Below are 55,411 nucleotides of genomic sequence, written 5' to 3' on the forward strand. Positions count from 1 at the left end.
CCTCGGTATCGCCCTCGGCGCCGGGCTCGTCCAGTACGCCGCCCAGGATCCGCGCCCCCTCTCCCTGATACCCGGCGCGGCCGGTGCCGCCCTGCTGGTGCCCGCCGTCCTCGGCCTGCTGCCGCGCGGCACCTACCGCGCCGCCCGCGGCCTGCCCTCCGTCGTACTGTTGCGCGGGGTGTGCGCCGGGTCCTTCGTCGCCGCCGAGTCCTTCGTGCCGCTGATGCTGGTCACCCAGCGGGGCCTGTCGCCGACGCTCGCCGGGCTCTCCCTGGCCGCGGGCGGCGGCACCTGGGCGCTGGGCTCCTGGCTCCAGTCCCGGCCGCGCCTCGCGCCGTACCGGGAGCGGCTGATGACCGCCGGGATGGTCCTGGTCGTCGGCGCGCTGCTGACCGCGCCGAGCGTGCTGCTGCCCGCCGTGCCGGCGTGGACCGTCGCCGTCGTCTGGGCCTTCGGCTGCCTCGGCATGGGCCTGGTGATCTCCTCCACCAGCGTGCTGCTGCTGCGCCTGTCCGCCCCGGAGGAGGCCGGCGCCAACTCCGCCGCCCTCCAGATCTCCGACGCCCTCTCCAACGCCCTGCTCCTGGCCGCCGCGGGCGCCGCCTTCGCGACCCTCGGCGGCGGCTCGGCCGCCCATCCCGCCGCCTTCGCCGTCGTCTTCCTCGCCATGGCGGCGGTCGCCCTCATGGGCGTGTGGGTCGCGACCCGCTGCACAGGCGGCGACGGGACGGCCGCGGCGGCCCGGTGACCGGCGTCCTGACCAGGCGGCATACAGTGGCCACCATGCGCCCGCTGACCGTGCACCTCGACCCCGCCACCCACCAGGCCCTTTCCGACCTCGCCGACGCGCAGGGGCGCACGCCGGAGCAGGCGGTGGCGGAGGCCGTACGCCGGTACCTGGCGGCCGAGGAGACGGCCGTGCGCGACACCGCCGAGCGGCTGGCGCACGCCCACGCCGACCTGCTGAGGAGGCTCGGCGAATGAACACCCGCCACCTCACCGTCGCCGACGTCACCGCCCTCGCCACGCTCGCCTTCGGCGGCCGGCCGCCCGAGGCGCGGGAGCCGGGGCTGCTCGCCTCCGCCGTACACCGCCCGCGCGCCCGGATGTTCGGCACGGCCGCCTACGACGACCTGTACGAACAGGCCGCCGCCCTGCTGCACGCCCTCGCCGCGAACCACCCCCTGGTCGACGGCAACAAGCGCACCGCCTGGCTCGCCACCGCCACGTTCCTCGCCCTCAACGGGGTCGATCCGGCCGGGGTCGACCAGGACGCGGCGTACGCGCTGGTCATCGATGTGGCGTCGGGGACGCAGAGCGACGTGGGTGCGATCGCCGGGCGGCTGCGGGCGTTGTGACGTGGGTCCCACCCGGCGGTGACGCCGGGGCGTTCGGGACGGATGGGGCCGGCGGCGCCGGTAGGGTGGCCCGGTTGTCATACGTAGCCGACTGAACCTGACCACGGAGACCGTGACTACCGCCCGCCCGTCACCCGCCGCCACCCGCAACGGAGAGCCCTCCGGGCCCGCCGCCATGTCTGTTTCCTCCCACCACCTTTCCCCCGCCTTCCCCGGCCGCGCGCCCTGGGGCACCGCCGGCAAGCTGCGTGCCTGGCAGCAGGGGGCGATGGAGAAGTACATCCAGGAGCAGCCGCGCGACTTCCTCGCCGTCGCCACCCCCGGCGCGGGCAAGACCACCTTCGCGCTGACGCTGGCCTCCTGGCTGCTCCACCACCACGTGGTGCAGCAGGTGACCGTGGTCGCGCCCACCGAGCACCTGAAGAAGCAGTGGGCCGAGGCGGCGGCACGGATCGGCATCAAGCTCGACCCCGAGTACAGCGCCGGACCGCTCGGCCGGGAGTACGACGGCGTCGCCGTCACCTACGCGGGCGTCGGCGTCCGCCCCATGCTGCACCGCAACCGCGTCGAGCAGCGCAAGACCCTGGTGATCCTGGACGAGATCCACCACGCCGGCGACTCCAAGTCCTGGGGCGAGGCGTGCCTGGAGGCGTTCGAGCCCGCGACCCGGCGGCTCGCGCTGACCGGTACGCCGTTCCGCTCCGACACCAACCCCATCCCGTTCGTGACGTACGAGGAGGACAACGCGGGCATCCGCCGCTCCTCCGCCGACTACACCTACGGGTACGGCTCCGCGCTCTCCGACGGCGTCGTGCGCCCGGTCATCTTCCTCTCCTACAGCGGGCAGATGCGCTGGCGCACCAAGGCCGGCGACGAGATCGCCGCCCGGCTCGGCGAACCGATGACCAAGGACGCGGTCAGCCAGGCCTGGCGCACCGCGCTGGACCCGCGCGGCGAGTGGATGCCCAGCGTGCTGCGCGCCGCCGACCAGCGGCTCACCGAGGTCAGGAAGGCCATCCCGGACGCCGGCGCCCTCGTCATCGCCTCCGACCAGGACTCCGCCCGCGCCTACGCCAAGCTGATCCGCGAGATCACCGGTACGAAGGCCACGCTCGTCCTGTCCGACGACGCCGGCGCGTCCAAGCGCATCGACGACTTCAGCGCGAGCGACGACCGCTGGATGGTCGCGGTGCGCATGGTGTCCGAGGGCGTCGACGTGCCCCGCCTCGCGGTCGGCGTCTACGCCACCACCATCTCCACCCCGCTGTTCTTCGCCCAGGCCGTCGGCCGCTTCGTGCGGTCCCGGCGGCGCGGCGAGACCGCCTCCGTCTTCCTGCCGACCGTGCCCGACCTGCTGACCTTCGCCAATGAGATGGAGAAGGAGCGGGACCACGCCCTCGACAAGCCGAAGAAGGAGGGCGAGGAGGACCCGTACGCCGAATCCGAGAAGGAGATGGAGGAGGCGAACAAGGAGCAGGACGAGGACACCGGCGAGCAGGAGCAGTTCTCCTTCGAGGCGCTGGAGTCCGAGGCCGTCTTCGACCGGGTGCTCTACGACGGCGCCGAGTTCGGCATGCAGGCGCATCCGGGCAGCGAGGAGGAGCAGGACTACCTCGGCATCCCCGGACTGCTGGAGCCCGACCAGGTGCAGATGCTGCTCCAGAAGCGGCAGGCCCGGCAGATCGCGCACAGCAAGAAGAAGCCGGACACCGAGGCCGACCTGCTCGAACTGCCCGCCGAGCGGCGCCCCGTCGTCTCCCACAAGGAGATGATGGAGCTGCGCAAGCGGCTCAACACCCTCGTCAGCGCCTACGTCCACCAGAGCGGCAAGCCGCACGGGGTGATCCACACCGAGCTGCGCCGGGTGTGCGGCGGGCCGCCGAGCGCGGAGGCGACGGCGGGACAGCTGAAGCAGCGGATCGCCAAGGTGCAGGAGTGGGCCACGCGGATGCGGTGACGCGGTCGGCGCCCGGTTCGCTGCCGTACGTATCCGGACGTATACCGTCAGTTCGTCCGCACGTCTGCCCGGATTCTGGACCGAGACTTCCGCTCAGCGAACCCGCTTCGCTACTGTCCCGCTACGCAACGCCCCGTGGCAGCGCCGCCGCGGAGCGCAGCCGTGAAAGCGACAGGGTCCGGAGCCGCCGGGCCGTCCTGCCGATCGGCGGCCTCTGGAGCGCGTCGCCGACGGGACTCGGTGACGCATTTCCCGCTCGGGGGCTCGCCGGCCTACCCGCCGAAGGAGTGGGGGTCGTGACCGCGGAGACCTCTCAGACGCTCGACCGGGGACTGCGTGTCCTCAAGCTGCTCGCCGACACCGACCACGGGCTCACCGTCAGCGAGCTGTCCAACAAACTGGGCGTGAACCGGACCGTGGTGTACCGGCTGCTCGCCACGCTGGAGCAGCACGCTCTGGTACGACGTGATCTGGGCGGCCGGGCCCGCGTCGGGCTCGGGGTGCTGGGGCTCGGACGCCAGGTGCATCCGCTGGTCAGGGAGGCCGCGCTGCCGGCGCTGCGGTCGCTGGCGGAGGAGATCGGGGCGACGGCGCACCTCACGCTGGTCGACGGCACCGAGGCGCTGGCGGTGGCGGTGGTGGAGCCGACCTGGACCGACTACCACGTGGCCTACCGCGCCGGCTTCCGGCACCCCCTGGACCGGGGCGCGGCGGGCCGGGCGATACTCGCGGCACGCCGGGCCCCCGCGGGCCAGCCGGCGTACACCCTGACACGGGGCGAACTGGAGACCGGGGCGTGCGGGGCGGCCGCGCCGCTGGTGGGGGTGACCGGGGTGGAGGGCAGCGTGGGTGTCGTGATGCTCGCGGACTCCGTACCGGAACGCGTCGGGCCCAGGGTGGTGGAGGCGGCTCGGGAAGTGGCGGAGGCGTTGCGCTGAGCCGCGGGGTCGCGGTGCGCGCCGGAGACGACGGCTCCCGCCGCGTCCTGTAGGGGGCGTCAGCGGCTCTGCCGCGGCCATCCACCGCGACGGCGGCCGGAAAGCGCCCGGCGCCCCGGTCGGTCACCGCCGAACCGCCGGACGGCACCCGTCACGTAAATTGAACCCGTGCTCACACGTCTCACGCGCCCCCAGGCCCTCACCCTGTGCGCGCTTCCCGTCGTCGCGCTGATCGCCACCGCGCTGTTCGCGCCGCTGCCGTTCTCCGTGGCGCAGCCCGGCATGACGGCGAACGTGCTGGGCGCGAACCGGGGTGCGCAGGTGATCACCGTCAAGGGAGCCGGCACCCGCCGGACGAGCGGGCAGCTGAGGATGGTCACCATCGAGGCGACCGGCCCGGACACCCGGCTCACCTTCCGGGATCTCGCCGGTGACTGGTTCCGCACCGACCGGGCCGTGATGCCGCACGACGCGGTGTACCCGAGCGGCAACACGCTCAAGGAGATCGAGCAGCACAACACGGCGCAGATGCGGCAGTCCCAGGACGCGGCGGCCAGCGCGGCGCTGACGTACCTGAACCTGAGCCCCGAGAAGGTCAAGGTCACGCTGAAGCTGGCGGACGTGGGCGGTCCGAGCGCGGGCCTGCTGTTCACGCTGGGGATCATCGACAAGCTGCGCGGCGACGGCCACGGCGGCGATCTCACCGGAGGCCGCACCATCGCCGGTACGGGCACGATCGACGCGGCGGGCCGGGTCGGCGCGGTCGGCGGCGTGGGCCTCAAGACGCAGGCGGCCCGCCGGGACGGTGCCACGGTCTTCCTGGTTCCGAAGGCCGAGTGCGCCGATGCCCGCGGCGGTCTGCCCAAGGGCCTGCGCCTGGTGCCGGTGACCACCCTGAAGGGCACGGTCGACGCGCTGCGCGCCCTGGAGACCGGCAAGGGCTCGGTGCCGAGCTGCTAGCCGGCGGCGCCACGGCCCGGCGGGGGCCGGCCGCGAGCCGCGGGCCCGGTCCGAGTGGGTCACCGCGAGTCGATCGGGAACAGGTGCGTGTGGACGCGCACTTGCTTGGCTCCGGGCGTCCTCGCGCCGGCCCTGTTGCGGATGTCGCTCATGTCGGTGGACCGGGACCACTCCGCGGACCACTGGTCGCGGGTGCCGATCCAGGTGGCCGGCTCGCGGGCGTGCCGCGCTCCGGGGCGTCAGCGGCTCTGCCGCGGCCATCCACCGTGACGGCGGCCGGAAACGGCGCCCGGCGCCCCGATGGTTACCGACTCGGCCAGCCCGACCGGCACCGGGACCGGTTACTCCTCCGCCGCCTGCTCCACCAGCGGAATCACTCGCAGCGGTACCGGGTTCTCCATCACGATCGCCGTGGAGGCCCGCACGATGCCCTCGAAGCCGACGACCCGGTCGATCACCCGCTGGAGATCGGCGTTCGAGCGGGCCACCAGGCGGCACAGCATGTCCCCGCTGCCGGTCGTGGTCAGCAGCTCCAGCACCTCCGGCACCGTCGCCAGATACGCCCGTACGTCCGCCCCCTGGCCCTGCCGGATCTGGAGCGTGGCGAACGCGGTGACCGGGTAACCGAGGGCCGCCGGGTCCACCTGGGGGCCGAAGCCGCGGATCACGCCGTTCGACTGGAGCCGGTCGAGCCGCGCCTGCACCGTGCCCCGCGCGACCCCGAGCCGCCGGGACATCTCCAGCACGCCGATGCGCGGCTCGCGTGCCAGCAGCACGATGATCCGCCCGTCCAGATGATCGATCGCCACAGCCCCTCCCGGGATGGTCATCCTGTACAGAAAGTCCGGCCACTGGGCCGTATCACTTAACAAATTGCCCAGTGAATACGCGAACTATTGCGCACCTTGCAGAGTCCGGTCACCCTTCGGCTATGACGCAGACCACACAGCACACTCCCGACGCGACCGCCCGGCAGGCCGACCCCTTCCCGGTCAAGGGGATGGACGCGGTCGTCTTCGCCGTGGGCAACGCCAAGCAGGCGGCGCACTACTACTCCTCCGCCTTCGGCATGAAGCTGGTCGCCTACTCCGGACCGGAGAACGGCAGCCGCGAGACCGCCAGTTACGTCCTGGAGAATGGCTCGGCCCGGTTCGTCTTCACCTCGGTGATCAAGCAGTCCAGCGACTGGGGCCGGTTCATCGAGCAGCACGTCGCCGAGCACGGGGACGGCGTCATCGACCTGGCCATCGAGGTCCCGGACGCCCGCGCCGCGTACGAGTACGCCGTCGCGCAGGGCGCCCGCTCGATCGACGAGCCGTACGAGGTCAAGGACGAGCACGGCACCGTCGTCCTCGCGGCCATCGCCACCTACGGCGAGACCCGCCACACCCTGGTGGAGCGCTCCGGCTACGAGGGGCCCTACCTTCCCGGCTTCGTGGCCGCCCAGCCGATGGTCGCGCAGCCCGAGCACCGCACCTTCCAGGCGATCGACCACTGCGTCGGCAACGTGGAACTCGGCAAGATGGACGAGTGGGTCGGGTTCTACAACAAGGTCATGGGCTTCACGAACATGAAGGAGTTCGTGGGCGACGACATCGCCACCGAGTACAGCGCGCTGATGTCGAAGGTCGTCGCGGACGGCACCCTGAAGGTGAAGTTCCCGCTCAACGAGCCCGCCATCGCCAAGAAGAAGTCCCAGATCGACGAGTACCTGGAGTTCTACGGCGGTCCCGGCGTCCAGCACATCGCGCTGAACACCAACGACATCGTGCAGACCGTCCGCACCATGCGCGCGGCCGGCGTCGAGTTCCTCAACACCCCGGACTCGTACTACGACACCCTCGGCGAGTGGGCGGGCGAGACGCGGGTGCCCGTGGAGACCCTGCGCGAGCTGAAGATCCTCGTCGACCGGGACGAGGACGGCTATCTGCTGCAGATCTTCACCAAGCCCGTCCAGGACCGGCCGACGGTGTTCTTCGAGCTCATCGAGCGGCACGGCTCCATGGGCTTCGGCAAGGGCAACTTCAAGGCCCTGTTCGAGGCGATCGAGCGCGAGCAGGCCAAGCGCGGCAACCTCTAGAGGTCGTTCCACGCGACGGGGACCGCCCGGTGCCGCACGCACCGGCCGGTCCCCGTCGCGCGTCCGCCCGGCCGCCTCAGCCCGGCACCGCCACGTCCGGCGGGTTCCCCAGCGCCGCCAGGGCCGACTTCGCCTCGCGGGACCACAGGGGGGAGAAGACCGGACTGATCTGGAGCGACTCCTGGAGGCTGCGGCGGGCGGGGCCGTCCAGTTCCAGCGCGGATTCGATCGCGCCCCGGTGGTAGGCGTACAGCGCGCTGCGCACCCCGCCGCCCTTCGTGCCGTCCGTGGCCGTCGTGGCGTACTCCAGGGCCTCGTCGTCCTCGCCGACCCGGTGCAGCGCCCAGCCGAGCGCGTCGGCCACCTCGATGCCGGGCTGGCGGTCGTACTCCTCGCGCAGCCGCTCCACGGCCCGCTGGGCGTCCCCGTGATCGGCCTCCAGCCGGCCGAGCACCAGCTCGTCGTCCACCCCGTCCGAGGTCTCCCGCCGCGCCAGCTCCCGCACCTGGTCGTAGCTCTCGCGGGCCTGCTTGGCCATGCCCAGCGACTCGTACAGCTCGCCCAGCTCGAGCGCGTCGCGCGGGTCCGGCCGGCGGGCCAGCGCGTTGCGGTACGCGGTGACCGCCTCCGTCGTACGGCCGAGCGCCGCCAGCGTCCGCGCCCGCCCCGCCGGTGCCGCCGGCTGGTCGACGTCCTGGCGCAGCGCCGCGTCGTAATGGCGCAGCGCGTCCGGCAAGTCCCCGCGCTCGAAGGCGAGTTGGCCGAGCTGGGTGAGGTAGGCGGCCTGTTCGGCGGGGGTGCGGGCGGCGGCGGCCGCGTCGGAGAGCTGGGCCACCGCGTCCTCGCGCCAGCCCCGGTTCCGGTACACCGCGGCCGCCTGCGCCATCACCGCGGGCCGCTCGGCCGCCCCCGGCTTGAGCGCCATCAGCTTCTCCAGGGACTTGCCGACCGCCTCGTAGTCGCCGAGCCCGGTGTCCGCGTCGATCAGCCGGGCGTACGAGGACCACCGCGCCGGCGCCAGCTCCTGCGCCTCCTCGGCGTAGCGTTTCGCCTCGGTGAAGTCCCGGCGGGCCAGGGACAGCGCGGCCATGCCGTCCAGCGCCGGGAGGTTCTGCTCCTCGTCCACCACCTGGAGCGAGGTCTCCAGCGCCCGCTCTGCCCGCGGGAAGTCCGCCGCCGCGGCCGCCGCGCGCCCCCGCTCGACATACGCCGTCCCCAGCACCGCCCACGCCTTCGCGTCCCGCGGCTGGGCCCGCACCCGCTGCTCCTGCTCCCCGATCAGCGCGGTCAGGGCGGGCAGCGTCGCCGGCATCCCGGCGGTCACCGCGGTCAGCGCCTGCGCCGCCTGCGCCGGGGCGCGCAGCTGCGCCCGGTGGGCCCGCGGCCCCGGCGCGGGCGCACTGGCGACCCCGGTTCTCAGCCCCGGCCAGATGGCAAGGACCGCGCCCGCGACCACACCGCCGCTCAGCGCGGTGACCAGTACCCGCCGCAGCAGCCGCCCGGAACGGCGCGGCGCGGGCGGCCCGCTGGGCAGGGACGTTCCCGGCTCGCTCACTCTGTAGTCCATGGCGCTCACTGTGCGTCAATACGACAAGAAGATCGCGCCGAGTGTGGCGAGCGGCTGACGGGGTTCACACCGGTGGCCGTGAGTGCGAACCTGTGATCATGAGCCGCATCGAAGCACGTCGCGATGAAGCCATCGCAGCAACCGGCAGTCTCACCGACCGGCTCCTGGCCGGCCTGCCCCCCGAGGCCGTGCTGACCGACCCCGACGTCACGGCCGCCTACGCCCACGACATGGCGAGCTTCTGCCCCGCCGGAGCCCCCGCGGTCGTGGTCCTGCCGCGCACCGTGGAACAGGTGCAGCACGTCATGCGCACCGCCACCGGACTGCGCGTCCCCGTCGTCCCCCAGGGCGCCCGCAGCGGCCTGTCCGGCGCGGCCAACGCGACGGACGGCTGCATCGTGCTGTCCCTCACCAAGATGAACCGCATCCTGGAGATCAGCCCCGTCGACCGGGTCGCCGTGGTCGAACCGGGCGTGATCAACGCGGACCTCTCCCGCGCCGTCGAGGAACACGGCCTGTACTACCCGCCGGACCCCTCCAGCTGGGAGATGTGCACCATCGGCGGCAACATCGGCACCGGCTCCGGCGGCCTGTGCTGCGTGAAGTACGGCGTGACCGCCGAGTACGTCCTCGGTCTGGACGTCGTCCTCGCCGACGGCCGCCTGATGTCCACCGGACGGCGCACCGCCAAGGGCGTCGCGGGCTACGACCTCACCCGCCTCTTCGTCGGCTCCGAGGGCTCCCTCGGCATCGTCGTACGCGCGGTGCTCGCCCTGAAGCCCAAGCCGCCCGCGCAGCTGGTGCTGGCCGCCGAGTTCCCCTCCGCCGCGAGCGCCTGCGACGCCGTCTGCCGGATCATGGCGGGCGGTCACCTCCCGTCGCTCCTCGAACTGATGGACCATACGACCGTCAAGGCGGTCAACGCCATGGCCCACATGGGTCTGCCGGAGACCACCGAGGCGCTGCTGCTCGCCGCCTTCGACACCCCGGACCCGGCCGCCGACCTCGCCGCCCTCGGCGCGCAGTGCGAGGCCGCCGGCGCCACCGAGGTCGTCCCGGCGGAGGACGCGGCCGAGTCCGAGCTGCTCCTCAAGGCCCGGCGGCTCTCGCTGACCGCGCTGGAGGCGGTCAAGGGCACGACGATGATCGACGACGTGTGCGTACCCCGCTCCAAGCTGGGCGCCATGCTGGAGGGCGTCGAGGCGATCGCCGCCAAGTACGGCCTGACGATCGGCGTCTGCGCCCACGCGGGCGACGGCAACACCCACCCCACCGTCTGCTTCGACGCGAGCGACGAGGACGAGTCCCGCCGGGCCCGCGAGTCCTTCGACGAGATCATGGCCCTCGGCCTGGAACTGGGCGGCACCATCACCGGCGAACACGGCGTCGGCGTACTGAAGAAGGAGTGGCTGGCACGGGAGATCGGGCCGGTGGGGGTGGAGATGCAGCGGTCGGTGAAGCAGGTCTTCGACCCCCTCGGCATCCTCAATCCGGGCAAGGTCCTCTGAGGTCGCCGGGCCCGTCGCAGCGGGCGGGTTCACCGGGCGAGGAGCTGGTCGAGGGCGTCGTCGATGCCGAGCCGGCCGCCCTCCGCCCCCGGCGGGACCGCGCGCAGGGTCCGCTCCAGCCAGGCGGAGACCTGCGGGGCCGGCGCCTCCAGGAGCGCGTCGCCGTCGGGTGAGCTGAGCGCCATCAGCACGACGCTGCGCCCCTGCGACTTCGTCGGCCACACCCGCACGTCCCCGTGCCCGCACGGCCGGAACACGCCCTCCACCAGCAGCTCGCGGGCGAACGTCCAGTGCACCGGGAACTCGGAGTTGATGTGGAAGACGACGTGGACGGCGTAGGGGTCGTCGCAGCGGTAGGCGAGCCGGGCCGGGACCGGGATGCTCCGCTCGGGCGACAGGATCAGCTTGAGTTCGATCTCCCGCTCCACCACGGTGTGCTGCATGGCCTGGACTTCCTCTCGGGTCGGGGACCGCTCGGTGCGGGCCCGTACCGGAGGAGAGCGGCCAGCGGTCCGGGCATTACGCGGGTCGGGGGAAATTTTTTTCGCACCGGGCCGGGGAGCGGACACGGCATTGACCGGATGGAGTGGGACCTGCCGGAGTGGCGGTGGCGCGTGCCCGCGTCTGATAGATGTGGGTGGCCCCATCCCACCCACGAGCAGATACGGGACGACGGACATGAGCGCCCCAACCCCGGCCCCCGGTGACGACCGGCCCCGTGAGGGCTACTACCCGGACCCGTCCATCCCCGGCTATGTCCGGTACTGGAACGGCGCCGCCTGGGTGCCCGGCACCAGCCGCCCGGCGCCGAAGGACGGCGAATCGCTCGCCCCACCCCCCGGTGTCACCCCGGCCGTGGAGGAGACGGGCCCGCACTTCTTCGACGAGGAACCCGACGGGCCGGCGGCCTCCGGACCGGCGGTCACCGGCAACTCCGCGCCCGCGGCGGGGGGTTCGGGGGCGGCCGGACAGTGGCCCGCGGCGGACGGGGCCGGCGCTCCGGGCCGGGCGGGCGTGCCCGGTCAAGGGGGGCAGGCGGGTGCTTTCGGCCAACCGGCGGGAGCGGGCCGGCCGGGGCAGTCCGGGCCGGCGGGCGCGAGCGTACCCGGCCAACAGGCGGGCCCGGCAGGCCAGTCGGGCCACCCGTCGGGCGCACCGGGCGTACCGGGGCCCGCGGGTCCGTCGGGCGAGCAGGGCCGTCCGGGACCGGGTGGCCCGTGGGACCAGCGGGTCCCCTCCGGGCAGCAGGGCACGCCCGGGGCCGGGCACCCCGACCCGCGCCAGGCCGCGGTGCCCGCGCAGGCCGGTGCCCCCTGGGCATCCGACCCCCGGCTGCCCGCCGAGGGTTTCGCGCAGCCCGAGGGGCGGGCGGAACGCGGCGACGGTGCCACCGCGGTCCCGCCGGCCGGGCACGACGCCCCCGACCCCGGCACCTTCGTCTTCCGGCGGCCGGTCACCGGTCGTACGGACGACGGCACGATGACCATCCGCCCGGTGCCGCCGAAGCAGACCGACGTGCCCGGCCTCGGCACCCAGGGCCCGGTCGCCGCGCCCGCCCCCGCCACGCCCCCGGCGCCCGCCACCCCCGCGGCCCCCAGCCCGCAGCCCGGCTTCGGCGCCGTACAGCCGCCGCCGCAGAACCGGCAGCCCGCGCCCGCCGCCCCCCAGGTGCCGCAGCAGGGCGGGCCCGCCGGGGGGTCCTGGGCGCAGCAGGTGCACCAGCTGGCCGGGGGAGCGGCGCAGGAGCAGCCCGTCGCGCCGTGGAAGCCGCCGGTGGAGGACCCCTTCCAGGCGGCGGCGCGCAGACAGGCCGCCGTCCGCCCCGCCGGACTGGGCAAGCGGCTCGCGGCCCGGCTGATCGACACCGTGGTGGTGGGCGCCGTGACCGCCGTCGCGGCCGTCCCGCTCGGCATCCGGGCCGTCGACCACATCCAGCAGAAGGTCGACGCGGCCCGGCAGTCGGGGCACGAGGTCACCGTCTGGCTGCTCGACGGCACCACCGGCACCAGCTTCGGCATCGTCCTCGCCGTGCTGCTCCTCCTCGGTGTCGGCTACGAGGTGCTGCCCACCGTCAAGTGGGGCCGCACCCTCGGCAAGAAGCTGTGCGGCCTCGACGTGCGCGACATCGAGGGCCACGAACCCCCGGCCTTCGCCCCCGCGCTGCGCCGCTGGCTGGTGTACAGCGTTCCGGGGGTGCTCGGCATCGGGATCGTGGGCGTGCTGTGGTGCCTGTTCGACCGGCCCTGGCACCAGTGCCTGCACGACAAGGCGGCGCACACCTTCGTGGCGGGCTGACCGGTCGGCGCGGACCCGCCGGTACCCCGGACGGCCGTCCGCCGGATGCGGAGCCGGGGGGTTCGCGATCCACTCGGGCCATGAGCAGCGCACCGCCCCCCGGCTCCGGAGAGCAGCCACCCGAGGACGACCCGTTCAGGAAGCCGCCCCCGCCGAACCAGGGGCAGGGCTCGCCGTACGACTCCCCGCCGCCGGGCGGCGAGCAGCCTCCTTACGGGGGTCAGCAGCCACCCCCTTACGGCGGCCGGCAGCCCCCACCCTCCGGCGGCCCGTACGGCGGCGGACCCTACGGCGGCGGTCAGCCCCCGCCCGGCGGGGGCCCCTACGGGGGCGGACCCTACGGCGGCGGTCCGCACGGCCCCGGCGGCTACCCCGCCGATCCCCTCGCCGGCATGCCCCCGCTCGCCGACAGCGCCAAGCGGACCCTCGCCCGCATCATCGACATGATCCTGGTCGGCATCGTCGTCTACCTGCTCACCTGGGCGTTCAACGTGCGCGAGTACGACGTGAACGGCGACCAGATCAACGCAGCCCGCTCCCTGGGGCAGTCCGTCATCGCCGCCGTGCTCTACATCGCCTACGACACCTTCTTCACCCACAGGACGGGCCAGACCCTCGGCAAGAAGTGGCTGCGCATGCGGGTGGCCAACCTCTCCGACGGCGCCACCCCCAGCGCGGGGACCTCGCTGGTGCGCGCCCTCGTGCTGTGGCTGCCGTTCGCCTTCTGCTGCGCCTGTGTGTGGACCGTGATCTGCGGCGGCTGGAGCTTCTTCGACAAGCCCTACAAGCAGGGTCTGCACGACAAGGCCGCCAAGACGGTCGTGGTCAGCACCGAGACCGAACCGCGCCGCTGACCGGACGACCTCACAGGGCCGTCGGGACGCGCTCCCCCTCCGGGGCCGTCCCGGCGGCCTCCTGCGGTGTGCCGCGGGACCCGGCCGGCACCGTCATCGCGACCAGCAGCCCGAGCGCGAGCGCCGCGAGGGCGATGACGGCGATCCCGGCCCCCGAACCCGTCTCGGAGAGCAGCAGCATGGCGAGGGTCGAGAAGATCACGGTGCTCGCGCCGTAGGCGAGCTGGGCGACGGTCGGACGAGGCATGGCAATCGTGTCCTCGGAGGTCTTCGGGTGTCGGGGTGGCCGTTCGACGCTCTCCCCGGCTGCATGCCCGAACGTGCGTCCAGGTAAGCGTGACCTCACCCACGCCGCCGATGCATGGGGGGCGCACAAGAAGCACGCCGCGCCTAAAGCGAGCGTCAAATCCGCATAGTGCACCAGACCTTACCGAGTCAAGGTCTGTCTTTTCTTCTAAACCTCTAGTCAAATTACGTCACTTGAACACGCGCTTGTCATGTGCGCACGGACTTCCGATCACGGGAACCCCCTGTCCGCGCGCGGGGCGCGGGGGAGGAACTCAAGTGACCAGCAGATCCTGGACGTTCAGAGCAGCCGCGATCGGTGTGACGCTCGCGGCGGCCTCCGCCACGTTCGCCACCTTCGCCGTCGCGGAGGCGAGCACCCAGCGGGGCCCGGCCGGCGCCGTACACCGGCACGACCCGGCCCCGGTGCGGCAGAACACGCACGACCTCGACGGCCCGCTGAGCAAGACCCAGAAGGCCCAGCGCGAAGAGGCACTCAACCAGCTCATCGCGGGCAAGGTGAGCCCGCAGCAGCGCGGCGGCTCCCAGGTCGTCAAGCTCAAGAGCGGCAAGGGCAAGAGCAAGTACGTCGAGCTCGGCCGCGAGAAGACCGACAAGATCTTCACCATCCTGGTGGAGTTCGGCGACAAGACCGACCCCAAGTACGGCGGGACCCCCGGCCCGCTGCACAACCAGATCGCCGCGCCGGACCGCGCGAAGGACAACTCCACGGCCTGGCAGAAGGACTACGACCAGAAGCACTTCCAGAACCTCTACTTCGGCACCGGCGACAAGACCGAGTCGCTGAAGAAGTACTACGAGAAGCAGTCCTCGGGCCGCTACTCCGTGGACGGCGAGGTCTCCGACTGGGTCAAGGTCCCCTACAACGAGGCCCGTTACGGCAACAACGCGTGCGGCTCCAAAAACTGCACCAGCGTGTGGAACGTCGTCAGCGACGGCCTGAACGCCTGGGTCGCTCAGCAGAAGGCCGCCGGCAAGTCCGAGGCCGACATCAAGAAGGACCTCGCCAAGTACGACCAGTGGGACCGCTACGACTACGACGGCGACGGCGACTTCAACGAGCCCGACGGCTACATAGACCACTTCCAGCTGGTGCACGCCGGTGAGGACGAGTCCGCGGGCGGCGGCGCCCAGGGCACGGACGCCATCTGGGCCCACCGCTGGTACGCCTTCGGCACCGACACCGGCGCCGCCGGCCCCGCCGACAACAAGCTCGGCGGCGCGCAGATCGGCGACACCGGAATCTGGGTCGGCGACTACACCATCCAGCCGGAGAACGGCGGACTCGGCGTCTTCGCCCACGAGTACGGCCACGACCTCGGCCTGCCGGACGAGTACGACACCGACGGCGGCGACAACTCCACCGGTTTCTGGACCCTGATGTCCTCCGGCTCCTGGCTGGGCACCGGCAAGGAGGCCATCGGCGACCTGCCCGGCGACATGAACGCCTGGGACAAGCTCCAGCTGGGCTGGCTGAACTACGACACCGCCAAGGCCGGCACCAAGTCCTCGCACAAGCTGGGCGTCGCCGAGTACAACACCAGGAACAAGCAGGCCCTGGTGGTCAACCTGCCCGACAAGGCGGTCACCACCACCATCACCGAGCCGGCGCAGGGCGCCACCCAGTGGTGGAGCGGCAGCGGCAACGACCTGAAGAACACGCTGACCCGGTCCGTCGACCTCACCGGCAAGTCCTCGGCCACACTGAGCCTGGACGGCTGGTGGGCGATCGAGAACAACTACGACTTCCTCTACACCGAGGTGTCCACCGACGGCGGCGCCAACTGGACCGCCCTGGACGGCACCGCGGACGGTCAGCCCATCCCGCGGGACGGCGGCGGCAAGCCCGTGCTGACCGGCTTCTCGGAGACGAACAAGAAGCTGTCGTACTCCCTGGACGCCTACGCCGGACAGAAGATCCAGCTGCGCTTCCGCTACCTCACGGACGGCGGCGTCGCGGAGAACGGCTTCACCGCGGACGAGATCACGGTGACCGCCGACGGCACGCCCGTCTTCTCGGACAACGCCGAGTCGGCGGACAACGCCTGGACCTCCAGCGGCTTCTCCCGCATCGGGGCGTCCTTCATCAAGGACTACAAGCAGTACTACATCGCCGAGAACCGGCAGTACGTGTCGTACGACACCACGCTCAAGACCGGCCCGTACAACTTCGGTTCGGCGGCGCGGCCCGGCTGGGTGGAGCACTACCCGTACCAGAACGGCCTGTTGATCTGGAAGTGGGACCTGTCCCAGGCGGACAACAACACCAACGCCAAGGACCACCCTGGTGTCGGCCAGATCCTGCCGGTCGACTCGCACCCGACCGCGCTGCGCTGGAGCGACGGCACGCTGATGCGCAACCGGATGCAGGCGTACGACTCCCCGTTCAGCCTGTACCGCACGGACGGCATCACGCTGCACAAGGCGGACGTCGCCACGAAGATCAAGTCCTCGAGGGGCGTCCCGGTCTTCAACGACCACACCAGCGACTACTACGACCCGGCGAACCCGTCCGGCGCCGTGAAGGTAACTGACACCAACACCAAGATCTCGATCGTGCACGAGGCCAAGGACGGCTCGACGATCTCGGTCAAGGTCGGGCCCGCAGTGAAGTAGTCCGCATCTTCGCAGGTCAGACGCGTATCGGCGGCAACCCCTTGGCGGGTCGCCGCCGATCGTGTTTAGGTGCGTCCTGTGAATCGCTTATTGACACCGACCGGAACGGGGATGTGACCGCATGGCCGCTGGAGGCTTCTGCAAACTGCCGAACGGCACGGTCGTCGTCGCGCTGAACCTGCCGTACGACGCCGTCGGCGTGCGCTTCCTGGTGCACGCCCGCAACCGCGCCCGCGCGCTGACCCGGCTGCGTAATCTGGGCCTGCGGGCGGTCTACCTGCGGGGCAACACCGCGCCTCCGACGCCGGACGAGATCACGGCGGTCCTGCACCACCCCGACGGCCTCATATGGCGGACGGTGCCCGCGGACAACGGTGTCCTGCCGCCGGAGCTGTGGCATCCGATCAGGGCCCTTCTGCGCAGGTCGGCCGTGGTGCGGTAGCGGATCAGCCGCTCACGACCGGCTTTCCCGTCAGCTCCACGCCCGCTTCCCGCAGCTCCTCCAGGGCCTTCTCCGTCGTCTCCGGGGAGACGCCCGCCGTCAGGTCCAGCAGGACGTGGGCGCGGAAGCCTTCCCGGACGGCGTCCAGGGCGGTCGCCCGGACGCAGTGGTCGGTGGCGATGCCCACCACGTCCACCTCGTCGACCTCGCGGGCGCGCAGCCAGTCGGCGAGCGGGGTGCCGTTCTCGTCGGTGCCCTCGAAGCCGCTGTAGGCGGCGGAGTAGGCGCCCTTGTCGAAGACGGCGTCGATCGCGCCGGAGGCGACCGCGGGGGCGAAGTTGGGGTGGAAGCCCACGCCCTCCGTGCCGGCGACGCAGTGCGCCGGCCAGGAGCGCACGTAGTCCGGGTCGTCCGCGAAGTGGCCGCCGGGCGCGATATGGCAGTCCCGTGTGGCCACCACGTGCCGGTACCCGGTGCCGCCCGCCTGCCCGATCAGCTCGGTGATCGCGGCGGCCACGTCCGCGCCCCCGGTCACCGCGAGGCTGCCCCCCTCGCAGAAGTCGTTCTGCACATCCACGACGATCAACGCGCGACGCATGATGGTGTCCTTCTCCTGGTGGTGAAGTACCCGAGCCTAGAGAATTCCGGGCCCTTGGGGGAGGGGGCGGGCAGCGGTCCCGCTCTAGCTACCCGAGCGTTCGTGCACGTACTCCGTCGGGAGCACCGGTTCCCCCCGCGACAGCTGCGTCGCGGACAGCGGGAGGTTCGCCCGCGCGGCGATGTGCCGCGCGCGCGGCACGTCCAGCGGCTCGCGCGCCACGACCCGGCCGTCCTCCACCAGCCGGACCAGCAGCTGCCGGTCCGCGAGCTCCGCCGGTACTGACCCGGTGCCCACGACCTCCGCCTCGGCCACCCCGTCCGCGTCCAGCCGCCGCGCCGCCCACTTGCGGCCGCCGACGGACGCCTTGCCGCCGCTGGACTTCTTCGCGACCGGCACCAGCGGGGCCTCCGGGTCCGCGGTCTCGGCGCGCGCGACCAGCTTGTAGACCATGGACGCGGTCGGATGCCCGGAGCCGGTGACCAGCTGGGTGCCCACGCCGTACGCGTCCACGGGGGCCGCGGCCAGCGAGGCGATGGCGTACTCGTCCAGGTCGGAGGTGACCACGATCTTGGTGTCGGCCGCGCCCAGCTCGTCGAGCTGCTGGCGGACCCGGTGCGCGACCAGGAGCAGGTCGCCGGAGTCGATGCGCACCGCGCCCAGCTCGGGCCCGGCCACCTCCACCGCCGTACGGACCGCCTCGGTGACGTCGTACGTGTCCACCAGCAGCGTGGTGCCGGGGCCCAGGGTGTCCACCTGGGCCTGGAAGGCGTCCCGCTCGTGGTCGTGCAGCAGGGTGAAGGCGTGCGCGGAGGTGCCGACGGTCGGGATGCCGTAGCGGAAGCCGGCCGCGAGGTCGGACGTGGTGGCGAAGCCGCCCACGTAGGCGGCGCGGGCGGCGGCGACGGCCGCCAGCTCGTGGGTGCGGCGGGCGCCCATCTCGATCAGCGGGCGGTCCCCCGCGGCGGAGGCCATCCGGGAGGCGGCGGCCGCGATCGCCGAGTCGTGGTTGAGGATGGAGAGGATCACCGTCTCCAGCAGCACGCACTCGGCGAAGCTGCCCTCCACCCGCAGGACCGGGGAGCCGGGGAAGTACACCTCGCCCTCGGGGTAGCCCCAGATGTCCCCGGTGAACCGGTATCCGGCCAGCCACGCCAGGGTCTCCTCGTCGACGATCCGCTGCTCGCTCAGGAAGCCGAGGAGGTCCTCGTCGAAGCGGAAGTTCTCCACCGCGTCCAGGACGCGCCCGGTGCCCGCGACCACGCCGTAGCGCCGCCCCTCCGGCAGCCGCCGGGTGAAGACCTCGAACACGCTGCGCCGCTCGGCCGTACCGGCCTTCAGCGCGGCCTGCAACATCGTCAGCTCGTACTGGTCCGTGAAGAGTGCCGTCGAGGGAACATCCACCGGCAGCCGAAGGTCCGCTGTGTCCATGGCGAGAATGGTACCCCCTATTCGTCAGTGTGACGATTTCCGGAGGCCGTGGCAGCATGGGCACTGTGACGTCACCCGCGCCCGTAGAGATCGAACGCACCGAGTCGGCGGAGGAGGTCTTCGCCGTACCCGAGCCCGACGTCCCCTGGGTCACCATCGTGCACAACGACCCGGTCAACCTCATGAGCTATGTGACGTACGTCTTCCAGACGTACTTCGGCTACTCCAAGGACAAGGCCACCAAGCTCATGCTCGACGTCCACCACAAGGGCCGGGCGGTCGTCTCCAGCGGAAGCCGCGAGGAGATGGAGCGCGACGTGCAGGCGATGCACGGCTACGGTCTGTGGGCCACCCTCCAGCAGGACCGGAAGTAGCGACCCGATCACATGCCCGGACACTTCGAACCGCTCCCCGGCGGCGGCGCGGCCGTCGCGCTCGACGACGTCGAGATCTCCATCATCCGCTCGCTCGCCGTCCAGCTCCTGGAGCTGATCGGACCGGGCCCCGGCGCGGACGCCCCCAGCGACCCGCTCGCCGAGCTGTTCGCACAGGGCCCGAGCGAGCCGCCCGCCGACCCGGTGCTGCGCCGCCTCTTCCCGGACGCCTACTGCGACCCGGAGCAGGCCCCGGACTCGCCCGCCCAGGCCGAGGAGCGGCGCGCGCACTCCGCCGAGTTCCGCCGCTTCACGGAGAACGACCTGAGGGCCGGCAAGCGGGAGAACGCGCTCGCGGTGATCCGCAGCCTGGACGCGCTCGCCCCGGTGGACGAGGGCGGCGCCGTGCTGAAGCTGTCCCCCGAGGAGTCCCGGCGCTGGCTCGGCTCGCTGAACGACCTGCGCCTCGCGATCGGCTCCCGGCTGGAGATCACGGACGACGACGACACCGAGCTGCTCTACCGGCTCCCCGACGAGGACCCGCGCAAGCCGATGGTGATGGCCTATCTGTGGCTGGGCGGCCTCCAGGAGACCCTGGTGTCGACCCTTATGCCGTGATGTCGGTGACTGCGGGGATTTGGGCGTTCGCTCAGCGGACGCTCAAATCCGGATAACGATCCCGTCACCGTTGCGGCCTGGTTTGCCGCATTCACCCGCTCTTTGTCCGCTTTTCCCTGTGAAGCGCGCCACATTCCCATCCCGCGATCAATATTGCGGTCGTGATAAATCTTCACGACCGCCCGGCGAACACCACCCTTGTTCGGCCGGGTGCGCCACCGAGCCGACGACCGTCGGCCAGGCAACGACTCCATCAATCCGGGGGGATTCGAAACCCGGTCCGCGGCCGACGAAAGGCCGGGACCGGAATGGAGAAAGGCGCACCACCATGACCTCAGCGCAGGTCGACCAGCGTTCCGACGGCACCGAGTCCGCGCGGGCGGAGGGCGGCGAGGGCGAGGGTTATCAGCGCGGGCTCGGCTCCCGCCAGATCCAGATGATCGCCATCGGCGGTGCCATCGGCACCGGTCTGTTCCTCGGCGCGGGCAAGGGCATTTCCAAGGCGGGACCCAGCCTGATCCTGGCGTACGCCATCGCGGGCCTCGTCATCTTCTTCATCATGCGCGCGCTCGGCGAACTGCTGATGTACCGACCGGTCTCCGGCTCGTTCTCGGAGTACGCGCGCGAGTTCATCGGCCCCTTCGCGGGCTTTGTCACCGGCTGGACGTACTGGCTGTTCTGGGTGGTCACCGGTATCACCGAGGTCACGGCCGCGGCGGCCTACATGACGTATTGGTTCAGCATCCCGCAATGGGCCTCGGCGCTGATCTTCACGATCGTGCTCTACGCCGCCAACCTGATCTCCGTGAAGCTTTTCGGCGAACTGGAGTTCTGGTTCTCCATGGTCAAGGTGACCGCGATCATGGGCATGATCCTGATCTGCGCGGGCATCCTGACGATCGGCTTCTCCGACGCCGGCGACACGGCCTCGGTGAGCCACCTGTGGAACGAGGGCGGCTTCTTCCCGCACGGCGTCGGCGGCACCCTGATGACGCTCCAGATGGTCATGTTCGCCTTCCTCGCCGTCGAGCTGGTCGGGGTGACCGCGGGCGAGTCCAAGGACCCCAAGAAGGTGCTGCCCAAGGCGATCAACACCGTGCCGTGGCGGATCGCCGTCTTCTACGTCGGCGCGCTGATCATGATCCTCTCGGTGGTGCCGTGGACCGAGTTCCACGCCGGGGTGAGCCCCTTCGTGGCCGCCTTCCAGAAGATGGGCCTGTCGGTCGGTGCCGGCATCGTCAACTTCGTGGTCCTGACGGCCGCGCTCTCCTCCTGCAACTCCGGCATGTACTCCACCGGCCGCATGCTGCGTGACCTGGCGCTCAACAGCCAGGGCCCCAAGCTGTTCACCAAGCTGACGCGCAGCGGCACCCCCCTCGTCGGCACCACGTTCTCCGCCGCGCTGATGCTCGTCGGTGTCTGGATCAACTACCAGTGGCCGGGCAAGGCGTTCGACTACGTCGTCTCCTTCGCGACCATCTCCGGCATGTGGGCGTGGATCGTCATCCTGATCTGCCACATCCGCTACCGGAGGGCGTCCGACCGCGGGCTGCTGCCCCGCTCGGAGTTCCGGGCCCCCGGCGCCCCGTACGCCAGCGTCCTCGCGCTGCTGTTCATCGGCATGGTGATCGTGCTGATGGGCATCGACAAGGACGCCAGGGTCTCGCTGTACTGCGCGCCGCTGTGGGGTGCGATCCTCGGCGTCTCGTACGCGGTGCTCAAGCGCCGCAACCCGCAGGCCGCGGCCTTCGCCAAGCGCTGACGCCACCGCCGGACCCCCTCCGGGACGTCCGGCCGCCGGGAGCACTCGTGGCGCCCCCGCCGGCCGCCGCTCAGGACGTCCAGCATGCGGGCCGTCTCGTACCATCCCTCGGTACGAGACGGCCCTCTGCTTATCCTTGCGGGCATGCTGACCATCACCCGCGCCCTGTACGACCAGATCGTCGCCCATGCCCGCAAGGACCACCCCGACGAGGCGTGCGGCGTCGTCGCGGGGCCGGCCGGTTCGGACCGCCCCGAGCGGTTCGTCGCGATGCTGAACGCGGCCATGTCGCCGACCTTCTACGAGTTCGACTCCGGCGATCTGCTCAAGCTCTACCGGGAGCTGGACGACCGCGACGAGGAGCCGGTGGTCATCTACCACTCGCACACCGCGACCGAGGCGTACCCCTCCCGCACGGACATCTCGTACGCCAACGAGCCCGGCGCCCACTACGTCCTGGTCTCCACGGCGGACACCGACGGCCTCGGCGAGTTCCAGTTCCGGTCCTTCCGGATCGTGGACGGAGAGGTCACCGAGGAGGAGGTCAGGGTCGTCGAAAGCTACTGATCTCAGCATTCGAGCGGGATTCGTCCGCCAGATGGGATCACATTCGGGTCCGGTGACCGGGAATCGATACGATGAGCCCATGGTTACGACTGTGGTGCGCGCCCTCGGCCTCTGAGGAAGTGCGCTCCTCGGCTGGCGTACCGAGCCCGCAGCCCCGAAGACCCTTCCGACAGGAGCCCGCAACCATGGCCATCGAGGTCCGCATCCCGACCATCCTCCGCACGTACACCGACGGCCAGAAGGCCGTGGAGGGCAGCGGGAACACCCTCGCCGAGCTGTTCACCGACCTGGAGAGCCGGTACACGGGCATCCAGGCCCGCATCGTGGACGGCGACCAGCTGCGCCGGTTCGTCAACGTCTACCTGAACGACGAGGACGTCCGCTTCCTGGACGGCATCAACACCAAGCTGTCCGACGGCGACAACGTCACGATCCTGCCGGCCGTCGCCGGCGGGATGCGCTGATCGGCCGCGAGCGGCATGCGCTACGACTCCCCGCTGGCCGCGGTGGGCAACACCCCTCTGGTGCGCCTGCCGCGGCTGTCGCCGTCCCCCGAGGTCCGCATCTGGGCGAAGCTGGAGGACCGCAACCCCACCGGCTCGGTCAAGGACCGGCCCGCGCTGCACATGATCGAGCAGGCGGAGAAGGACGGCCGGCTCACCCCCGGCTGCACCATCCTGGAGCCGACCTCCGGCAACACCGGCATCTCGCTGGCCATGGCGGCCAAGCTCAAGGGGTACCGGATGGTGTGCGTGATGCCGGAGAACACCTCCCAGGAGCGCCGGGACCTGCTCGGCATGTGGGGCGCGGAGATCATCTCCTCGCCGGCCGCGGGCGGCTCGAACACCGCGGTACGGGTGGCCAAGGAGCTGTCGGCCGAGCACCCCGACTGGGTTATGCTCTATCAGTACGGCAACCCGGACAACGCGGGCGCGCACTACGCCACCACCGGCCCGGAGATCCTCGCCGACCTGCCCTCGGTCACCCACTTCGTCGCGGGCCTCGGCACCACCGGCACCCTGATGGGCGTCGGCCGCTATCTGCGCGAGCACAAGCCGGACGTGCGCATCGTGGCCGCCGAGCCGCGCTACGACGACCTGGTCTACGGCCTGCGCAACCTGGACGAGGGCTTCGTCCCCGAGCTGTACGACGCCTCCGTCCTCACCACCCGCTTCTCGGTGGGCTCCGCCGACGCGGTCACCCGCACCCGTGAACTCCTCCAGCAGGAGGGCATCTTCGCGGGCATCTCCACCGGCGCCGCCCTGCACGCCGCGATCGGCGTCGGCCGCAAGGCGGTCAAGGCGGGGGAGTCCGCCGACATCGTCTTCGTCGTGGCGGACGGCGGCTGGAAGTACCTCTCCACCGGCGTCTACACGGCCGCGACCACGGAGGCCGCCATCGACACCCTCCAGGGCCAGCTCTGGGCCTGAGTTCCGGCCAGGTTACGTCTCAAGCGCTCACCAGCCCCCTCTCACGAGGGGGCTAAGCCGTTCCTATGGACGAGCAAAGAATTCCGTCCGGTACTGCCCGGTAGTCCGTCGCCGGGGCTAGGTTCCTCCCGCACCCTGTCATGTCACGTTCAGCCGACACGACGAGTGTCTGAGGTGTCATGCTCATGACTGCGTGGTCGCCGCTACGCGCGTCACGGGCTGCCAACCAGTGCGAGAAACCCCACTTCCCGATGGAGGCAGTACCCACATGCGTGAGTCACGCCCGAGCGGGCGAACCCGAAGTGCGCGAAGACTTCTGGCCGTCGCCTTTCCCGCTCTCTCCCTGACCGTCGCCGGATTCGCCGCCGCACCGACGGCCGGGGCGGCCCAGCCCGCCGTCGCGGCCCACCCGGCGACCAGCAAGGTCACCACGAACAACCAGGCGCTGACCGCCCCCCAGCGGCAGACCTTCCACTCGACCGGCAAGGCCGGGCAGAAGGTCCCCACGGCCCACCTGTGCGCCGCGGACCACACGCCGGGCCACGTGTCCTGCTTCGCCCAGCGCCGCACGGACATCAAGCAGAAGCTGGAAGCGGCGATCGCGCCCGACGCCACGCCGTCCGGTCTCTCCCCGGCCAACCTGCACAGCGCCTACAACCTGCCGACCACGGCCGGTTCGGGCATGACCGTGGGTATCGTCGACGCCTTCAACGACCCCAACGCCGAGTCGGACCTGGCCACTTACCGGTCCCAGTACGGCCTGTCCGCCTGCACCAAGGCCAACGGCTGCTTCAAGCAGGTCAGCCAGACCGGCTCCACCACCTCGCTGCCGACCAACGACAGCGGCTGGGCCGGCGAAGAGATGCTCGACATCGACATGGTCAGCGCGGTCTGCCCGAACTGCAACATCGTCCTCGTGGAGGCCAACTCGGCCACCGACGCGGACCTGGGCGCGGCCGAGAACGAGGCCGTCGCGCTGGGCGCCAAGTTCGTCTCCAACAGCTGGGGCGGCTCCGAAAGCTCCTCGCAGACCAGCGAGGACAGCCAGTACTTCAAGCACCCGGGCGTCGCGATCACCGTCTCCGCCGGTGACGAGGGCTACGGTGCCGAGTACCCGGCGACCTCCCAGTACGTGACCGCCGTCGGCGGTACCGCGCTGACCACCGCCTCCAACTCCCGTGGCTGGAGCGAGTCGGTGTGGAACACCAGCTCCACCGAGGGCACCGGCTCCGGCTGCTCGGCGTACGACCCGAAGCCGAGCTGGCAGACCGACTCCGGCTGCTCCAAGCGCATGGAGTCCGACGTCTCCGCGGTCGCCGACCCGGCCACCGGTGTGGCGGTCTACGACACCTACGGCGGCAGCGGCTGGGCGGTCTACGGCGGCACCAGCGCCTCCTCGCCGATCATCGCCAGCGTCTACGCGCTCGCGGGCACGCCGGGCTCCGGCGACTACCCGGCGAAGTACCCCTACAGCCACACCGGCAACCTGAACGACGTGACGAGCGGCTCCAACGGCTCCTGCACCACGGCGTACTACTGCAAGGCGCAGGCCGGCTACGACGGCCCGACCGGCTGGGGCACCCCGAACGGCACCACCGCCTTCACCGCGGGCGGCAGCACCGGCGGCAACACCGTCTCCGTCACCAACCCGGGCAACCAGTCCACCACGACCGGCAGCTCCGTCAGCCTCTCGATCAAGGCGTCGGACAGCGCGGGCGCGGCCCTGACCTACAGCGCCTCCGGCCTGCCGACCGGCCTGTCGATCAACAGCTCCACCGGCGTGATCTCCGGTACCGCGTCCACCGCGGGCACCTACCAGGTCACCGTGACGGCGACCGACTCCACCGGCGCCACCGGCTCCACCTCCTTCACCTGGACCGTGAGCACCAGCGGCGGTGGCGGCGGCTGCTCCTCGACGCAGCTGCTCGCCAACCCCGGCTTCGAGTCGGGCAACACCGGCTGGACCGCCTCCAGCGGCGTCATCACCAACGACAGCGGTGAGGCCGCCCACTCCGGTTCGTACAAGGCGTGGCTGGACGGCTACGGCACCTCGCACACCGACTCCCTGGCCCAGTCGGTGACGATCCCCGCGGGCTGCAAGGCGACCCTCTCCTTCTACCTGCACGTCGACACCGCGGAGACCAGCACCAGCACCGCGTACGACAAGCTGACGGTCACCGCCGGTTCGACCACCCTGGCCTCGTACTCGAACCTGAACCAGTCCACGGGCTACGTGCAGAAGACCTTCGACCTGTCCTCGCTGGCGGGCCAGACGGTCACCCTGAAGTTCAACGGCGTGGAGGACTCCTCGCTCCAGACCAGCTTCGTCGTGGACGACACGTCCCTGACCACCAGCTGATCACCCGCGCCACCCGGACCACCTGAACCACCCTGCGATCCCGCACGCGGAACTCCGCGTGCGGGATCCGTTCGTTGGCCGGTACTTTGCCCCGTGGCGGGATCCGTCCGGGGCCGCGGTACGTCCCATCCGTACCAGGCGGGCCGACCGGCGGCCCCGCAGAAAGGCGGTCCCCCCCCATGCGCCGTACGACACTTCTCGCCCTCGCGGCCACCCCGCTGCTCCTCGCGGGCTGCGGCACCCACACCAGCTCCACCGGCAGCGCGAAGGTCTCCCCGGCCCCCGGCGGCCCGGTGTGCCGCAACCAGGTGCGGCTGACGGCGGCCGACAGCGGCCGTACCCTCTGCCTGGCCAAGGGCGGAGAGATACGGCTCAGCCTCGGCGGCACCAAGGAACGCCCCTGGAAGCCGGTCACCGTCACCGGCGGCGCCCTCAAGCCGGTCAACTCCGGCCTCGTCATGCGGCCGGGCAATGCCGAGGCCGCCTACCAGGCGAGCGCGCCGGGCACCGGAAAACTCACGTCCTCCCGCCCCATGTGCGCCACCGACCCCGGCCAGATGTCCTGCAAGGGCATCCAGGAGTGGACGGTCACCGTGATGGTGAAAAGCAACTGACGCGCCGCTAACGGGCGAGGTGGCGCACCTGGTCCCACAGGACCGGGTCGACCACTCCCACCCGGCGGCGGAAGTCGCTCACCGGCACCTCGCGCAGCTCGTCGGTCTGGAGGAAGCTCGGGCGGCCCCGCGCGTCGCCCACCGCGCCGGGCGGCAGCGGGATCACCCCGGCGCGCTCGTCGTGGTACTTGGTGGTGATCTTCGCGACCATGGCCCGGTCCCCGCGCACCGCCAGCACCAGGCAGGGCCGGTCCTTGACCTCCGCGCGGTCCTCGTACGGCACGTTCGCCCACCAGATGTCACCGGGTGACGGGAGCCCGCCGTGCCCCGGCGGCGCGTGCCGCTCCCTGGTGCCGGCCCGGCCCGGTGGCCGCAGCCGCCGCCCGCCGGGCCGGCGCCCGCGGCCCCACCCGTCGATGACCGAGGCCACCAGCGCGAGCAGCACCACCGCGGCGAGCGCCAGCCACCAGGACGTGTCCATACGACGACGTTACCGGCGCGCGGCCGAAGACGCGCGCCCTTGTACGGATCCCGTGCGCCCCTGGGGCCAGCCGAACCGGTGACAGCACAGGTGAGTTCGCCCACAACGGCCCCTGGCGAAGGAGCGGCCCGCCGCCGGGCGCCGTACGCTCGACGGACCGCACGACCCCCGTCAGCCCTTTCCGAGGTGCCCTGTCCCTGTGGGGCCCTCGGCCCACCTGTCTTCGCCTACGGAGGTTTCTGCTTCATGAAGCTCACCGTCGTCGGCTGCTCGGGGTCGTTCCCGTCCGCGGAATCGGCCTGTTCGAGCTACCTCGTCGAGGCCGACGGCTTCCGGCTGCTTCTCGACATGGGCAACGGCGCCCTGGGCGAGTTGCAGCGCCACTGCGGTCTCTACGACCTCGACGCGATCTTCCTCAGTCATCTGCACGCCGATCACTGCATCGACATGCTCGGGTACTTCGTGGCGCGCTACTACCGCCACGACGGCGGCCGCTGCCCCGCGCTGCCGGTCTACGGCCCCGAGCGCACCGAGCACCGTCTGACCACGGCGCACGGCGACACGCCCGCCGCCTCCTCGATGGGCGAGGTCTTCGACTTCCGCACCGTCAAGCCGGCCACGTTCGAGATCGGCCCCTTCACGGTGCACACCGACCGGGTCCGCCACCCCGTGGAAGCGTTCGGCATCCGCATCGAGCACGGGGGCAGGTCCCTCACGTACTCCGGGGACACCGGGGTCACCCCCGTACTGGACGAGTTGGCCCGCGACGCCGACCTGTTCCTGTGCGAGGCGGCGTTCACGTACGGCAAGGAGGACATCCCCGACCTCCATCTCAACGGCCGCGAGGCCGGCGAGACCGCCACCCGCGCCGCCGCCCGCCGCCTGGTCCTGACCCACATCGCCCCCTGGACCGACCCGGAGGTCAACCTCCGCGACGCCCGCGCGGCCTTCGCCGGCCCGGTGGATCTGGCGGCACCGGGCGCGGTGTACGAGGTCTGAGGGACGGTACGACAGGACGAGGGCCCCGGAACCTTCAAGGTTCCGGGGCCCTCGTCTCGCGCGGGTACTACTTGGCCTCGGCCTTCTGGAGTTCGGCGAGTTCCTCGTCGGACTCACGGCCCGGAGTGGGCAGGTTGAACTTGGTGATGGCGAAGCGGAAGACGACGTAGTACACGGCGCCGAAGCACACGCCGACCAGGGCCAGGCCCCACGGGTTGCTGGCTATGCCCAGGTTCAGCAGGAAGTCGATCGCGCCGGCGGAGAAGCCGAAGCCGTCCTTCATACCCAGCGCCCAGGTCAGCGCCAGCGAGACACCGGTGAGCACCGCGTGGATCGCGTACAGGGCCGGCGCGATGAACATGAACGTGAACTCGATGGGCTCCGTGACACCGGTGACGAAGGACGTCAGCGCGAGCGAGAGCATCATGCCGCCGACGACCTTGCGGCGCTCGGGGCGGGCGCAGTGCACGATGGCGAGGCAGGCGGCCGGCAGGCCGAACATCATGATCGGGAAGAAGCCGGTCATGAACTGGCCCGCGGTCGGGTCGCCGGCCAGGAAGCGGGCGATGTCGCCGCTCTTGCCGTGGTACTCGCCGGCCTGCAGCCAGGGGAAGGAGTTCAGCAGGTGGTGCATGCCGATCGGGAGCAGCGCGCGGTTGGCGACACCGAAGATGCCCGCGCCGACCGCGCCCGAGCCGACCAGCCACTCGCCGAAGTTGTGCAGACCCGTGCCGAGGATCGGCCAGATGTAGCCGAAGACGATGCCGAGCACCAGACCGGCGAAGGCCGAGAGGATCGGGACGAGCCGGCGGCCGCCGAAGAAGCCCGCCCAGTCGGGCAGCTTGGTGCGGTAGAAGCGCTGGTAGATCAGGGCGACGACGAGGCCCATCACCACGCCGCCGAGGACCTTGGCGTCCGCCGGGGCGTTGACCATGACCACCTTGCCGTCGACGGCGGTGGCCACCTTCGGCAGGCTCTTGTCGGTGAACGTGCCCAGGACGTTCTTGAAGACCAGGTAGCCGACGACCGCGGCGAGCGCCGTCGAGCCGTCCGACTTCTTCGCGAAGCCGATCGCGATGCCGACCGCGAACAGCAGCGGCATGTTGTCGAGGATGGCGTTGCCGCCCGCCGCCATGAAGGACGCGATCTTCGTCAGGAACGCCGGGAAGTCCGGGCGGCCCAGCATGTCGGTGTTGCCGAGGCGGACCAGGAGGGCGGCGGCCGGCAGTACCGCCACCGGCAGCATCAGGCTGCGGCCGATGCGCTGCAGCACGGCCATCACGCCGGCGCCCTTCTTCTTCTCGGCCGCCGGAGCGGTGGTCGCCGTGGTCACGTGTTCCTCCAGTAGGCAAGGCGCCGCCCGGGAACCATGGAAGGGGACGGCAGCGTCTCTGGTCTACACCACTTACTGGTGTAGACCTGTTGTAGCACGATGAAGGTGCCATAAGGAACCGCGAATTCCGCGACGGGAGCGCTACGCGCGGTGGCCGCCGGCCAGGGGGTCCGGCGGTGTCAGAGTTCCGCCGCGTCCTCGGTCTCCGCCTCCGGCTCACGGCCCGGCGTCCTGAGGTCGAACCGGGTGATGGCGAAGCGGAAGACCGCGTAGTAGACCACCGCGAAGCACAGGCCGATCGGGATGATCAGCCAGGGCCTGGTCGCCAGGTGCCAGTTGATGACGTAGTCGATCAGCCCCGCCGAGAAACTGAAGCCGTCGTGCACTCCCAGCGCCCACGTCACCGCCATGGACACCCCGGTGAGCACCGCGTGGACCGCGTACAGGACCGGCGCGATGAACATGAACGAGTACTCGATCGGCTCGGTGATCCCCGTGACGAACGACGTCAGCGCCACCGACAGCATCAGCCCGCCGACCTCCTTGCGGCGGTGCGGCTTCGCGCAGTGCGTGATCGCCAGCGCCGCGGCCGGCAGCGCGAACATCATGATCGGGAAGAAGCCCGAGGTGAACTGCCCCGCGTGCGGATCACCCGCCAGGAACATGCTGATGTCGCCGTGCACCACCGTCCCGTCCGGCTGCCGGTAGCTGCCGAACTGGAACCAGATGGGCACGTTCAGGAACTGGTGCAGGCCCACCACCAGCAGCGCCCGGTTGGTGACGCCGAACAGCCCGGCCCCCCACGCCCCGGCCGCGTGCAGCCAGCGGCTGAAGCTCTCCAGCCCCGCGCCGATCGGCGGCCACACCCACAGGCACAGCGCCGCGAACAGGATGGCCGTGAACGCCATCAGGATCGGCACCAGGCGTCGCCCGTTGAAGAAGCCGAGCCAGTCCACCAGCCGCGTCCGGTGGAACCGCGCCCACAGGAACGCGGCCAGCAGACCCAGCACGATCCCGCCGAAGACCCCCGGGTTCTGGAAGGTGAACGCCGCCACCGTCCCGTCCCCGGCCCGGCAGCCGATCCCCGGCAGCGTCCTCGAACCGGCCGGGCAGTCCGCCGGGAACTGGTGCAGCACTCCGTAGTAGACGAGGAAGCCCGCGACCGCCGCGAGCGCCGTCGAGCCGTCCGCCTTCTTCGCCATGCCGATCGCCACGCCCACGCAGAACAGCAGCGGCAGCCCCAGCGAACCGTCCAGCAGCGCCCCGCCCGCACCCCGCGTCACCTTCGCGACCGTCGTCCAGCCCAGCCCGCCGGCGCCCACCACCCCCGGCTGCCCGAGCCCGATCAGCAGACCCGCGGCCGGCAGCACCGCGATCGGCAGCTGAAGGCTGCGCCCCATCTTCTGCATGCCCTGGAACAGCCGGCCCCAGCGCTGCCGCGCCACGCTCCCCTCGCTCATGGGCGTCCTCCGGCCACTCGACGGCCACTCGACTCGGCGCGGTTTGGCGACCGTCCCCCCGCTGGTGTAGACCAGTTGCCCGGACGGTTCCGCTGTCGTGATCGCCATCCTTCGGCACGGACGGCATGACCGCTCGCGAAGATGGGCCAACTGTGGGTTACTGCGACTAAGCGGTTCGGATCAGGGAGAAGCAACATGGCCAGCAAGGCTGAGAAGATCGTCGCCGGCCTCGGCGGGATCGACAACATCGAGGAGATCGAGGGCTGCATCACCCGGCTGCGCACCGAGGTGTCCGACCCCTCGCTGGTGGACGACGCCGCCCTGAAGGCCGCCGGCGCCCACGGCGTCGTCAAGATGGGTACCGCCGTGCAGGTCGTCATCGGCACCGACGCCGACCCGATCGCCGCGGAGATCGAAGACATGATGTGAGACCCGGATCCGGCCGGGATTCACCGGTAAGGGGCTCCTCCCGACGCGGGAGGAGCCCCTTCCGCATCTACGGCTAGGCTCCATGCCATGTCTCGCATCGACGGCCGTACCCCCGATCAGCTCCGCCCGGTCACCATCGAACGCGGATGGAGCAAGCACGCCGAGGGCTCCGTCCTCGTCTCCTTCGGCGACACCAGGGTCTTCTGCACCGCCTCCGTCACCGAGGGCGTCCCGCGCTGGCGCAAGGGCAGCGGTGAGGGCTGGGTCACCGCGGAGTACTCCATGCTGCCCCGCGCCACCAACACCCGCGGCGACCGCGAGTCGGTCAAGGGCCGCATCGGTGGCCGCACCCACGAGATCTCCCGGCTCATCGGCCGCTCGCTGCGCGCCGTCATCGACTACAAGGCGCTCGGCGAGAACACCATCGTCCTCGACTGCGACGTCCTCCAGGCCGACGGCGGCACCCGCACCGCGGCCATCACCGGCGCGTACGTCGCCCTCGCCGACGCGGTCACCTGGGCGCGCGGCAAGAAGCTGATCAAGGTCGGCCGGCAGCCGCTGACCGGCACGGTGAGCGCGGTCTCCGTCGGCATCGTCGGCGGCGTCCCCCTTCTCGACCTGTGCTACGAGGAGGACGTGCGCGCCGAGACCGACATGAACGTCGTCTGCACCGGCGACGGCCGCTTCGTCGAGGTCCAGGGCACCGCGGAGGCGGAGCCCTTCGCCCGTGACGAGCTGAACGCGCTGCTCGACCTCGCGGTCGGCGGCTGCGACGCGCTGGCCGCGCACCAGCGGGCGGCCCTGGCGGACACGCTCGCCCCGTAACGGGCAACCCGGTGGCCCCTCCCCGCGTCCTACCTCTACGCAGCGCAGCGACATCCCTGGGGAGGGGAACACCATCATGGCCGCCAGCCGAGGCCGTCTCGCCGTCATCGCGGCGACCGCCGTGCTCACCGCCGGTCTCGTCGGCGGCTGCGACGCCGCGCACAAGGCGATGGACTGCGTGCACACCGCCGACACCATCGCCGACAGCGTGACGCGCCTCCAGCAGGCGGTGGAGAACGCCGCGCACGATCCGGAGCAGGCCGATTCCGCGCTCGACGCGATCGAGAGGAACGTGCGGAAGATCGGGGACAGGACGGACGACGCCGACGTCAACGAGGCGGTCGACGATCTCGACAAGGCCGTGGGGAACGTGCGTACGGCCATCCGCAACGGGGACCGGACGCCGGACGTGGGGCCGGTGACGGACGCGGCGGGGGAGCTGACGAAGGGGTGCGCGAAGTAGTCGGGTGCGGGTCCGCCCTGGCTAGTCGCGCAGTTCGCGGCGCCCCTTCAGGGCGCGTTTGCCCGCCTTGCGCTCCACCCCCACCCCGCCCCAGAACGCGAACCCCCCGATGATCACCCTCGGGGCGCCCGGTTCCTCGGTGAAACCCTCGTCCCGCGGGTGTTCGAACGCGCCCATGATGCCGAGGCCCCGGACGACGACCTCGACGCCCGGCGGCACGGTCACCTGCACGCCGCCCATGATCGCCACGACGTTGATCTCCACCTCGCGGTCGGCGAAGTCCGCGTCGCGCAGGTCGATGTCGGCGCCTCCCATGAAGGCGAGGCAGTTGAAGCGCTTGGGCACGGTCCAGCGGCCCTTGCGCTCGAAGCCGGACAGGATGGCGACGCCGCCCGAGGAGGTGCCCGCGCCGCCGACGATGCGGGAGGCCCAACTGCCTTCCGCCACCGGCTGCTTGGTGAAGGAGACCGGCGCGGGGGCCGCGCTCGCGGGCAGATCGCGGGTGAGCGGGGCCAGCTCGCCGTACGTACGCGCCCGGTACGCCGCCTCCAGCCGTTCCTCGAACTCGCCCATGTCGAGGCGCCCTTCGGCGAGGGCGTCGCGCAGCACCTCGGCGATCCGTTCCCGGTCGGCGTCGGAGGCGCGGAGTTCCGGACGTGCGTCGTCGGTCATGGCAGCAGCCTACGAGACCACCTTCTCCGCGTACATCTTGGCGATGACGGCCTCGATGTCCGGCTCCCGCACCGACAGGTCCACCAGCGGATAGCGCGCCGCGAGATCGGCGACCAGCGGCGCCGCCGACCGCCCGGCCGGGAACGCCAGCCACTGCCGGGGCCCCTCCACCCGTACCACCCGCGCCGACGGCACATCCACCGGCGGCAGCTCCCGCTCCAGGTCCACCACCAGGGTCCGCTCGCTCTCCCCGGCCTCGTGCAGCCCGGTGAGCGGACCGTCGTACATCAGCCGGCCGTGGTCGATCACCATCACCCGGGAGCACAGCTGCTCTATGTCCTGGAGGTCGTGCGTGGTCAGCAGCACGGTCGTACCGCTCGCGGCGTTCAACTCCCGCAGGAAGCCCCGCACCTTGGCCTTGGAGACGACGTCCAGGCCGATCGTCGGCTCGTCCAGGTACAGCACCTCCGGGTCGTGCAGCAGCGCCGCCGCGATGTCCCCGCGCATCCGCTGCCCCAGCGAGAGCTGGCGCACCGGGGTGTCCAACAGAGTGCGCAGCTCCAGGAGTTCGACCAGCCGGTCCAGGTTCTGCCGGTAACGGGCGTCCGGGATGCGGTACATGCGGTGCGCGAGCCGGTACGAGTCGAGCAGCGGCAGGTCCCACCACAGCGTGGTGCGCTGCCCGAACACCACCCCGATCCGGTGCGCGAGACGCCGGCGCTCGCGCGAGGGGTCGATGCCCGCGACCCGCAGCCGGCCCCCGCTCGGCGTCAGGATGCCGGTCAGCATCTTGATCGTGGTCGACTTGCCCGCGCCGTTCGGCCCGATGTAGCCCACCATCTCCCCGCGCGCCACGGTGAACGACAGCGAGTCCACCGCCCGTACCTCGTGCCGCTCCCGCTGGAGGAAACCGGTCTTGCGGCGCACCGAGAAGACCTTCTCCACCTCCTCCAGCGCGATGAAGTCGTCCCTGACGTCCATGAGGTCCTAGCTCCCTGTGCTCCGGTACGAACGAAGTCCCGCCCGCCAGGCCAGCCCGGCCAGCGCGCAGCAGGCCGCCGCCACCAGCGGGGTCGTCCAGGCCAGCCAGCCCGGCAGGTCCAGCGGATAGGGCCGCCCGAGGATGTAGCTCGCGGGCAGCCAGTTGACGAAGGCCAGCGGCAGCACGAACGTCACCCCGCGCACCAGGTCCTTCCCGAACACCGTCGGCGGGTACTGGAGCAGCGTCGTACCGCCGTACGTGAAGGCGTTCTGCACCTCGGCCGCGTCCTGCGCCACGAACTGGAAGGCCGCCCCGGCCACGAACACCGCGCAGAAGATCCCGCAGCCGGCGAGCACCGCCAGCGGCATCAGCAGCACCCGGCCCGCGCTCCAGTCGACGTCCAGCCGGGTCAGCGCCCAGCCCAGCACCAGCGAGCCCTGGGCCAGCCGGCCCAGGCGCCGCAGCGCGAACCGGTCCGCCGCCACCTGCGCCAGTACCGGCGCGGGCCGCACCAGCAGCGCGTCCAGCGTGCCGTCCCGCAGCCGCCGCCCCAGCCGGTCCATCGAGCCGATCACCAGGTCCGCCAGGCCGAAGGAGACCGCCGACAGGCCGTACAGGAACGCCACCTCGGGCAGCGACCAGCCGCCGAGGGCACGCACCCGCGAGAACATCAGCATGATCGCGACGAAATCGAAGAAGGTCGCCGCGAAACTCCCGAACGTGGTCATCGCGAACGACGCCCGGTACGCCATCGTGGACCGGATCCACATCCCGGCGATCAGCCCGTACGCCCGCGCGCCCTCGGCGAGCCGCCCGCGCTCAGCCACCCTGCACCACCACCCGCCGCGTCGCCACCGACTGGAGCAGCCGCCCGGCCCCGAGCAGCACCACGGCCCACGCCCCCTGGAACAGATAGGTGCGCACCGGGTCACCGTGCCCGAGCAGGATGTCCGCCGGCGCCTGGAGGAGCGAGGACCAGGGCAGGGCGCGTACGACGGTGCCGAGCACCCCCGGAAACACGTTCAGCGGCAGCAGCATCCCCGAGCAGAAGTAGCCGAGCAGCCACGTCATCTGGTTCACCCCGGTGCCGTCCAGCAGCCAGAACGCGCTGAGCGCCACCAGATAGCGCAGGCCGAAGCCGACCAGCATCGCCAGCAGCACGGCCAGCAGGAACGCGGCCCAGGTGCCCGGAGCCGACGGCAGGTACGCCGGGAAGACCAGCGCGCCGAAGACGAACGGCACCACGCCCCGCCCCAGCAGCTGGAAGAACGCCCGGCCGAGGTCGGCGGCCAGCCACCACAGCTGGAGGTCGGCCGGCCGGTACAGGTCGATCGCCACGTCCCCCGTGCGGATGCGTTCCATCAGTTCGTCCTCGACGCCCCCGCCACTGATCGCGAGCGTCGACAGGAAGGCCTGCCCCAGCCACACAAAGGTGACGGCCTGCGCCTGGTCGTATCCCCCCAGATGCGGTTTCAGGTCCCATAGGGCCTTGTAGGTGTAGACGAGAATGAGCCCGAAGACCGTATTGGTGAAGACCCCTGCCGCAGTAGCGGCCCTATACGTCGCGTACCGTCTGAATCCCCCTAACGCCACGGCCGCGTACAACCGTCCCGCGCCCACGTCAGTCGACCTCCTCGGACCGCTCGACACCGAAGCGCAGGAGCCTAGTCCGGAGGCCCGGCGGCCTGCCACGCATTTTGTGGCCGAAGCGTGCCGGAATCCGGGAACGGAACGCCAGGTGCGAGAGTCTTCAGACTGGGGGGCCGCAGAAGGCGTACGGGAACGTACGACGCGAAACAGGAGTCCGTGCACGACATGAGCGACGAGCCACAGCCGCAGCAGCCGAAGGAAGGCGTGGCACCGGATAAGCCGCTGCCGGCTGCGAGGCCCGGGAGCCCGACGCCGGGATCCCCCACCACCCCCTCGCAGGGGGCCGGACGGGTGAAGGACACCGAGGAGCAGGGGAGGCCGGAGAAGCCCGAGGAGTCCGGGAAGGCCGAGGGGGCCGCGGGGACCGGAAGGTCCGGGGGGCGGGCCGAGGGCGCCCGCGGGACCGAGGGTCCCGGCAAGAGCTCCGGCAAGGCCGGGGCCGCCGGGAAGGCGCAGGGCGCCGACGAGACCCGAGGGGCGGGCAGGAGCCAGGGCGCGGCCGCGGGTGGGGACACGCCCGCCGGTGACCGGGACGCCGCCCGCGACGCGGACGCGGCGACGGCCGACGGGGCGCGCCGTTCCGTGCCCGCGCCGCAGGACCGTACGGCCTCCATCGCCCGTGCCCGGCAGGCGGCGCGGGACGCCCGCACCGACAAGGGCGGGGCCCCGGCCGCCGAGGGCACCGACGAGCGCGGTGACTCCGGCGAGCCGTCCGGCACCGGCAAGCCGCAGGTGCCCGGCGCGCGTACGCCCGAGCAGCCGGCCGAGAGCACCCAGGTGCTGCGCCGGGTCACGCCGCCGCGGGAGTCCCAGGGCTCCGGGAAGCCCGGTCAGCCTGGCAAGTCCGGTCAGTCCGGTCAGTCCGGTCAGTCCGGTCAGTCCGGTCAGTCCGGTCAGTCCGGCAAGTCGGGCAAGTCCGGCCAGAACCCGCCGGCGCCCGAGACCACCCAGGTGCTCCGCCGTGTCAGCGCCCCGCGCCAGGGCGAAACGGGCGGCCCCGCCACGGCGGGTACGGCCGCGACCGGCCCCACCCCCCACACGACCGGCTCCCGGCCGGGCGCCGCCCGCGCGGCAGGCGCGGCCGCCGCCGGTGCCGCCGGTGCCACGGCCGCCGCCGGCACCGCGAAGGCGGCGGGCACGGCCGGAGCCGCGGGCGCCGCGGGCCTCGCCGGTGCCGCGAACGCCGCGAACTCCGCGACCACCGCCAACGGCGCCGCCGCCGGCCCCCGTACCGCGACCGGCTCCGGCCCGACGCCCCCCTCCGCCGCGGACACCACCACCGCCTCCGGCGCCGACGACGGCAAGGGCAAGGGCAAGAAGAAGGCCAAGAAGCCCAAGCGCACCGGATGGCGGCGCCTCCTGCCGACCTGGAAGATGGTGCTCGGCGGCTTCGTCTTCGTCGTGCTCGCGGTCATCGGGCTGTTCTTCGTGGGCTACTCCCTCGTCGACATCCCGCCCGCCAACGCCCTCGCCACCAAGCAGGCGAACGTCTACCTCTACGCCGACGGCTCCCAGATCGCCCGCGACACCCGCGACAGCCAGGTCAACCGGGAGAAGGTCACCCTCTCCGAGGTCTCCAAGGACGCCCAGCACGCCGTACTGGCCGCCGAGGACCGCGACTTCTACACCGAGTCCGCCGTCGACCCCAAGGCGATGCTCCGCGCGGCCTGGAACACCGCGACCGGCAAGGGCAAGCAGTCCGGCTCCACGATCACCCAGCAGTACGTGAAGAACTACTACCTGGGCCAGGAGCAGACGGTCACCCGCAAGGCCAAGGAATTCTTCATCTCGATCAAGCTCGACCGGAACAAGTCCAAGGACGAGATCCTGGAGGGCTACCTCAACACCAGCTACTTCGGCCGCAACGCCTACGGCATCCAGGCCGCCGCCCAGGCCTACTACGGCCGCGACGCCAAGGACCTCGACCCGGCCCGCGCCGCCTACCTCGCCGCGCTCGTCAACGCGCCCAGCGAGTACGACGTCGTCGCACACCCGGAGAACAAGTCCGCGGCCGTGGCCCGCTGGAACTACGTCCTGGACGGCATGGTCAAGCAGGGCTGGCTCAGCCAGTCCAAGCGCGCCGGGATGAAGTTCCCGATGCCGAAGGAGCAGACGCTGTCCACCGGCATGTCCGGCCAGCGCGGCTACCTCGTGGACGCCGTCAAGCACTACCTGATCGCCAACCACATCCTCGACTCCGACCAGTTGGAGGCCGGCGGCTACCGCATCACGACCACCATCCAGAAGGACAAGCAGGACGCCTTCGTCAAGGCGGTGGACGACCAGCTCGTGTCCAAGCTGGACAAGAAGAACAACAAGGTCGACAGCTACGTCCGGGCCGGCGGCGCCTCCGTCGACCCGAAGACCGGCCAGGTCGTCGCGATGTACGGCGGCATCGACTACGTGAAGCAGTACACCAACGGCGCGACCCGCGGTGACTTCCAGGTCGGCTCCACCTTCAAGCCGTTCGTCTTCACCTCCGCGGTGGAGAACGGGTCCACCACCCAGGACGGCCGCCGCATCACCCCGAACACCCAGTACGACGGCACCAACGAGCGCCCCGTCCAGGGCTGGAACGGCGGCGCGTACGCCCCGCAGAACGAGGACCAGAAGTCGTACGGCCAGATCACCGTCACCAAGGCCACCGACCTGTCGGTGAACGCGGTGTACGCGCAGATGGCGGTAGACGTCGGCCCGTCCAAGGTCAAGCAGACCGCGATCGACCTGGGGATCCCCGCGGACACCCCGGACCTCCAGCCGTACCCGTCCATCGCGCTCGGCCCCGCCACCGCCAGCGTCCTGGACATGGCGGAGGGGTACGCCACGCTCGCCAACCACGGCAAGCACGGCACCTACACCATGGTCAAGAAGATCACCCGCAACGGCACCGACGAGGTCAAGCTGCCCGACGCGCCCGTCAAGCAGGCCGTCAGCCGCAGCGCCGCCGACACCACCACCAGCATGCTCAAGAGCGTGGTCCAGGGCGGCACCGCCACCGCCGCGCAGGCCGCGGGCCGTCCGGCGGCCGGTAAGACCGGTACCGCGGAGAACGACACCGCCGCCTGGTTCGCCGGCTACACCCCCGACCTCGCCACGGTGGTCTCCGTGATGGGCCAGGACCCGGTGACGGCCAAGCACATGCCGCTGTACGGCGCGCTCGGCCAGGCCCGGATGAACGGTGGCGGCCCGCCCACCCAGATCTGGGCCCAGTACACCCACGACGCGCTGAAGAACAGCCCGGCCTCGTCCTTCGACCTCCAGCTCCAGGAGGGCGCGAACCAGACGCAGCCGCCCGCCCCCGGCGACCCCAGCTCCTCCGCCACCACGGGCGGCGGCGACACCGGCGCCTCCACCGAGCCGGGCGACAGCACCAGCGGCGGCCCCACCGACGGCGGCACCACCGGTACCGCGACCGACGGCGGCGCGACGACCGGCGGTGACACCACCGGTGACACCACGGGCGGCGACACCACGGGCGGCGGCACGACCGGCCCCGACCCGGCCACCGTCGGCGGCGGCACGGGCGGCGATACCACCACGGGCGGCGGCGGCACCGCGGCGGGCGGCGCACCCGGCGGCGGTGGCACGGGCACGGGTGGCGGCGGTGCGGCCGCGGGCGGCGGCACGGGCACCGCCGCCGGGGGCGGCCCCGGCGGCGGCCCCGGCACCTGAGTCACGCCCGCGCTAGCTGCTGGTCGCCTTCAGTCCCACCACGGCGACCAGCAGCAGACACACGAAGAAGATCCGGGCGGCGGTGACCGGCTCGCCGAGCACCACCATGCCGAGCACCGCCGCCCCGGCCGCGCCGATACCGACCCACACCCCGTAGGCGGTACCGATGGGCAGGGAGCGGGCGGCGCAGGACAGCAGCAGCATGCTGGCGATGATCCCGGCACCGGTGAGCACACTGGGCAGCGGCCGGGTGAAACCCTCGCTGTACTTCATCCCGATCGACCAGCCCACTTCCAGCAGACCGGCCACGACAAGCAGAACCCAGGCCATGACGGCACCTCCGAGACGTACGGCGTTTCTCTTCCGGTGCGTCGTCTTTGCCTGCATCCCGGTACGGCGCGTCTCGTCGGGCTCGCCTTCGAAGCTAGCAAAACCACGCGGAGGAGGGCTGGTGACCATGGTCACCAGCCCTCCTCCGCGTTCTTCCGGCCCGTTACGGCCTCACAGATAGAGCCCGGTCGAGTCCTCGGACCCCTCGAAGCGGTCCGCGGCCACGGCGTGCAGGTCGCGCTCGCGCATCAGGACGTACGCCACGCCCCGCACCTCGACCTCGGCCCGGTCCTCCGGGTCGAACAGGACGCGGTCGCCGGGCTCCACGGTCCGGACGTTCTGGCCGACCGCGACGACCTCGGCCCAGGCCAGCCGGCGGCCGACCGCCGCGGTGGCGGGAATCAGAATGCCGCCGCCCGACCGCCGCTCGCCCTCACCGGTCTCCTGCTTGACCAGCACCCGGTCGTGCAGCATCCGGATGGGCAGCTTGTCGTGCTGCGGGGTGCTCTGCTCGTGTCTCTTGGCGCTCACACCTCGAACCTACCTGCCTTCGACGCGCCCGTGACCCGCTGGGTGGCCGTCCTGCCCGGTGCTTCCGGTTCAGCGCCCGCGCTTGCGGGACAGGGCGACGAGGCCCACCACCCCGGCCACCACGAGCGCGACCGGCACGACCCGCTCCGCGCGCAGCCGGCCGTCCTCGTCCGTGAACTGCGCCCTGACCTCGCTCACCACCCGGTTGACCTGCACATACGCGCGTCCCACGGTGTGATCGATGTTCGCTACGGCCTTGGCCTTCGCGTCCCCGACGATCGTCTTCGGGTGCACCCGCACCCCGATCTCGTCGAGCGTCTCGGCCAGCACTTCGCGGCGGCGCCTGATGTCCGCCTCGATCTGCGCCGGGGTTCTGGTGTCCGCCGTGTCCGCCACCGTACGGCCTCCGAAGTCTGCCGAAATCTGCTGTCCTGTTCCGGACAGTCTGTCAGCTCCAGCCCGAGCCGCACCGCAAGGGGCCCCGGTTACGCTGGTCCGATGAGCGAGCGACTCCAGCCGGGGGACGTGGCCCCCGCCTTCACCCTCCCGGACGCCGACGGTAACGAGGTCTCCCTCGCGGACCACAAGGGCCGCAAGGTCATCGTGTACTTCTACCCCGCGGCGCTTACCCCGGGCTGCACCAAGCAGGCCTGCGACTTCACCGACAACCTCGACCTGCTGGCCGGCGCCGGCTACGACGTCATCGGCATCTCCCCGGACACCCCGGAAGAGCTGGCCGCGTTCCGCGAGAAGGAGTCCCTCAAGGTCACCCTCGTCGCCGACCCCGACAAGAAGGTCGCCGAGTCCTACGCCGCCTACGGCGAGAAGAAGAACTACGGCAAGACCTACCTGGGCATCATCCGCTCCACGATCGTCGTCGACGAGGACGGCAAGGTCTCCCACGCCTTCTACAACGTCCGCGCCACCGGCCATGTAGCGAAGATCATCAAGGATCTGGGCATCTGAACCCGCTGCCCGGCCGCTAGCATGGCCGGGCAGCACCAGGCGGCCGTGGTGGAATTGGCAGTCACGCTGGGTTTAGGTCCCAGTGGGGTAACTCCCGTGAGGGTTCGAGTCCCTCCGGCCGCACCAGAGTTGAGCCGTGGGCGGGATCAGCCGAGCAGTTCCCGCACCACCGGTACCAGCGCGCGGAACGCCTTGCCGCGGTGACTGATGAGGTTCTTCTCGGCGGCGGTCAGTTCGGCGCAGGTGCGGGTGTCGCCCTCGGGCTGGAGGATCGGGTCGTAGCCGAAGCCGTTGGTGCCGGCGGGCTCGTGCCGCAGGGTGCCGAGCAGCCGGCCCTCCACCACGCGCTCCGTGCCGTCCGGCAGGGCAAGGGCGGCGGCGCAGGCGAAGTGGGCCGCGCGGTGTTCGGCGGCGATGTCGGAGAGCTGGGCGAGGAGCAGGTCGAGGTTGGCCTTGTCGTCGCCGTGCCGGCCGGCCCAGCGGGCGGAGAAGATGCCGGGCGCGCCGTTCAGGACGTCCACGCACAGGCCGGAGTCGTCGGCGACCGCGGGCAGCCCGGTGGCCCGCGCCAGGGCGTGCGCCTTGAGCAGAGCGTTCTCGGCGAAGGTGACGCCGGTCTCCTTGACGTCGGGGATCTCGGGGAAGGCATCGGCCCCGACCAGCTCATGGGGCAGCCCGGCGTCGGCCAGGATGGCCCTCAGCTCGGTGATCTTTCCGGCGTTGCGGGTGGCGAGGATCAGGCGGGTCATGCCGCCCAGTATTCCTCCCGGCCACCCCTGACCGCCGCAGGCCTCCCCCTCGCCGCCACGGCCGCCCGTCACGGACGCCTGCCGCCGACCGCCGGCACCTGCCGCGCCGTCTGCTTCCGCCGCCAACGCCCGTCGTGTCCGCCTGCGGTGGTCCGGCGCCCATCGCGCTCGCCTGCGGTGGTCCGGCGCCTGTCGTGCTCGCCTGTGGTCCGGCGTCCGTCGTGTCCGGCCCCCGGGCCGGCCCTCACAGCTCCGTCTGCCCGCCGCCCTTCAGGGTGCGCAGGTCGAAGACCCTGGCCATCGTGGCGAAGCCGAGGTCGCTGGGGTGCAGATGGTCGCCGGAGTCGTAGTCGGGGCGTAGGCGGCGCGGGTCGTACGGGTCGCGCAGGGCCTTGTCGAAGTCGGCCACCGCGTCGTACACCCGGCCCGCGCGGATCTGCGCGTTGATCTGCTGCCGTACGGCCTCCCGCGCGGGCGTCCAGCCCCGGTGGCCCCGGAACGGCATCAGGGTCGCCCCGACGACCTTCAGCCCGCGCGCGTGCGCCTCGCGGACCAGGGTGCGCAGACCGGCGAGGACGCGGTCGGGGCCGTCGAGGTGCGGGTCGCGCAGGATGTCGTTGATGCCGAGGTCGATGACGACCACCCTGACGCCGGTCCGGGAGAGCGCGTCGCGCCCGAAGCGGCCGAGCCCGCTCTGGTTCTCCGCGGGGCGGCCGAGCCCGTCGGCGAGGACCTGGTTGCCGCTGATGCCCTCGTTGACGACGCTGTAGCGCGGCAGCCGCTCCCCGCCGGCGAGCGCCGAGCGCAGCCGGTCGCCGAGGACGTCGGGCCAGCGGCGGTTGGCGTCGACGGTGGAGGTGATGCCGTCGGTGATGGAGTCGCCGAAGACGACGACCGTGCCGTCGGCCTCGTCGCCGAGCACGTCCAGCGCGGTCAGGTACCGCCAGTACGGCGTCCGTTGGGTGTAGGGCTCGCCGGTGGAGTCCTCGGTGCGGTCCCCGGTGGCGACGTACGAGGTCTGCTGCGCGTGCGGGTGGTAGGTGACCGGCCCGGAGGGGGTGGGGGAGTACGTGGTGACGAGGACGTCCGTGCCATGGGGTACGACCAGGCGCACCGCGTCGCTGACGACCTGTTCGCCCGCGGGTATGACGACGCCGGTGGCGCCGCCGAAGGTGAGCCGCCGCATGGTGTCCGCGTCGGCCGCCGCGGTGGCGTCCCCGGCGGACAGCGCGATCGTGGCGTGGGTGATGTCCAGCGGTGTCTGGCCGTAGAGGTTGGACAGCGTGATCCGGGCACTCGTACCCCCGGCGTCCGCGTGGACGACGTTGCGCACGGAGCGGCCCGCGAGGCCGGCCGTCTCGGTGCCCGGCTCGCCGCCGACGGGGGCGCTCGCCCAGGAACCGACCCAGGTGCCGGCGGAGACGGGCGCGGCGGAGCCGTGGTGCGGGCGGTCGTCGGCGAGGGTGCCGCCGGCGGTGTGGTCGCCGGCCGCCGCGGTGACGTAGATCCCGGCGCTGACGGCCACCACCAGGGCGACGAGCCCGCAGAGCAGGGCGAGGTACTTCGCGCGGTGCGGGCGCGGTGTGCTGGGGTCCTGTGTGCTGGGATGCGGTGCGCGGGGCTCCTCGGGGCTCCCGTCCTGCCGGCTGGTCACGCTGGTGCCGTTCTCCTCGGGCGAGGGAGCTCCGGGCTCCGGTCTTGATGAGTCCATGATGCTTCATGGGCCGGGCCGGACATCCGGCCCCCTGGGTGCAAGCCCCCGCCGGAACAGACGCCGGGAACTCCTGTTCCGTTCCGGGAGTCGGTCAGGAGAGGACAATTGTGCGCGGGATCACCGAACGGGTGGAGCTGATGGAACCTACCGAGACCGAGACCGAGACCGCCGGGCCGGCCGCGTCGTACCGGACGATGACGGCCTTCACCCCGGCCGACGAGGAGCGTCGGCGCGGAGTGCGGCGCATGAAGCTCACCGCGACGGGCCTGCTGCTGTTCGTGGCCGTGGTCTACGTCCTGTCCAAGCTGGCCGGGAACGCGGGCGCCGGGGCCTGGGCGGACTACGTCTCCGCGGCGGCGGAGGCCGGCATGGTGGGCGCGCTGGCGGACTGGTTCGCGGTCACCGCACTCTTCCGCCACCCCCTCGGGCTGCCGATCCCGCACACCGCGATCATCCCGACCAAGAAGGACCAGCTGGGCGTCTCACTGGGCGAGTTCGTGGGCGAGAACTTCCTCTCCCAGGACGTCGTACGGCAGCGGCTGCGCGCCGTCGGCATCGGCGCCCGGCTGGGCGCGTGGCTGGCCGAGCCGGAGCACGCGGACCGGGTGACGGCGGAGCTGGCGACCGCGCTGCGCGGCGCGCTCACGGTGCTGCGGGACTCGGATGTGCAGGCGGTGGTGGGGGAGGCGATCACCCGGCGGGCCGGGGCGCGGGAGATCGCGCCGGGGCTCGGCAAGATGCTGGAGAAGGTCGTCGCGGACGGCGGTCACAAGCGCGCCGTGGACCTGGTGGTCTCGCGGGCCCACGACTGGCTGGTGCTGCACGGCGACAACGTGATGGGCGCCGTGCAGGGTGGGGCGCCCGGCTGGACCCCGCGGTTCGTGGACCGCAAGGTCGGCGAGCGGGTCTACAAGGAGCTGCTGCGCTTCTGCGCGGAGATGCGGGACATGCCGTCCCATCCGGCGCGCGGCGCGCTGGACCGTTTCCTCACCGACTTCGCCTCCGATCTCCAGTCGGACACGGAGACCCGCGCGCGGGTGGAGCGGCTCAAGGGCGAGGTGCTGGGCCGCGGCGAGGTGCAGGACCTGATCGCGTCCGCGTGGACGGCCGTACGGTCGATGATCGTCGCGGCGGCGGAGGACGAGCGCAGCGAGCTGCGGACGCGGCTGCGGTCGGCGCTGCTGTCCCTGGGCGCGCGGATGGCGGCCGAGCCGAAGATGCAGGAGAAGGTGGACAGCTGGCTGGAGGGCGCGGCGGTGCATGTCGTGACGACCTACCGGGCGGAGATCACCTCTCTGATCACGGACACGGTGGCGGGCTGGGACGCCGAGCACACCACCCGGAAGATCGAGGCGCACATCGGGCGTGATCTGCAGTTCATCCGGATCAATGGCACGGTGGTGGGATCACTGGCGGGACTGCTGATCTTCACCGTGTCGCGGGCGGTGGGCGGCTGACGCGGCGTCGTCCGGCGCCTGGAACCGCGGCGCGGGGGTATCCGTCGTCCTGCCGTCCCTCCGCTTCGGGGGGCGTCCTCGACGAGGAGGGAGCCGATGACAGGAGCCGAGAAGGCGTCGCGGGGAGTCGGTGAGCCGGGCGGGACCGGCCGGACGGGTGAGGGTGGCGTTCCGGCGGGCGACCGCGGCCGGGTGGGTGAGGGTGGCGTTCCGGCGAGTGGCGGCGGGCGGGCCGGTGATGCTGGGCGGGCGGGTGGCGGTGGGCGGACCATCAGCACCGACATCCCGGCCCGTCTCGACCGCCTCCCGTGGTCCCGCTGGCACTGGACGATCGTGATCGGCCTGGGCACCGTATGGATCCTGGACGGCCTGGAGGTCACGGTCGTCGGCAACATCGCCAGCCGTCTGGCCGAACCGGGCAGCGGCCTGTCGATCACATCCGGCCAGATCACCGGCGTGGCCGCCGCGCTGTACGTCGCGGGCGCGTGCGTCGGCGCCCTGTTCTGGGGCCGGCTGACCGACCGTTACGGCCGCAAGAAGCTGTTCATGATCACCCTCGGGGTGTACCTGGTGGCAACGGCCCTGACCGCCGTCTCCTGGGAAGCCTGGTGGTTCTTCCTCTTCCGCTTCCTGACCGGCTTCGGCATCGGCGGCGAGTACGCGGCGATCAACTCCGCGATCGACGAGCTGATCCCGGCCCACTACCGCGGCCGCGTCGACCTGATGATCAACGGCAGCTTCTGGCTGGGCGCGGTGGGCGGCTCGCTGCTGTCCGTCGTCGTGCTGAACACCGGCCTGCTGCCGGTGAACGTGGGCTGGCGGCTGACCTTCGCGCTGGGCGCCGTACTCGCGCTGGTGATCCTGCTGGTACGACGGCACGTCCCGGAGAGCCCGCGGTGGCTGCTGATCCACGGCCGGGACGAGGAGGCGGAGGAGATCGTCGCCGGCATCGAACAGCAGGTGGAGGCGGAGAAGGGCACCCGGCTGCCGGCGGTGGACGCGCACCTGAGCATCCACCAGCGCAAGAGCGTCACCTTCGGGGAGATCGCCCGCACGGTCTTCGGCCAGTACCGCAAGCGCGCGGTGCTCGGCTTCTCCCTCTTCATCGGGCAGGCGTTCCTGTACAACGCGATCACCTTCGGCTTCGGCGCGATCCTGACGAAGTTCTTCGGGGTGCCGACGGACCGTACCGGCTACTACTTCGCGGTCATCGCCGTCGGAAACTTCTTCGGCCCGCTGTTGCTGGGCAAGCTGTTCGACACGGTCGGCCGCCGGGTGATGATCTCCTCGACCTACCTGCTGTCGGGCCTGCTGCTGTTCGGCACGGCGTGGCTGTTCGACCGGGGCGCGCTCGACGCGACGACGCTGACGGCGTGCTGGTGCGTGGTCCTCTTCTTCGCCTCGGCGGGCGCGTCCAGCGCGTATCTGACGGTGTCGGAGATCTTCCCGATGGAGACGCGCGCGATGTCCATCGCCTTCTTCTACGCCCTGGGCACGGCGGCCGGCGGCGTCAGCGGCCCGCTGCTGTTCGCCGACCTCACCGGCACCGGCAGGGTCGGCGACACGGTCCTGGCCTTCTCCATCGGGGCGGCGCTGATGTGCGCGGCGGGCCTGGTGGCGGCGGCACTGGCGGTACGGGCGGAACGGCGCTCGCTGGAGGACGTGGCGAGGCCGCTGACCGCGGTGGAGGGGTGACGGCGGGGGAGTGACGGCGGGGGAGGGGTGACGGGGCTGGGGCTGGGCGCTGGGACGAGCAGAGGGCTGGGCTTACGGCGCACCCGGCGACGCCTCTGCCCGTCCGTCCCGCCGGCTCCTCAGGCGTTGCGGTCGGCGACGGCCCAGGAGGCGAGGGCGACGGCACCGGCGACGCCGAGGACGGAGGGCCAGGCGCCGACCTTCTTCGCGAGCGGGTGGGAGCCGGCGAAGGCGCCGACGTAGACGGCGGTGAGCGCGCCCGCGGCGGTGTTCCCGGCCTGCTTGCGCCACTGCTGCGCGGCGGCGGCACCGGCTACGGCGAGCACGGCCCCGCCGAGCGGCCGCCTCTTCGTCCACCGGGCGACTCCGTACCCGCCGACGAGCCCGCTCGCGGCGACGAAAGCGCTGGGGATCCTGGCCATGTATGCCTCCGAATGTCGTAGAGGAGGCCGAGGCTAACGCGCAGGCGGAGACGCTTACCTAACCTGAGTCGAGGGTTGTCAACTTTCCGTCTCCGAGCTATATAAATAGTCATAGGGCATCGCACCAGCACCTGAGGAAGGGAGTGACCCGTGATGCTCATGCGCACCGACCCGTTCCGCGAATTCGACCGACTCGCGCAGCAGGTCCTCGGCAGCACCGCCCGTCCGGCCGCGATGCCGATGGACGCGTACCGTGCCGGTGACGAATTCCTGGTCCACTTCGACCTCCCCGGCGTCGATCCGGAGACGATCGAGCTGGACGTCGAGCGCAACGTCCTCAATGTCCGCGCCGAGCGCCGCAGCCCCGCCCCCGAGAACGCGGAGACGCTGGTCACCGAGCGGCCGACAGGCACCTTCACCCGCCAGCTCTTCCTCGGTGACACCCTCGACACGGACCGCATCGACGCCTCCTACGAGTCCGGCGTCCTGACGCTGCGCATCCCGGTCGCCGAGCAGGCGAAGCCGCGCCGTATCCAGATCACCGGCGGGACCCCCTCCCGCAAGCAGATCGCCGGCTGACACCCCCCGACGCGGGGCGGGACCCGGACCTCCGGAACCCCGGAGGCCCGGAGGTCCCGCCCCGCGCCGGGCCGTCCGGCCCCGAATTCCGCCCACCCGTCCCGGCCTGCCCGCCCCGCGACGGGGTACCGAACCTCTGGATCAACCGGACGCCCGGCACCAGCCCGACGTGCCCCCGAGAAGGAGCTTGACGATGACCACCCCGGCGACCACCGCGGCGCCCAAGCAGCCGACCATCGCGACGCCCAAGCAGGCGACGAACGCGACGCCCAAGCAGGCGTCCACCGCGGCGCCCAAGCAGGCGTCCACCGCGGCGCCCAAGCAGGCGACGGACGCGACGCTCAAGACGGCGGGTAGTACGGCGCCCAGGGCATCGGCCTCGACGGTGACTGCGGCGGTGCCCCTGCCGAAGCCGCACCCGAGCCCCGCCGACTCGACGTCCTGGGAGAGCCTGACCGAGGCCGTCCGCGAGGCGGGCCGCTACCCGACCCGAGCGGAGGCCGAGCGCATCACCCGCATCGTCCTGTCCGCCCTCGGCAGCCATGTCACCGGCGACGAACGCGTCGTCCTGGCTCAGTCCCTGCCCCCCGAGGCCGGCCGCCTGATCGCCGCCCAGATCCCGGTCCCCGAGCCCCTGACGGCCCGCGAGTTCGTGGACTCGGTATCCACCCGACTCCCCGACTCCACCCCGGCAACCGCCCGCTGGGACGTCAGCTCGGTCCTGACCACCCTCTCCACCTACCTCACCCCCGACCTGACCGACCGCATCCTCTCCCAACTGCCGCCCGGCTACGCGCTGTTGTTCGGGAGGGCGGAGCTGGCGCCTATGGCGTGACCGCCCGAGGCTCCGGGGGTGACCCGTCCGCAGGCCGGGCGGGTTCTGACCCGGAGTTGAAATGAGGCGTGGCCGAAGGAAATTCGAAATAGGGGCGGCCCATTCTACCGATCATCTGCATCAGCTTGAGCTACATGCTGCAAGAGGAGGAAGGTAGGGTTTTGTAGTTGCGGCTCGATTCCCTTGTTTACAAGCTGCGTGGTGTTCGGTATCGAAGGATACTCTATTCCTAGTAGGCCGCATATGTGTTCGAATTCTTCATTCTTATTTCCCTCACCGAGGTTTCCATTGAGGTAGTCGCGCAGGCGTGAGCAGATATCGAGTATCGCGTGGCCGCTCGCGGTAACTTGTTATATGCCACCCTGTAGGCTCTCGCTCTCCAGGAATCCCAGTATGAAGAGACGTTCGGTTTCATGCCTGACGGCGTTTGGGTTTGCGTCTAGATCCTTCGCAGTCCTGCTGTTATTGCGATACTTATTCTCCTTGACATAAGAGAGGATCGCTATCGGGAGACCGGGGCGCTTGGAAGAGGCGAAGCGTGTAGTGTCTCGCTGAGTGAGGCCACCGAGGGTCACATGCATGAGGAGATCTCTGGTGATTTCCCCCTTTAGGGCTTTGTAGGTTGACTCCGCTATGGTCTCGTCGTCTGCCTTGAAGTCTGCCGGGACCCAGAAGACCCGCAAACGAGACGGGCGTTCGCGCATGGGCGTGTCCAGATAGGACTGGGTCACCTCGGCAAAGCGGGAGCGGAGCTTACTTTCGTGGCGCGCGATGTAAACGGCAGCCGCTACATCCCGCTCGTTGAGCAAAATTCTGAGGTCTTTGTCGATGCCGTCACCGCCGTGTCCCCAGAGTGTCTGCCCTACGATGACCTTTGACCAGTCCTGCTTGAGATCACAGGAGAAGTCGAAAAGCTTGCGCTGGCCTTCGGTGTAGCCGAAGAGGCCGGAGTTCGATGCGCTCTCCATGATTCGGAGGGCCGCATCTGACAGGTATATGTGCTCTGGTGAGACTGCCATGGTGACTCCGTGAGAGTGACAGGCGGGCTTACTTGACTGGGATCCTGGTGTAGCTGTTACCTGTCTGGTAAACGAGGTTAATTGCTTCTGTGTGGAGAAGGTCTATCAAGTCGTCCTGTGGCTTACCTGGGAGCAATACGGTCAGCTTCGGTCGGTTCGGATTTAGGTGCCGCACATAGTCCTTGAGTAGGCCTATCGCCGCGCGCACCTCATCGCGGGAGCTCTCTCCGCGCACCGAATAGAGCTCGTGTGTGGTTGCGTCGTAGAGATCAGTCGTGAGGACGGTTGTAGTGTTGGCGATCTTTATTTTGTAGGAAAAAACCTCATGCCCTTGCTCCACGAGCTCCTTGAGGTACGAGGCTCGGAGAGTCGACTGACGATGTTCAGCGATGACGCTGGGCTGAGCTGCGCGCCTGCTTTCCGAGGCTCGCTTCCGCTTCGGCGAGACCAACCTGGGCTTAGACGACTTGGGCTCAGGCAGCCTAGTTTCCGCGACGGCTGCCAAAACCCTTTCTGTGATAGTCCCTTGCGCCCGTGTGATGGTATCTTTGGCGAGGCGCTCGTATGCACCCTTGGGACGCAGGCGGAAGACTATGACGCGGCGCTGTGACCCATTTTCGTCGTGTGCCTCTCGCACGGTGTAAGGCTGCTTGAGGTCTAGGGTGAACTCGCCTACGTACCGCTGCTGCTTGGCGCTGGAGTTTGGCTCGGAGACCTTTCCTTCAGCGACGAAGACGTGCAGAGCTCGCTCGTCCCGCGCGTGGTACAAGACAGCAGCGTTTCGAGATCCTGCCCTCTCCCAGAAACGTTTGCTCTCCGCTGGTGCCTTGACCGGTGTACTCGAAGATCGGCCCAAGCTCGTCTTCTTCCGCCAGCCAGCCGTCCTCGTAGCCATACTTCTTACCGCTATCGTGGTCTACGTAAATGAGGATATTTGGGGTGGTTGTGGAAGAAATGATCCCCCCCTTGGCTTCCTCCGCCGAACAGCTTGTCCATCTCTGCTCGTGTGGTCAGCATCCCGGGGGTGATCGAAGATTTGCCCATGTCTTGACGTTAACTGATCACACTGACATCGAAGTTGCCCCGCTAACCGGCGTTGATGGCCGCGTAGGTCCACACGTCGGCTGGTAGATCGTGCTCCAGGCGCCAGGTGATGGACATGGGCTTGCTGCCGGTGTGGTGTTCGTAGGTGGCGGGACCCAGGAGCATCCAGGGCTGGGACTTGCCGATGTCGGTGTTCTTGTAGCGCCGCATGAAGAGGAGGACGTGGCTGCCACGCTCCTTGTGATGCTGGTAGCGCAGGCCGGTGGGGGAGCTGGCGGCCGTCGCGTTCTGGGACTCCCAGTGGAAAAGCGTCCGGTTCAGCGCGTAGTCCTTGTAGCGGATGGTGGGAGAGAAGTCCTTCTCGTTCTTTTCGAGAGTGATGAGGAGCGTATCCGTTTGCAACTCCTCAACCCACTGCACACCTTGGGCGAAGGAGCGGGGCATCTGGCCACCGAAGCGTGCGACGCCGAGGGCAGCGAGGATCTCCGAGCGGTTGTAGGAGCTGTGCACCCTTAGCGGGATCTTGCCCAGGTGGCCGGACAGGGGCAGGGGGACGTGGTCGGCCTGCTCCATGACATGCGAAAGCACCTGCCGGAGCTCATCCCGAAACGCGCGTTGGGTCCGCAGCGTCTCCAAACCCTCCTGGTAGCTGGTGAAGCCACCTGCGTTGTCCCAGAGGTTGAAGAACAACATGCGGGCATACGACTGGTCGGTCGGACTCAGATCCTCGTACGACGCAGCGCCGTCCTCGAGAAGTCGTAGGTAGGCGTCCGCACGGTCTGGATCGTCTACGTGGAGGAAGGCGTGGATCCGCTTGAGGAGGGCGGCTTCTGCGGGGGACGTGGGTTCGTCCAGGAAGCCGGAGCGACGCAGTACTGTCGTCCAGGAGTTGTCACTCTTGTAGAGCTCCTTGATCTCCCGGCGACTCTCGCGGAGGTAGTCGGCCAGGCGGGGTGTGCCGTAGGCCTTGACCTCCTTCACTAGGGTCTTCACCGTGGCACCCAGCTGGGTCCGGATGTTCTCGATGACGAGGTCCTTCGACTTGCCCTCCAGGATGATCTGGCAGCCAGACGGCAGCTGTGGGAAGTCGTGCTCGATGTGCTCGAGGAGCCGGTTCCTGGACAGGTTGGTCAGAGCGCGGAACTGCTCCTCAAAGCGGAACTCGGTCCGGTGCTGTCCGATGAAGTCGAGAACCGTGAGGACAGGCTTCGTTTGGGTTCGCCTGAGCCCTCGGCCCAACTGCTGGAGGAAGATGGTGGCGCTGTTGGTGGGGCGCAGGAGCAGCAGGGTGTCGACGTCCGGGATATCGAGTCCCTCGTTGAACAAGTCGACGGAGAAGATCACTTGGAGCTTGCCGTCCCGGAGGTCCGCGAGCGCCTGGGAGCGCACCTCGGTGGGCGAGTCGCTGTCGAGCGCCATCGCGTGGAAGCCGGCCTGCCGAAAGAAATCGGCCATGAAGTGAGCGTGCGCCTTGCTCACGCAAAAGCCCAGTGCCCGCATGGCACCCGGCTTGGAGACCTTGTCCCGGATCTGCTTGACCACGATCCGGGCGCGCGCGTGGTTGCCGGTATAGAGGTTGTCCAGGTCCCGGTCCGTGTACGAGCCCTGCTGCCAACCCAGGTTCGTTAGATCCGTACCGTCCGGGACACCGAAGTAGTGGAAGGGACAGAGCAGATCGTTCTCCAGGGCTTCCCACAGCCGCATCTCGGCAGCGATGCGACCCTCGAAGAACTCGTCCTGGACGTTGAGGCCATCCATCCGCTCTGGAGTGGCCGTGAGTCCGAGCAGTTCCTTCGGTGTGAAGTGGTCGATCACTCGCCGATAAGTGGTGGCAGTGGCGTGGTGGAACTCGTCGATGACGATGATGTCGAAGTGATTAGGGGCCAACTGCTCTAGGCGTCGCACATTGAGGGACTGGACGCTGGCGAAGACGTGGTTCCACTCCCGGGGGTCTTGCCCTGAGTGCAGGAGCTCGCCAAACGACGCATCGTCCAGTACTTCGCGGTAGGTGCGAAGCGACTGCTTGAGGATCTCCTTGCGGTGGGCCACGAACAGCAGCCGCGGTCGGGCCGCGCCCCCTTCCTTGAGGCACAGGTTGCGGTAGTCCAGTGCGGCCATGACCGTCTTCCCAGTGCCCGTCGCCGCTACCAAGAGATTGCGGTGCCGGTCGCGAAGCTCCCGCTCGGCAGCGAGCCGCTCTAGCATGTCCTGCTGGTGGGGGTAGGGACGCACCTCAAGACCAGAAAGACTGATCTGCACGTCCGTGCCGGAGCTGACCCCACTTGCCTGGGCCAGCGCTTCATCGAGGCGGGCGCCATGGAGGTCGGGGTCGTACGTCTCGAAGGCGGGGTCGCTCCAGTACGCGTCGAAGGTCGCCTCGAACTTGTCCAGTACGGCGGGGGTCGCCACCGACGACAGCCGCACGTTCCACTCCAGGCCATCGAGTAGGGCTGCCTTCGACAGGTTCGAGCTGCCGACATACGCGGTGTCAAAGCCCGTCTTCCGCCTGAACAGCCAGGCTTTGGCGTGCAGCCGAGTGGAACGGATCTCGTAGTTGACCTTGACGGTAGCGCCGAAGTCCCGGACCAGACGGTCGAGCGCCTGGCGGTCGGTGGCGCCGATGTAAGTGGTCGTGATGACACGAATGGGCACACCACGATCCCGCGCCGCACGCAGCGAGTCCTCTAGGACACGAATGCCGTACCACTTCACGAACGCGCAGAGCAGGTCGATGCGGTCCGCTGTGGCGAGCTCCGCCCTCAGCTCGGCGCCGAGACTCAGGTCTTCCGGCGAGTTGGTGATGAGCGAAGTCTCGGACAGTGGCGTCAAGGGGCGCAACGCGTAAACGCCAGGCGCTTCTTGCTTCGCCAACGTCAGAAGCTGACGTGGACCATCGACAATCGTGTTCCTTGCCGCCTCGTCTGCGGTGCTCGTGTTCGAAGGGCCTGCGGTGCCGAGCGCCTCAAGGACACGGTTTGCCACCTTGACCCGCTCCTCGGCCGGAAGCTGGGCCAGCGTCCGGCCGACCGCCTCACCGATGTGGCGAGCTAGGACATGGGGCGCTGACTCTGCACTGACCTCGGCATCGATGGCCTTCCAGCCAGCCGCTTCGAATTGCGCTAGCTGATCACGCACGTCATGCGTGATCAGCTTTTCGTAGACACCTGCGATCGGCTCCGACGCATTCATCGGCTCTGCCACGGCTGCCCCCTCATCCCTCTCGTGCACGCCCCAGCGTGCCGACAGGGATCAGTTCTAACAGCAGCCACCGACAACAGGGTTATGCGCGGGCGCTGCGAAGTACCCCGCGGGTGGTGTTAGGCGCCGTGGCAGGCGTCGTACACCCGGCCCGAGTCGCACCAGCACTCCGCCCCCCTCCCCGGTGGCCATGCCACCGCGCGGCCCCTTGCGGCGAGGGTTGTGGCGTATTGGGGGAGGAGGGTCGGGTCGTCCGGGGTGGTCGCTTCGGAGGCGGCGAAGGCTTCGTAGGAGGGGACCGTGCCGGTGACGATGCCGAGGTTGCCGGTGCCGGAGGTGGAGAGTTCGCGGAGGGAGGACTCTATGGTCGCGAGGTGGGCGGCGTGGGAGGGGTATTCCGTGGCGAGGGCGGGGTAGGCCGTCAGGAGTTCGGCCAGTTCCGGGGCCGGCCAGTGGAGGACGGCGACCGGGAAGGGGCGGGAGAGGGCCTCGCGGTAGGCGCCCAGTTCCGTGCGCAGGCGGGAGATCTCGGCCTCCAGCTCGGCCGGGTTGTCCGAGCCGAGGGACCAGACGCGCTTGGGGTCGTGCAGCTCGTCCAGGGTGACCGGCGCGGTGTGCAGGGTGTCGGCCAGGGTGTCCCAGTCGTCGTGCGGCAGGCCCCGCATGCGGCGGACGCGGTGGCGGCCGTAGAGGAGCGGGTGGAGGGGGGCCGGGGGTTCCTCAGTGTCCGGGAGCAGCAGGCGCGCCGCCTGTGTGAACGTCTCCTCCGCCGACTCCAGCTCGTCGTGGGACTCCAGGGACTCCGCGATGATCACCCAGGGGCCGGGCTCGCGCGGGGCCGTCGTACGGATGCCCTCGATGATCGCCCGTGCCTCGGCCTCATGGTTGTACTCCCAGAGGTTGGCCGCCTTCAGGGCCCGTACCAGCGACGGGTTCTCCAGGGTGGCCGGGGTGGACAGCAGACGGTCGTAGAGGGTGGTGGCGGCGGGGCGGTCGCCGGACAGCTCCAGGTGGGCCGCCGCCCGCAGGAGCAGGGCCTCGGCGTCCTCCGGGTACAGGCCGGCGGTCCGCTCCAGGCGTGCCGCTTCGGCGGTGTGGTCGACGTTCTCGGCAGGCGTGTCGGGGCGCATGGGGGACACCGTACTGCCGGGCGCCGACAAACGTCAGGGCGGTCCGGTGGGGGTGATCCCTGAGGGGGACACCTCGCATATACCGGCCTCTGTGGGGATATGCCGGTCCGTCGGGCCTCACCGCCCTGTCCCTCGGGCCCCA

53 protein-coding genes, 1 tRNA gene and 1 riboswitch (1 of these 55 running past the window's edge) are annotated in these 55,411 nt (G+C 70.7%); of the genes, 31 read left to right on the forward strand and 23 right to left on the reverse strand.

Annotated features, from left to right (window positions below; all coding sequences use genetic code 11):
* The 6 genes from ACE4Q9_RS20755 to ACE4Q9_RS20780 all read left to right on the forward strand — a co-directional run.
* On the forward strand, positions 1–748 hold the 3' portion of the coding sequence (locus ACE4Q9_RS20755; RefSeq protein ID WP_397985721.1) for an MFS transporter. Its footprint begins 686 nt before the window's first position; only the last 748 of its 1,434 coding nucleotides appear in the window; the start codon falls outside the window, past its left edge; it ends in the stop codon at positions 746–748.
* 35 nt (positions 749–783) lie between these two features.
* A complete protein-coding gene (locus tag ACE4Q9_RS20760; RefSeq protein WP_397985722.1) occupies positions 784–984 on the forward strand; it encodes a hypothetical protein in 201 nt (66 codons plus the stop codon).
* A complete protein-coding gene (locus ACE4Q9_RS20765; protein WP_397985723.1) occupies positions 981–1,358 on the forward strand; it encodes a type II toxin-antitoxin system death-on-curing family toxin in 378 nt (125 codons plus the stop codon). The genes ACE4Q9_RS20760 and ACE4Q9_RS20765 overlap by 4 nt, the downstream gene beginning before the upstream one ends.
* A gap of 175 nt (positions 1,359–1,533) precedes the next feature.
* On the forward strand, positions 1,534–3,315 hold the full coding sequence (locus tag ACE4Q9_RS20770; RefSeq protein WP_397987277.1) for a DEAD/DEAH box helicase: 1,782 nt from the start codon (positions 1,534–1,536) through the stop codon (positions 3,313–3,315).
* A 296-nt stretch (positions 3,316–3,611) separates the two neighbouring features.
* Positions 3,612–4,253 (forward strand): IclR family transcriptional regulator, encoded by a 642-nt coding sequence (locus tag ACE4Q9_RS20775; RefSeq protein WP_397985724.1) that lies wholly within the window; start codon positions 3,612–3,614, stop codon positions 4,251–4,253.
* Positions 4,254–4,421: 168 nt separating this feature from the next.
* Entirely contained in the window at positions 4,422–5,213 is a 792-nt protein-coding gene (locus ACE4Q9_RS20780) for a S16 family serine protease (RefSeq protein WP_397985725.1), read from the forward strand.
* A gap of 341 nt (positions 5,214–5,554) precedes the next feature.
* Here the strand turns inward: ACE4Q9_RS20780 and ACE4Q9_RS20785 are convergent, their stop codons facing one another.
* Positions 5,555–6,022: an Lrp/AsnC family transcriptional regulator gene (locus tag ACE4Q9_RS20785; protein WP_046423174.1), complete on the reverse strand. Its 468-nt coding sequence runs from the start codon at positions 6,020–6,022 to the stop codon at positions 5,555–5,557.
* A gap of 122 nt (positions 6,023–6,144) precedes the next feature.
* Here ACE4Q9_RS20785 and hppD point away from each other — a divergent pair, with 122 nt between their 5' ends.
* Positions 6,145–7,293, forward strand: a complete 1,149-nt coding sequence (gene hppD, locus ACE4Q9_RS20790; RefSeq protein WP_397985726.1) for a 4-hydroxyphenylpyruvate dioxygenase — start codon at positions 6,145–6,147, stop codon at positions 7,291–7,293.
* Between the two features lie 76 nt (positions 7,294–7,369).
* Here hppD and ACE4Q9_RS20795 read toward each other — a convergent pair whose 3' ends face one another.
* A complete protein-coding gene (locus tag ACE4Q9_RS20795) occupies positions 7,370–8,860 on the reverse strand; it encodes a tetratricopeptide repeat protein (protein WP_397985727.1) in 1,491 nt (496 codons plus the stop codon).
* A 92-nt stretch (positions 8,861–8,952) separates the two neighbouring features.
* Here ACE4Q9_RS20795 and ACE4Q9_RS20800 point away from each other — a divergent pair, with 92 nt between their 5' ends.
* Positions 8,953–10,368 (forward strand): FAD-binding oxidoreductase, encoded by a 1,416-nt coding sequence (locus tag ACE4Q9_RS20800; protein ID WP_397985728.1) that lies wholly within the window; start codon positions 8,953–8,955, stop codon positions 10,366–10,368.
* Between the two features lie 29 nt (positions 10,369–10,397).
* Here ACE4Q9_RS20800 and ACE4Q9_RS20805 read toward each other — a convergent pair whose 3' ends face one another.
* A complete protein-coding gene (locus tag ACE4Q9_RS20805; protein WP_397985729.1) occupies positions 10,398–10,811 on the reverse strand; it encodes an SsgA family sporulation/cell division regulator in 414 nt (137 codons plus the stop codon).
* A gap of 235 nt (positions 10,812–11,046) precedes the next feature.
* On the opposite strand from ACE4Q9_RS20805, the gene ACE4Q9_RS20810 reads away from it, so the two are divergent.
* Together ACE4Q9_RS20810 and ACE4Q9_RS20815 are read left to right on the forward strand one after the other, a co-directional pair.
* A complete protein-coding gene (locus tag ACE4Q9_RS20810; RefSeq protein ID WP_397985730.1) occupies positions 11,047–12,663 on the forward strand; it encodes an RDD family protein in 1,617 nt (538 codons plus the stop codon).
* Positions 12,664–12,743: 80 nt separating this feature from the next.
* The gene (locus tag ACE4Q9_RS20815) at positions 12,744–13,517 is read left to right on the forward strand and encodes an RDD family protein (protein WP_397985731.1); all 774 of its coding nucleotides are present in this window, start codon (positions 12,744–12,746) and stop codon (positions 13,515–13,517) included.
* A 10-nt stretch (positions 13,518–13,527) separates the two neighbouring features.
* Here ACE4Q9_RS20815 and ACE4Q9_RS20820 read toward each other — a convergent pair whose 3' ends face one another.
* On the reverse strand, positions 13,528–13,764 hold the full coding sequence (locus ACE4Q9_RS20820; RefSeq protein WP_397985732.1) for a hypothetical protein: 237 nt from the start codon (positions 13,762–13,764) through the stop codon (positions 13,528–13,530).
* 317 nt (positions 13,765–14,081) lie between these two features.
* Here ACE4Q9_RS20820 and ACE4Q9_RS20825 point away from each other — a divergent pair, with 317 nt between their 5' ends.
* Both ACE4Q9_RS20825 and ACE4Q9_RS20830 read left to right on the forward strand, forming a co-directional pair.
* Positions 14,082–16,439, forward strand: a complete 2,358-nt coding sequence (locus ACE4Q9_RS20825; protein WP_397985733.1) for an immune inhibitor A domain-containing protein — start codon at positions 14,082–14,084, stop codon at positions 16,437–16,439.
* A gap of 121 nt (positions 16,440–16,560) precedes the next feature.
* The gene (locus ACE4Q9_RS20830; protein ID WP_397985734.1) at positions 16,561–16,881 is read left to right on the forward strand and encodes a hypothetical protein; all 321 of its coding nucleotides are present in this window, start codon (positions 16,561–16,563) and stop codon (positions 16,879–16,881) included.
* Between the two features lie 4 nt (positions 16,882–16,885).
* Here the strand turns inward: ACE4Q9_RS20830 and ACE4Q9_RS20835 are convergent, their stop codons facing one another.
* Both ACE4Q9_RS20835 and ACE4Q9_RS20840 read right to left on the reverse strand, forming a co-directional pair.
* Positions 16,886–17,479, reverse strand: coding sequence for a nicotinamidase (locus ACE4Q9_RS20835; RefSeq protein WP_397985735.1), 594 nt, complete (start codon positions 17,477–17,479; stop codon positions 16,886–16,888).
* Positions 17,480–17,563: 84 nt separating this feature from the next.
* Entirely contained in the window at positions 17,564–18,910 is a 1,347-nt protein-coding gene (locus ACE4Q9_RS20840; protein ID WP_397985736.1) for a nicotinate phosphoribosyltransferase, read from the reverse strand.
* Positions 18,911–18,966: 56 nt separating this feature from the next.
* On the opposite strand from ACE4Q9_RS20840, the gene clpS reads away from it, so the two are divergent.
* The 8 genes from clpS (at position 18,967) to ACE4Q9_RS20880 (ending at position 26,634) form a co-directional block, all read left to right on the forward strand.
* Positions 18,967–19,284 carry an ATP-dependent Clp protease adapter ClpS gene (clpS, locus tag ACE4Q9_RS20845; protein ID WP_059249785.1) on the forward strand — a complete coding sequence of 106 codons (318 nt, stop codon included), beginning with the start codon at positions 18,967–18,969 and terminating at the stop codon, positions 19,282–19,284.
* 12 nt (positions 19,285–19,296) lie between these two features.
* On the forward strand, positions 19,297–19,902 hold the full coding sequence (locus ACE4Q9_RS20850) for a DUF2017 domain-containing protein (protein WP_397985737.1): 606 nt from the start codon (positions 19,297–19,299) through the stop codon (positions 19,900–19,902).
* Positions 19,903–20,230: 328 nt separating this feature from the next.
* The gene (locus ACE4Q9_RS20855) at positions 20,231–21,664 is read left to right on the forward strand and encodes an amino acid permease (RefSeq protein ID WP_397985738.1); all 1,434 of its coding nucleotides are present in this window, start codon (positions 20,231–20,233) and stop codon (positions 21,662–21,664) included.
* A gap of 144 nt (positions 21,665–21,808) precedes the next feature.
* Positions 21,809–22,231, forward strand: coding sequence for a Mov34/MPN/PAD-1 family protein (locus ACE4Q9_RS20860; protein ID WP_397985739.1), 423 nt, complete (start codon positions 21,809–21,811; stop codon positions 22,229–22,231).
* A gap of 185 nt (positions 22,232–22,416) precedes the next feature.
* Positions 22,417–22,695 (forward strand): MoaD/ThiS family protein, encoded by a 279-nt coding sequence (locus ACE4Q9_RS20865; protein ID WP_397985740.1) that lies wholly within the window; start codon positions 22,417–22,419, stop codon positions 22,693–22,695.
* 15 nt (positions 22,696–22,710) lie between these two features.
* A complete protein-coding gene (locus ACE4Q9_RS20870) occupies positions 22,711–23,661 on the forward strand; it encodes a PLP-dependent cysteine synthase family protein (protein WP_397985741.1) in 951 nt (316 codons plus the stop codon).
* A gap of 268 nt (positions 23,662–23,929) precedes the next feature.
* Positions 23,930–26,020 (forward strand): putative Ig domain-containing protein, encoded by a 2,091-nt coding sequence (locus ACE4Q9_RS20875; RefSeq protein WP_397985742.1) that lies wholly within the window; start codon positions 23,930–23,932, stop codon positions 26,018–26,020.
* A gap of 179 nt (positions 26,021–26,199) precedes the next feature.
* Positions 26,200–26,634, forward strand: a complete 435-nt coding sequence (locus ACE4Q9_RS20880) for a hypothetical protein (protein ID WP_397985743.1) — start codon at positions 26,200–26,202, stop codon at positions 26,632–26,634.
* A 7-nt stretch (positions 26,635–26,641) separates the two neighbouring features.
* On the opposite strand, the gene ACE4Q9_RS20885 is transcribed toward ACE4Q9_RS20880, so the two are convergent.
* The gene (locus ACE4Q9_RS20885) at positions 26,642–27,115 is read right to left on the reverse strand and encodes a type II toxin-antitoxin system PemK/MazF family toxin (protein ID WP_397985744.1); all 474 of its coding nucleotides are present in this window, start codon (positions 27,113–27,115) and stop codon (positions 26,642–26,644) included.
* 246 nt (positions 27,116–27,361) lie between these two features.
* On the opposite strand from ACE4Q9_RS20885, the gene ACE4Q9_RS20890 reads away from it, so the two are divergent.
* Entirely contained in the window at positions 27,362–28,114 is a 753-nt protein-coding gene (locus ACE4Q9_RS20890; RefSeq protein WP_397985745.1) for an MBL fold metallo-hydrolase, read from the forward strand.
* A gap of 67 nt (positions 28,115–28,181) precedes the next feature.
* Here the strand turns inward: ACE4Q9_RS20890 and ACE4Q9_RS20895 are convergent, their stop codons facing one another.
* Both ACE4Q9_RS20895 and ACE4Q9_RS20900 read right to left on the reverse strand, forming a co-directional pair.
* Positions 28,182–29,447 carry a PTS transporter subunit EIIC gene (locus ACE4Q9_RS20895; protein WP_397985746.1) on the reverse strand — a complete coding sequence of 422 codons (1,266 nt, stop codon included), beginning with the start codon at positions 29,445–29,447 and terminating at the stop codon, positions 28,182–28,184.
* A gap of 179 nt (positions 29,448–29,626) precedes the next feature.
* Positions 29,627–30,907 carry a PTS transporter subunit EIIC gene (locus tag ACE4Q9_RS20900; protein ID WP_397985747.1) on the reverse strand — a complete coding sequence of 427 codons (1,281 nt, stop codon included), beginning with the start codon at positions 30,905–30,907 and terminating at the stop codon, positions 29,627–29,629.
* A gap of 195 nt (positions 30,908–31,102) precedes the next feature.
* On the opposite strand from ACE4Q9_RS20900, the gene ACE4Q9_RS20905 reads away from it, so the two are divergent.
* The 3 genes from ACE4Q9_RS20905 (at position 31,103) to ACE4Q9_RS20915 (ending at position 32,624) form a co-directional block, all read left to right on the forward strand.
* A complete protein-coding gene (locus ACE4Q9_RS20905; RefSeq protein ID WP_361248011.1) occupies positions 31,103–31,336 on the forward strand; it encodes a PTS glucose/sucrose transporter subunit IIB in 234 nt (77 codons plus the stop codon).
* A gap of 87 nt (positions 31,337–31,423) precedes the next feature.
* Entirely contained in the window at positions 31,424–32,161 is a 738-nt protein-coding gene (gene rph / locus ACE4Q9_RS20910) for a ribonuclease PH (protein WP_397985748.1), read from the forward strand.
* A gap of 76 nt (positions 32,162–32,237) precedes the next feature.
* The gene (locus ACE4Q9_RS20915; RefSeq protein ID WP_397985749.1) at positions 32,238–32,624 is read left to right on the forward strand and encodes a hypothetical protein; all 387 of its coding nucleotides are present in this window, start codon (positions 32,238–32,240) and stop codon (positions 32,622–32,624) included.
* A 21-nt stretch (positions 32,625–32,645) separates the two neighbouring features.
* Here the strand turns inward: ACE4Q9_RS20915 and ACE4Q9_RS20920 are convergent, their stop codons facing one another.
* The 4 genes from ACE4Q9_RS20920 to ACE4Q9_RS20935 are packed head-to-tail and all read right to left on the reverse strand — an operon-like array spanning position 32,646 to position 35,898.
* Positions 32,646–33,296, reverse strand: a complete 651-nt coding sequence (locus ACE4Q9_RS20920) for a DUF1707 domain-containing protein (protein ID WP_397985750.1) — start codon at positions 33,294–33,296, stop codon at positions 32,646–32,648.
* A 9-nt stretch (positions 33,297–33,305) separates the two neighbouring features.
* Complete coding sequence (locus ACE4Q9_RS20925; protein ID WP_397985751.1) at positions 33,306–34,277, reverse strand: ATP-binding cassette domain-containing protein; 972 nt, start codon at positions 34,275–34,277, stop codon at positions 33,306–33,308.
* 6 nt (positions 34,278–34,283) lie between these two features.
* Positions 34,284–35,048, reverse strand: a complete 765-nt coding sequence (locus ACE4Q9_RS20930; RefSeq protein ID WP_397987278.1) for an ABC transporter permease — start codon at positions 35,046–35,048, stop codon at positions 34,284–34,286.
* A 49-nt stretch (positions 35,049–35,097) separates the two neighbouring features.
* Positions 35,098–35,898: an ABC transporter permease gene (locus ACE4Q9_RS20935; protein WP_397985752.1), complete on the reverse strand. Its 801-nt coding sequence runs from the start codon at positions 35,896–35,898 to the stop codon at positions 35,098–35,100.
* A gap of 981 nt (positions 35,899–36,879) precedes the next feature.
* Between ACE4Q9_RS20935 and ACE4Q9_RS20940 the strand changes: the two genes are divergently transcribed.
* Positions 36,880–39,600, forward strand: coding sequence for a transglycosylase domain-containing protein (locus tag ACE4Q9_RS20940; protein WP_397987279.1), 2,721 nt, complete (start codon positions 36,880–36,882; stop codon positions 39,598–39,600).
* A 12-nt stretch (positions 39,601–39,612) separates the two neighbouring features.
* On the opposite strand, the gene ACE4Q9_RS20945 is transcribed toward ACE4Q9_RS20940, so the two are convergent.
* From ACE4Q9_RS20945 to ACE4Q9_RS20955, 3 genes are all read right to left on the reverse strand, one after another.
* Positions 39,613–39,930: a DMT family transporter gene (locus tag ACE4Q9_RS20945; RefSeq protein WP_397985753.1), complete on the reverse strand. Its 318-nt coding sequence runs from the start codon at positions 39,928–39,930 to the stop codon at positions 39,613–39,615.
* A gap of 35 nt (positions 39,931–39,965) precedes the next feature.
* Positions 39,966–40,030, reverse strand: a riboswitch (guanidine-III (ykkC-III) riboswitch).
* Between the two features lie 71 nt (positions 40,031–40,101).
* On the reverse strand, positions 40,102–40,461 hold the full coding sequence (locus tag ACE4Q9_RS20950; RefSeq protein ID WP_037651486.1) for a co-chaperone GroES: 360 nt from the start codon (positions 40,459–40,461) through the stop codon (positions 40,102–40,104).
* A gap of 69 nt (positions 40,462–40,530) precedes the next feature.
* Entirely contained in the window at positions 40,531–40,857 is a 327-nt protein-coding gene (locus ACE4Q9_RS20955; RefSeq protein WP_397985754.1) for a DUF3618 domain-containing protein, read from the reverse strand.
* A 102-nt stretch (positions 40,858–40,959) separates the two neighbouring features.
* Here ACE4Q9_RS20955 and bcp point away from each other — a divergent pair, with 102 nt between their 5' ends.
* Together bcp and ACE4Q9_RS20965 are read left to right on the forward strand one after the other, a co-directional pair.
* Complete coding sequence (gene bcp / locus ACE4Q9_RS20960; RefSeq protein WP_397985755.1) at positions 40,960–41,427, forward strand: thioredoxin-dependent thiol peroxidase; 468 nt, start codon at positions 40,960–40,962, stop codon at positions 41,425–41,427.
* 39 nt (positions 41,428–41,466) lie between these two features.
* A tRNA-Leu gene (locus ACE4Q9_RS20965) sits at positions 41,467–41,553 on the forward strand.
* Positions 41,554–41,573: 20 nt separating this feature from the next.
* Here ACE4Q9_RS20965 and rdgB read toward each other — a convergent pair.
* Together rdgB and ACE4Q9_RS20975 are read right to left on the reverse strand one after the other, a co-directional pair.
* Positions 41,574–42,176 (reverse strand): RdgB/HAM1 family non-canonical purine NTP pyrophosphatase, encoded by a 603-nt coding sequence (gene rdgB, locus ACE4Q9_RS20970; protein ID WP_397985756.1) that lies wholly within the window; start codon positions 42,174–42,176, stop codon positions 41,574–41,576.
* Between the two features lie 244 nt (positions 42,177–42,420).
* Positions 42,421–43,728 (reverse strand): SGNH/GDSL hydrolase family protein, encoded by a 1,308-nt coding sequence (locus ACE4Q9_RS20975; RefSeq protein WP_397987280.1) that lies wholly within the window; start codon positions 43,726–43,728, stop codon positions 42,421–42,423.
* 299 nt (positions 43,729–44,027) lie between these two features.
* Here ACE4Q9_RS20975 and ACE4Q9_RS20980 point away from each other — a divergent pair, with 299 nt between their 5' ends.
* A complete protein-coding gene (locus ACE4Q9_RS20980; RefSeq protein ID WP_397987281.1) occupies positions 44,028–45,347 on the forward strand; it encodes a DUF445 domain-containing protein in 1,320 nt (439 codons plus the stop codon).
* 96 nt (positions 45,348–45,443) lie between these two features.
* Entirely contained in the window at positions 45,444–47,042 is a 1,599-nt protein-coding gene (locus ACE4Q9_RS20985; protein WP_397985757.1) for an MFS transporter, read from the forward strand.
* A gap of 119 nt (positions 47,043–47,161) precedes the next feature.
* On the opposite strand, the gene ACE4Q9_RS20990 is transcribed toward ACE4Q9_RS20985, so the two are convergent.
* Entirely contained in the window at positions 47,162–47,464 is a 303-nt protein-coding gene (locus tag ACE4Q9_RS20990; RefSeq protein WP_397985758.1) for a hypothetical protein, read from the reverse strand.
* A gap of 153 nt (positions 47,465–47,617) precedes the next feature.
* Between ACE4Q9_RS20990 and ACE4Q9_RS20995 the strand changes: the two genes are divergently transcribed.
* Both ACE4Q9_RS20995 and ACE4Q9_RS21000 read left to right on the forward strand, forming a co-directional pair.
* Positions 47,618–48,043 (forward strand): Hsp20/alpha crystallin family protein, encoded by a 426-nt coding sequence (locus ACE4Q9_RS20995; protein WP_397987282.1) that lies wholly within the window; start codon positions 47,618–47,620, stop codon positions 48,041–48,043.
* Positions 48,044–48,236: 193 nt separating this feature from the next.
* Complete coding sequence (locus ACE4Q9_RS21000; protein ID WP_397985759.1) at positions 48,237–48,878, forward strand: DUF2267 domain-containing protein; 642 nt, start codon at positions 48,237–48,239, stop codon at positions 48,876–48,878.
* A 350-nt stretch (positions 48,879–49,228) separates the two neighbouring features.
* Here the strand turns inward: ACE4Q9_RS21000 and ACE4Q9_RS21005 are convergent, their stop codons facing one another.
* The 4 genes from ACE4Q9_RS21005 to ACE4Q9_RS21020 all read right to left on the reverse strand — a co-directional run bounded on the left by ACE4Q9_RS21005 (position 49,229) and on the right by ACE4Q9_RS21020 (position 55,269).
* Entirely contained in the window at positions 49,229–49,897 is a 669-nt protein-coding gene (locus ACE4Q9_RS21005; protein WP_397985760.1) for a hypothetical protein, read from the reverse strand.
* A 28-nt stretch (positions 49,898–49,925) separates the two neighbouring features.
* Positions 49,926–50,666, reverse strand: a complete 741-nt coding sequence (locus tag ACE4Q9_RS21010) for a hypothetical protein (protein WP_397985761.1) — start codon at positions 50,664–50,666, stop codon at positions 49,926–49,928.
* Between the two features lie 317 nt (positions 50,667–50,983).
* On the reverse strand, positions 50,984–54,130 hold the full coding sequence (locus ACE4Q9_RS21015) for a DUF3427 domain-containing protein (protein ID WP_397987283.1): 3,147 nt from the start codon (positions 54,128–54,130) through the stop codon (positions 50,984–50,986).
* A 128-nt stretch (positions 54,131–54,258) separates the two neighbouring features.
* Positions 54,259–55,269, reverse strand: a complete 1,011-nt coding sequence (locus ACE4Q9_RS21020) for an SEC-C metal-binding domain-containing protein (RefSeq protein WP_397985762.1) — start codon at positions 55,267–55,269, stop codon at positions 54,259–54,261.
* Positions 55,270–55,411: the final 142 nt, after the last annotated feature.

The organism is Streptomyces sp. AM6-12 (assembly GCF_044327085.1).
Classification (GTDB): domain Bacteria; phylum Actinomycetota; class Actinomycetes; order Streptomycetales; family Streptomycetaceae; genus Streptomyces.

Excerpts from the sequence above, each read along its gene's own strand:
- ACE4Q9_RS20985 (WP_397985757.1), top strand. The coding sequence starts at position 45,444 with ATGACAGGAGCCGAGAAGGCGTCGCGGGGAGTCGGTGAGCCGGGCGGG.
- ACE4Q9_RS20770 (WP_397987277.1), top strand. The coding sequence starts at position 1,534 with ATGTCTGTTTCCTCCCACCACCTTTCCCCCGCCTTCCCCGGCCGCGCG.
- ACE4Q9_RS20930 (WP_397987278.1), bottom strand. The coding sequence starts at position 35,048 with ATGTGGATCCGGTCCACGATGGCGTACCGGGCGTCGTTCGCGATGACC.
- bcp (WP_397985755.1), top strand. The coding sequence starts at position 40,960 with ATGAGCGAGCGACTCCAGCCGGGGGACGTGGCCCCCGCCTTCACCCTC.
- ACE4Q9_RS20925 (WP_397985751.1), bottom strand. The coding sequence starts at position 34,277 with ATGGACGTCAGGGACGACTTCATCGCGCTGGAGGAGGTGGAGAAGGTC.
- ACE4Q9_RS21020 (WP_397985762.1), bottom strand. The coding sequence starts at position 55,269 with ATGCGCCCCGACACGCCTGCCGAGAACGTCGACCACACCGCCGAAGCG.
- ACE4Q9_RS20870 (WP_397985741.1), top strand. The coding sequence starts at position 22,711 with ATGCGCTACGACTCCCCGCTGGCCGCGGTGGGCAACACCCCTCTGGTG.
- ACE4Q9_RS21000 (WP_397985759.1), top strand. The coding sequence starts at position 48,237 with ATGACCACCCCGGCGACCACCGCGGCGCCCAAGCAGCCGACCATCGCG.
- clpS (WP_059249785.1), top strand. The coding sequence starts at position 18,967 with ATGGGCACTGTGACGTCACCCGCGCCCGTAGAGATCGAACGCACCGAG.
- ACE4Q9_RS20805 (WP_397985729.1), bottom strand. The coding sequence starts at position 10,811 with ATGCAGCACACCGTGGTGGAGCGGGAGATCGAACTCAAGCTGATCCTG.
- ACE4Q9_RS20885 (WP_397985744.1), bottom strand. The coding sequence starts at position 27,115 with ATGGACACGTCCTGGTGGCTGGCGCTCGCCGCGGTGGTGCTGCTCGCG.
- ACE4Q9_RS20855 (WP_397985738.1), top strand. The coding sequence starts at position 20,231 with ATGACCTCAGCGCAGGTCGACCAGCGTTCCGACGGCACCGAGTCCGCG.
- ACE4Q9_RS20840 (WP_397985736.1), bottom strand. The coding sequence starts at position 18,910 with ATGGACACAGCGGACCTTCGGCTGCCGGTGGATGTTCCCTCGACGGCA.
- ACE4Q9_RS20860 (WP_397985739.1), top strand. The coding sequence starts at position 21,809 with ATGCTGACCATCACCCGCGCCCTGTACGACCAGATCGTCGCCCATGCC.
- ACE4Q9_RS20990 (WP_397985758.1), bottom strand. The coding sequence starts at position 47,464 with ATGGCCAGGATCCCCAGCGCTTTCGTCGCCGCGAGCGGGCTCGTCGGC.
- ACE4Q9_RS20830 (WP_397985734.1), top strand. The coding sequence starts at position 16,561 with ATGGCCGCTGGAGGCTTCTGCAAACTGCCGAACGGCACGGTCGTCGTC.
- rph (WP_397985748.1), top strand. The coding sequence starts at position 31,424 with ATGTCTCGCATCGACGGCCGTACCCCCGATCAGCTCCGCCCGGTCACC.
- ACE4Q9_RS21015 (WP_397987283.1), bottom strand. The coding sequence starts at position 54,130 with ATGAATGCGTCGGAGCCGATCGCAGGTGTCTACGAAAAGCTGATCACG.
- ACE4Q9_RS20835 (WP_397985735.1), bottom strand. The coding sequence starts at position 17,479 with ATGCGTCGCGCGTTGATCGTCGTGGATGTGCAGAACGACTTCTGCGAG.
- ACE4Q9_RS20875 (WP_397985742.1), top strand. The coding sequence starts at position 23,930 with ATGCGTGAGTCACGCCCGAGCGGGCGAACCCGAAGTGCGCGAAGACTT.
- ACE4Q9_RS21005 (WP_397985760.1), bottom strand. The coding sequence starts at position 49,897 with ATGGCAGTCTCACCAGAGCACATATACCTGTCAGATGCGGCCCTCCGA.
- ACE4Q9_RS20820 (WP_397985732.1), bottom strand. The coding sequence starts at position 13,764 with ATGCCTCGTCCGACCGTCGCCCAGCTCGCCTACGGCGCGAGCACCGTG.
- rdgB (WP_397985756.1), bottom strand. The coding sequence starts at position 42,176 with ATGACCCGCCTGATCCTCGCCACCCGCAACGCCGGAAAGATCACCGAG.
- hppD (WP_397985726.1), top strand. The coding sequence starts at position 6,145 with ATGACGCAGACCACACAGCACACTCCCGACGCGACCGCCCGGCAGGCC.
- ACE4Q9_RS20995 (WP_397987282.1), top strand. The coding sequence starts at position 47,618 with ATGCTCATGCGCACCGACCCGTTCCGCGAATTCGACCGACTCGCGCAG.
- ACE4Q9_RS20890 (WP_397985745.1), top strand. The coding sequence starts at position 27,362 with ATGAAGCTCACCGTCGTCGGCTGCTCGGGGTCGTTCCCGTCCGCGGAA.
- ACE4Q9_RS20810 (WP_397985730.1), top strand. The coding sequence starts at position 11,047 with ATGAGCGCCCCAACCCCGGCCCCCGGTGACGACCGGCCCCGTGAGGGC.
- ACE4Q9_RS20865 (WP_397985740.1), top strand. The coding sequence starts at position 22,417 with ATGGCCATCGAGGTCCGCATCCCGACCATCCTCCGCACGTACACCGAC.
- ACE4Q9_RS20980 (WP_397987281.1), top strand. The coding sequence starts at position 44,028 with ATGGAACCTACCGAGACCGAGACCGAGACCGCCGGGCCGGCCGCGTCG.
- ACE4Q9_RS20850 (WP_397985737.1), top strand. The coding sequence starts at position 19,297 with ATGCCCGGACACTTCGAACCGCTCCCCGGCGGCGGCGCGGCCGTCGCG.
- ACE4Q9_RS20915 (WP_397985749.1), top strand. The coding sequence starts at position 32,238 with ATGGCCGCCAGCCGAGGCCGTCTCGCCGTCATCGCGGCGACCGCCGTG.
- ACE4Q9_RS20795 (WP_397985727.1), bottom strand. The coding sequence starts at position 8,860 with ATGGACTACAGAGTGAGCGAGCCGGGAACGTCCCTGCCCAGCGGGCCG.
- ACE4Q9_RS20815 (WP_397985731.1), top strand. The coding sequence starts at position 12,744 with ATGAGCAGCGCACCGCCCCCCGGCTCCGGAGAGCAGCCACCCGAGGAC.
- ACE4Q9_RS20945 (WP_397985753.1), bottom strand. The coding sequence starts at position 39,930 with ATGGCCTGGGTTCTGCTTGTCGTGGCCGGTCTGCTGGAAGTGGGCTGG.
- ACE4Q9_RS20760 (WP_397985722.1), top strand. The coding sequence starts at position 784 with ATGCGCCCGCTGACCGTGCACCTCGACCCCGCCACCCACCAGGCCCTT.
- ACE4Q9_RS20920 (WP_397985750.1), bottom strand. The coding sequence starts at position 33,296 with ATGACCGACGACGCACGTCCGGAACTCCGCGCCTCCGACGCCGACCGG.
- ACE4Q9_RS20765 (WP_397985723.1), top strand. The coding sequence starts at position 981 with ATGAACACCCGCCACCTCACCGTCGCCGACGTCACCGCCCTCGCCACG.
- ACE4Q9_RS20880 (WP_397985743.1), top strand. The coding sequence starts at position 26,200 with ATGCGCCGTACGACACTTCTCGCCCTCGCGGCCACCCCGCTGCTCCTC.
- ACE4Q9_RS20900 (WP_397985747.1), bottom strand. The coding sequence starts at position 30,907 with ATGAGCGAGGGGAGCGTGGCGCGGCAGCGCTGGGGCCGGCTGTTCCAG.
- ACE4Q9_RS20905 (WP_361248011.1), top strand. The coding sequence starts at position 31,103 with ATGGCCAGCAAGGCTGAGAAGATCGTCGCCGGCCTCGGCGGGATCGAC.